Raw genomic sequence first — 54,549 nt, 5'->3', positions numbered from 1 at the left:
GGAAACCTTGAAGCTGGCGGCCTGGCTGGCGCAAGGCGTGATCATCGTCGCCGCCCTGCTTTCCTGGATCAATCCCTACGCGCCGATGGCGCCGGTGGTCAACGCGCTTGCCCAGCCGCTGCTGCGGCCCTTCCAGCGCCTGATCCCGCCCATCGGCGGCGTGGACCTGTCGCCGCTGGCGGCGCTGCTGGCGATCCAGTTGCTGCTGGCGGTGCTGACCAGCCTGTTCGGCGCGCTCTTGATGCCGATGCGGTGAGCGCCTGGCTGCGACCGCAGGGCGACGGCGTGGTGCTGGCGCTGCACGTCCAGCCCGGCGCCAAGCGCACCGAAGTGGCGGGCCTGCACGGCGAGGCGCTGAAGATCCGCCTGGCGGCGCCACCCGTGGACGGCAAGGCCAACGCCTGCCTGGTGGAGTTCATCGCCGAACAACTGGGCATTGCCAAGAGCCGGGTCAGCCTGGTTGCCGGCCAGACATCGCGCACCAAAAAAATCGCCGTGGCCGGCATGGACGCAGATACGACGCAACGGCGATTGCTGGGGGACGATCCGGGTTAGGAAACGCTGTTAAGTCCGCCCGCCCGAGTCCTTCGGCGAGATTCAGTACCGGCCCTTCGTCAAGCTCAGGCGAGCCGAAAGGGGGCGAGCCAAAAGCTATTCTTCGTCAGGCACCCCATACTGCGTCTGGTAAGGGCGCAGGGCCGCCCGCCGTTCCTGGGGATCGATGCCGAAATCCTCGAGAACGTAATCGACCGTGCCATGCCGCCCCTTGGGGTTGGCCGCGATGAAGGCCGCCATGGCCTGCCGCGCCTGCTCGGTGAAGGGCAGTTCGAAAAAGCGGTACAACCGTTCCACCGTGCCGATCTGGTCCTTGATGAACTCCGGAAATATCACGTCCGTCACTTGTTCCTGCGGCAATTTGCGACGTCCCTCCATGGCGCCGTACAGCAGGTCTTCCACCCGCCGGCTCCAGTAGCGGCCGTTGATCCGCAGGTCCACCTCGCGCGTGGCCATCCGCTTGCCATAGGTGTCCATCACCAGTGTGGAAGCGGTGATGCGGACCGGGTCGCGGTGAGTCTGGACGATGCGGGCATCGGGGAACGTGTCGATCAGGGCATCCAGCGTTTCCAGGTGCTGGGGCGACTTCAGCACCCAGCGCTGCCCCTGGGAGCGCCGCTGCCACTGGAACATCTGGAGCACGCGCTTCAAGAAATCGTAGGCCGGACGATGGTCCGCCTGGCGGTACCAGTCCCGGTAGGTCGGGCAGCGGTACATGTTCTCGAACAGCATCGAAGAAAAATGGATGGTGAAGATGTTGATTTCCTCGTGGCACCCCTCGACCGACAGTTCGTGCATCCGCTGGAAGTAAGGCATCATCCAGTCCAGGGTTTCCAGGGACTGCCGGCAACGCGCGATGCGCGGATCCTGGCCGTTGCCGCTGGTTTGCTCCCTGGCGGAAAGCACGGGCTCCAGCAATTCGTAGTAGGCCAGGTACTGGAGGTTCTGGTCCTGGGACAACAGGCTGTGCAAATGCGTGGTCCCGGTGCGGGGAAGGCCGGCGATGATGATCGGCCGTTCGATTTTTTCGGCGAGGATTTCCGGATGGCGACGGATGACGTCCTCGATCAGCAAACGGTTCTGCAATTGCTGAAGAATGAAGCGGCGCGCGCCGATTCGCCCAAGAAAACTCAGGTCGGCTTCCTTGTCCAGGCAGAACAGCAGCGTGCGCAGCGGTTCGAGGAAGGACGAGTCCGGGCCGAAGTCGTCGAGTCCGGCCTGCCGCCGGGCGGTATTCATCAGCTCCGTCATGTCCAGCCCGATCAGCGATCGGGCCCAGGGCTGCCCCAACCAGTTGACCGTCCTCAAAGGCAGCGGAAGACGCGGTCGAGCCAGATCGGTGATGCGAACGGAAGCGGGTGCAGTGTCGTTCATGGCGGAACCTCCGTTTTTCAATTCAAATCCGAGATGGGCACCACGCGGCAACGGGGCTTGGGCGGGTCCTCCGCCGGCAGCAGCATGCGCCAGAAAATCAGCCCTTCCTCCCGGCCGCAGGTATCCAGCCAGTTGGCGCAGCCTGGATCGCGCGCCGCCAGCACGATGCGGTAGGAGCCGTCGGGTTCCAGCTGCAACTGGCTGCGATTCAGGGAAATCTGCCGATCCCGGTATTCCAGGGTCTGCATGTATCGGTTCCAGAGCATCACATTGACGAATGAACAGTCGGGAAACCGGCCCTCCATCACCAGTGCTTCATCGGCCCGCAGACGGTACACACCCATGGCATAGGCAATGTCGCCGCCGCCCCAGCCGCCGCTACCCGACGCTCGAAACACGATCGGCGCCGGCATCTCGTTGGGCGGAAGCAGCGTGAATGCCGGCTGACCGGACGGCGTCAGCATGTCGAAGGTGGCGCCGCGGATGAAGGCATTGACGTCCCGCAGTTTGCGCGCGAAGCTCGCGTCGTCGGCCATGGGGCGGGGCGGCGGCGGTTCGAGCGGTTCGATGCTCAGGGAGATCCGGATATCAGGGTTTGCCAGGGCGGGCCGGGAATCCTCATAGATGTGGCGGCTGATCACCGATGCCGCGTTGTCCGGCAAGCGAATCCAGTTTCCCGGACAAGGGTCTCGGCTGAGAATGATTTCATAGCCGCCGTCGGCGTCGAACTGCAATTGGCGATCGCTGATATCCGCCAGGAGCGGCTCCGCCGAAGGACCAAGGCGATCCGCCGCCACGCGTCCATGGATCGAGAAGGAGAGATACTTTTCGCCCGCCCGCCGACCCCGGATGCGATAGGCCCGGTCGCCGCGGATGGGAGCGAAATAGGAATAGCAATCGGGGTTGTCCCCCATCCACTTGCGGGTCGGCGAGGTCATGACGACGAACGCCGGACGCTCGGGGTCGCCTTCCAGATAACAATCGGCGCCAACGCAGAGCAGATGCAGAATGTTGCGGAACCCGTCCAGCTGGTCGATTTCCCTGAGCGTCCCATCTCCCAGGCAGATATCGGCATAGTCCCGCAGGCTGTCGAGCAATTGATGAAAAGCTTGGTGACTCTGGCTTCTCATGGCGCCTCCCTTCAAACGAATGGGTAACCGCCATGTTCGCAGCTGACCGGCTTTGGCGATAACCTCACCAGGAAACAGGAAGCACTACCGCGTCGATCAGCCAGCACCCGAGGGGGATGGGGTGGACCGAGCAATCATGGGTGACGCGTGAAGCCGCTCGGAAACCCATCCCCACCCCGGCCCTCCCCTTGAAGGGACGGGCGTTAACGGACGAAAGTGCCGCCGCCGTCCACCATCAGGGTCTGGCCGGTGATGTAGTCGGAGTCCTCGGAGGCGAGGAAGACGGCGGCGCGGCCGATGTCACGCTCGCAGTCGCCGTAGCGGCCCAGGGGGATGCGGGCGAGCGACGCCTGGTACTGGTCCGGCAGTTCCTCTTTCCACTTCTTGACGCCGGGGGATTCGGCGGCGGGGCAGATCACATTGACGTTGATCCTGTGGCGGCCCCACTCGGTGGCGGCGACCCGGCTCATGCCGCGAATGGCTTCCTTCGCCGCGGCGTAGGCGGTCTGCCCCCACATGCCGTTGATGCCGGCGCCGGAGCCGAAGTTGATGACCTTGCCACCCTTTTTCGAGAGATGGGGGAAGGCGGCCTGCATCATGTACCAGGTGGCGTAGAAGCCGGAGTTCATCGACAGCGCCATGTTTTCGTCGGACGTTTCTTCCAGCGTGATGCCGGGGCGGGAGGCATGGGCGTTGTTGACCAGGATGTCCAGCCCGCCCAGATTCTTCACCGTGGCGTCCACGGCGGCGTTCACTTCGGCGCGGACGCCGACGTTGCAGGGGATGGCGATGGCCTTGCGGCCCAGCGCCTGCACCTGTTCCACGGTCTTCGCCGCGGAATCGGCGTTGAGTTCCACCACGGCGATGTCGGCGCCTTCCTTGGCCATGGCGAGCGCGATGCCCTGGCCGATGCCGCCGCCGGCGCCCGTGATCAGGGCGACTTTTCCGTCAAGCTTTCCCATGAGTGTTCTCCTCGTGTGATGTATGGGGATGGGCTTCAGTCCCGCGTCGTTTCAGCGACGCGGGAGGGTTCGGGGTGTTGCGGGGGAGTCAGCGGACGAAGCAGGCGCCGCCGTCCACCATCAGGGTCTGGCCGGTGATGTAGTCGGAATCCTCGGAGGCGAGGAACACGGCGGCGCGGCCGATGTCGCGCTCGCAGTCGCCGTAGCGGCCCAGGGGGATGGTCCGCAGCACGGCCTCATAGGCCTTGGGCATTTCCGCCTTCCACTTGGCGACGCCGGGGGATTCGGCGGCGGGGCAGATTACATTGACGTTGATCCTGTGGCGGCCCCACTCGGTGGCGGCGACCCGGCTCATGCCTCGGATGGCTTCCTTCGCTGCGGCGTAGGCGGTCTGGCCGGACTGGCCGACGACGCCGGCGCCGGAGCCGAAGTTGATGACCTTGCCGCCTTTTTTCGACAAGTGGGGGAAGGCGGCCTGCATCATGTACCAGGTGGCGTAGAAGCCCGAGTTCATGGAGAGCGCCATGTCGTCCTCGGAGACCTTCTCCAGGGGGATGCCGGGGCGGGAGGCGTGGGCGTTGTTGACCAGGACGTCCAGCGCACCCAGATTCTTCACCGTGGCGTCCACGGCGGCGTTCACCTCGGTGCGGACGCCGACGTTGCAGGGAATGGCGACGGCCTTGCGGCCCAGCGCCCGCACCAATTCCACGGTCTTGGCGGCGGCCTCCGCGTTGAGTTCCACCACCGCGATGTCGGCGCCTTCCTTGGCCATGGCGAGCGCGATGCCCTGGCCGATACCGCCCCCCGCGCCCGTGATCAGGGCGACCTTGCCGTCAAGCTTTCCCATGCTGTTTCCTCGGTTGATTGATGTCAGCCCCACGAACCATCGTAGGACAAGTGTCCGTCAACCAGAGTGTACCTCACCCGTCCCTCAAGCTCCCAGCCCAGGAAGGGCGTGTTCTTGCCCTGGCTGCGGAGAGATTCGCGGCTGACCCGCTGGGAAGCGGCGGGATTGAAGATGCAGATGTCGGCCGGCGCGCCCGCCGCCAGGCTGCCGCCTTCCACGCCCAGCAGCCGGGCCGGCGCGGCGGTGATCGGGGCCAGGGTCTCGCTCAGGGAAAGCCCCATCTCCCGGCCCCACTTGAGGGTCAGCGGCAGCAGCAGTTCGAGCCCCGTGGCGCCGGGCTCGGCTTCGCCGAAGGGCAGTTGCTTGCCGTCGTCGTCCACCGGCGTATGGTCGGAGCACAGGGCGTTGATGACGCCGCTGGCCAGGCCCCGGCGCAGGGCGTCGCGGTCGCGCTGGGCGCGCAGCGGCGGATCGAGCCGGGCATGGGGGTCGAAAAAGCCGATGTCGTTCTCGCACAGATGCAGGTGATGCACGGCCACGTCGCAAGTGACGGCGACGCCCGCGGCGCGGGCGCCGGCGATCATGTCCACCGCCATGGCCGAGGAGATGCGCGTGATGTGGACGCGGGCGCCGGTGACCCGGGCCAGTTGCAGGATGGTCGCCAGGGCGATGGTCTCGGCCGCCACCGGAATGCCCGCCAGGCCCAGCCGGGCCGCGACTTCACCATCGTGGGCGATGCCGCCCCGGGCCAGATAGGGGTCCTGGGCCGCCAGCCAGACCGGAAAATCGAAGGTGGCGGCGTATTGCATCGCCCGCAGCAGCACCTGGGTGTCGATGATGGCGCTGTTGGCCTGACCGAAGGCGACGCAGCCCGCTTCGGCCAGCTCGGCCATTTCGGTGAGGTGCTTGCCGCCCAGCTTCTCGGTCAGGGCGCCGATCGGGTAGACCTTGGCGAACTCCGGCAGCCGCGCCCGGTGCTTCAACATCTCCACCAGCCCCGGCTCGTCCAGCGGCGGATCGGTGTCCGGCGGGCAGGCCAGGCTGGTGACGCCGCCGGCGGCGGCGGCGGCCATCTCCGATTCCAGGGTGGCGCGGTATTCATAGCCCGGCTCCCGCAGGCGCGCGGAAAGATCCACCAGCCCCGGACAGACCACGCAGCCCGCGGCGTCGATGGTGCTCACCGTGCCGTTGTCGGCGAAGCCCGCCGGCATCGTGCCGACGCCCGCCACCCGGCCGTGGGCGATGAACAGATCGGCCTGCCGATCGATATTTGCGGCCGGATCGACGAGACGGCCGTTCTTGATCTGGAGTTTCATGGTGTCTCCCGAAGGGCCGCCCCGAGGGAGGCAGCGGCCCCCTTTGGGGGCGGTACAGCGGCACAGCCGCAAACGTGGGGGATCATGTCAGTTTCCCGCCAGCATGCTCATCACCGCCATGCGCACAGCGATGCCGAAAGTCACCTGGGGCAGGATCACCGCCTGCCCGCCGTCGGCGACCGCCGAATCGATTTCCACGCCCCGGTTCATCGGCCCCGGATGCATCACGATGGCGTCGGGCTTGGCGAGCGCCAGCTTGTCCGGCGTGAGGCCGTAGGACTTGAAGAATTCCTGGGCGCTGGGCAGGAGCGCGCCGCTCATGCGCTCGCTCTGCAGCCGCAGCATCATCACCACGTCGACGCCGCGCAGGCCCTCCTTCATGTCGTTGCAGACCCGCACTCCCATTTTCTCGACGCCCGTCGGCAGCAGCGTCTTGGGCGCGATGGCGCGAATCTCCGGTACGCCCAGCGTGGACAGGGCGTGGATCTGCGAGCGGGCCACGCGCGAATGGAGGATGTCGCCGACGATGGCCACCGTCAGGTTGTGGAACTCCCGCTTGTAGTGGCGGATGGTGTACATGTCCAGCAGGGCCTGGGTGGGGTGGGCGTGACGGCCGTCGCCGGCATTCACCACGTGGATGTGGTCCTGCCGGGTGGCCGCCAGGTGGCGGGCGATCAGGTGGGGCGCGCCGCTGCTGGCGTGGCGCACCACGAACATGTCGGCCTGCATCGCCGCCAGGTTGTCCACCGTGTCGAGCAGGCTCTCGCCCTTGGACGCCGAGGAGGTGTTGATGTTGAGGTTGATCACGTCGGCCGAAAGGCGCTTGGCGGCGATCTCGAAAGTGGTGCGGGTGCGCGTGGAGTTCTCGAAGAACAGGTTGAACACGCTCTTGCCGCGCAGGGTGGGCAGTTTCTTTTCCTCCTGTCCGGCCAGTTCGGTCAGTGGCTGGGCAGTGTCGAGGATGCGCAGGATGACCTCCCGCGGCAGGCCCTCGATGGTGAGCAGGTGCTGCAATTCGCCATGCTTGTTCAACTGAGGATTGGATGAGTTCATTTGGCGTCGAAATAACTTTGCAAAATGATGGCGGCCGCCTCGGCGTCCAGGGTTTTCTTGCGGGTTTTCCAGTTCTGGCCGGCGGCGGCGAGACGCTGCTCCGCCTCGGCCGAGGACAGGCGCTCGTCCACCAGGATCACCGGCAGGCCGAAGCGGCCTTCCAGTTGCCGGGCGAAGCGCCGGCAGCGGGCGCTCATCTCGTGCTCCGCGCCGGCCAGGTCCAGGGGCAGGCCCACCACCAGCCGGTCCGGCCGCCACTCCGCGATCAGGCGGCCGATGGCGGCGAAGCGGACGTCGTTGGCTTCGGCGTCGACGATGGTCAGGGGGCGGGCCTGGCCCAGCAGCGATTCGCCCAGCGCGACGCCGATCCGGCGCGTGCCGAAGTCGAAGGCGAGCACGGTGCCCTCGGTCGATTCGGCCAACTCCGCCAACTCAGGCGTGCCCCGCGACGTCGGAAAGGTTGGCGAAATCGATGCCGAGCAGCTGCATGGCGGCGGGCAGGCGCTCCTCCGGCGGCAGCTCGAAAATGATTTCGGGCTTGGCCGCCACCGTCAGCCAGGCGTTCTGGGACAGCTCCCACTCCAGCTGCCCGGCGGACCAGCCGGCATAGCCCAGGGTCACCAGCACGTCCTGCGGCTCGCCGAGGCTGGCCATCGACAGCAGGATGTCGCGGGAACTGGTCAGCGCCATGCCGTCATCGATGGACAACGTCGATTGCCAGTTGCCCGCGGGGCGATGCAGGATGAAGCCGCGATCGGTCTGCACCGGCCCGCCGAAATAGACCGGCAGGTTGCCCAGGATGTCCTTTTCCATCACCACATCGACGCGCTCGAAGAGGGTGGCCAGGCTCATGTCCGTGGGGCGGTTGACGATCACCCCGAGCGCGCCGTCGGCGTTGTGCTCGCAGATGTAGGTCAGAGTGCGGGAAAAGTTCGGATCGGCCATGGCGGGCATGGCGATCAGGAAATGATGGGTAAGGCTGACGATATCCATGGCGTGCAGGCATTGTAGTCTACGTCCCGCCATCCATGGGATGACGGGTCATTACCGGTCACTGGCCGCCGGCGTCCGGCGGCGCGGGGGTCGTCGCCAGCATGGCGCTGCGGGATTCCGGGGTTTCCAGGCTGATGCGGCCGAGGACGCCGCCGCGGTAGTCGGTGAGCAGGATGATCGCCGCCTTGGTCAGATCCAGTTCGCCCGGTTTCCTTCCCTTCAGCAGGCAGCCGCGCTTGCGTGCCACCGCCTCCACCACGCCGATGCCGTCCAGGCCCTCGGTGGCGAAGCCGTAACGCGCCGTCAGCAGCGCCGGGTAGCGGGCCAGCAGAATCTCCGCCAGATGGCTGGCGACTTCCTCCTCGATCACCGCATTCACGCCCACCGCATGGCTGGCGGCCAGCATGTAGCCGTCGCTGTCATGGACGATCTTCGGCCAGAGCAGGCCGGGGGTGTCGGTGATCGACATGCGTGGACTGATGTCGAGGGTCTGCTGGCTCTTGGTCACCGCCGGCTCGTCGCCGACCGCCGCCACCTTGCGTTTGAGCAGCGCGTTCATCAGCGTCGATTTGCCGACGTTGGGGATGCCCATGATCATCATGCGCAGTGGTTTCAAGTTGTCGTTGCGATGCGGGGCGAGGCCCTGGCATTGCCCCGGAATCTTCGCCACGTCGGCGGCCTTCTTGCCGGAAATGGCGATCGCCTTGACGCCGGGCTGGCGGTTGTAGTGGTCGATCCAGGCCTGGGTGACCGCCGGATCGGCGAGGTCGGCCTTATTCAGCACCTTGAGGCAGGGGCGCTGGCGGTGCAGGCGCAGTTCGCGGATCATCGGATTGCTGCTGGCCTCCGGCAGGCGGGCATCGACCACCTCGATCACCACGTCGGTCTTGGCCATCGTCTCGGCGGCCTTCTTGCGCGCCGAGGTCATGTGGCCGGGGAACCATTGGATCGCCATCAGCTCACTCCGCGGCGACGACGCTGATGCAATGGTCGAGACAATGCACCTCGACGCCGGTGCGGATCTTCGCCGCCTTGCGCGTCTCGGTCCGGCCGTCGATCCGCACCAGGCCGTCGGCGACCATCCGCTTGCCCTGGCCGCTGCTGTCGGCAAGACCCGCGACCTTGAGCAGGTGGCACAGTTCGATGTATTCCTGGCCACCTGGCTGGAGCGGTACTTGGATGTGCTTCATGCGTCTTCCCTGCGGACGGAAAAAACCCAACCGGCAACGGTTGGGTTCTTGGATCATGGTGGTCTCGCCGGGACTCGAACCCAGGACCAAAGGATTGTGAGTCGATTGTGAGCCCGGATCATGCGCCCGACTTTGCGGGCCGTCATATTACCGCTATATCCGGGCAATCAATAGGTTATGGTGCATCGTCCCGGCTATTTTCCGGGGGCACTAGCGCGCGCTGACAACAACCCAGGGGTTGATGACTGGAACGCCGGCTGCCTCGAATGGGCCGATGTCGCGCGTCGCTACGCTGAACCCTCGGGCAACAGCGGCGGCCGCGATGTAGCCATCCGGCGTAGGGAAGCCTTTACCCGCGGATTTCGCCTTGGCGGCGAGTTCTCCGTACTGTCGCGCCGCATCGATGTCGAACGGCAGAATGCGCCCCTCGAAAAGCTCCAACAGGTCATCAAGCACCCGCGACAGCGCGCTTTTCCTCTTGCCACTGGGTAAGGCAGCGAGACCAAATGACACCTCGGCGAGTGCGATGCTCGGCAGGTAGAGGGTTTCTGCCGCCTGAGCATTCAGCCAGGCCATCACTCCGGCGTCAGCGGACGACTTCATCGCCTCTGAAATGACATTGGTATCCAGAACGATCATTCAAGCCCCATCGGATCAGCCGGGCTTCGATCCCGTTCAAGGGCCAAATCCTGATCCGTAAAACCGTATTTTCTGCCAATAGCCGCCAACGCATCGCCCATCTTCAAGCGATTTTGCGGCTTGACCGCGGCTTCCAGAATCTCGCGGATTTCCGCCTCGGCACTGTGGCCATGAGTTGCTGCGCGCACCCGTAGAGCCCGGTGAACTTCGTCGGGTACGTTGCGGACGGTCAGTGTTGCCATTGCTAGCATCTCCATTGTAATGCTGTCAACGCTGATACTATAGTTTAGTGCAAGCATGTGTGCAACGTTCCCAAGGCGTACTTGTCGGGCAGCGCGTCGACGTTCTCCGAGGAAAGATTGCCCGCCATCCTCGATCAGGGCGTCTTCCCCGGATTGCTGACGAACCCGATCCTGCCCAGGCCGGCGCGCGCCGACATCGCCATCACCCTGGCGAGAGTCTCGTAGGGCGTCCGCGCATCGGCGTACAGATGGATTTCCGGTTGAGGCACATGGCGGGCCGCTTCCCGCATGCGTTCCGGCAGCGCCTCTTCCGTCGTTGCTGCGCCGTTCCAGTAGAGGCTGCCGTCGGCCCGGATGCCGAGCTGGATCACTTCCGGCCGCAGATCGACCGGCGCGCTCGTCGCCCGGGGCAGATCGATCTTCACCGCATGCGTCAGCAAGGGCGCCGCGACGATGAACACAATGAGCAGCACCAGCATCACGTCGATCAACGGAATCATGTTGATCTCGGCGAGCGGCTGCTGGGCGTGCGGAGTCGGATGAAACGCCATTACGCCCTCCCGCCTTGCCGCGCCGGCGCGGAAACGAAATCCACCACCGTCGCCGGCGCCTCCATCCGGCCCAGGGCCAGCAAACCGAAGACCCGATGCGCATAGCTCTCCAGATCGCCATGCCATTGCCGATGGACGCGCACGAAAGCGTTGTAGGCGAGCACGGCGGGAATCGCCACCGCCAGGCCGCAGGCCGTCATGATCAGCGCCTCGCCGACCGGCCCGGCCACCCGGTCCAGACCCGCCTGCCCGGAGAAGCCGATCGCGAGCAAGGCATGATAGATACCCCAGACGGTACCGAAAAGACCGACGAACGGTGCCGTCGAACCGACCGACGCGAGCATCGACAAACCCTTCTCGCGCCGCCGCCCTTCCTCGGCGATCGCCGCGTGCAGCGCGGCGCTGATGAAATCGTCCGGCACCGCCAGATCGAAACCGCGCTTCTCCTCCGGACGCATCAACAGGCGGCACGCCGCGATACCCTTCTCCAGCACCCGCCCGTAGGGCTCTTCCACCAAGGTGCCATCGATCAGCCCTTCCGCCTCGCGAAAGGTGGACCGGGCCGAGAACACGGCCAGGAAGCGCCCGCTGGCCGCCTTCAGGCGCGCCTGCTGCCAGGTCTTCAACAGAATCAGATACCAGCTGACGATGGACATCAGCGCCAGCGCCACCAGCACCAGGACCCCGACGGCATCGGTCTGCGCCAGGAAATGACCCAGGCCGAACGGCGTGGCGACCGAGAGGATTTCAGACATGCTCAACTCCGCAAGGAAAAACGAATGGGAACGATGACCCAGCCGGCGACGTCCTTGCCGCCGTACCGGGCCGGAACGAAGCGCCAGCGCCAGACGGCCTCGGCGGCCGCCCGGTCGAGGTGCTCGAAGCCGCTGCCCTGGTCGATCTGGACGACATCCGGCCGGCCCTCGGCCGTGACATGCACGCGCAGCGCCACCCGGCCCTGTTCGCGCAGCATGCGCGACATCGCCGGGTACTCGGGCGCCGGGTTGGAAAGGTAATCGGCATCGAAACTCGGCTCCATTGGCGCAGGCTGGGCCCCCGCCCGGGTCGTTGCAGCCGCAACCGGTCCCTTGGGCGAATCGGCCGATTCCTCCGGCGTGCCCGGCACGTCGTCGGGCGCGGGCGGTGCGACCCAGGCCTGTCCGATTGGGCTGGGCGCAGCATCCGCCAGGGCCAGCACCGGTTTGGGCTTGAGACGCGCGGCCGGCGCGGAGCGTGGTTTGATCGGCAGGGGTTTCGGTTTCACCGAGGGTGCCGGATCGGCCGGCGGCTGCGGGTGTTCGGTATCGATCCAGCTCACCTGGATCACGCCGGGCGGGGCGGTGCGGCTCAGGTCGGAGACGTCGACATAGCGCACCGCGACGAGTCCCAGGCCATGCGCGAGCAGCACCGCGACGAACGCGCCATGGCGCCAGGCGAGCGGAATGTCGCCGGCGTCGGCGCGGTAGCGGCGCGGTGGGATGCCCGGCGAAGCCTGATCCTGGCATGAAGGCATCGGCGCGTTCCTGGCGAGGCGCATGAACGAGATGCCCTTATCCCGCCACGGATGACCGGCGCAAGCCGCGATGGACCGGCACCAGCGAGGCCAGCGCCTCGCCCTCGTGCTCGAAGGCCACCTGGCGCAGCGACACGCCGTAAAGACGCAGCAGATGGGCCTCGGTCAGCACGGCGTCCACCGGTCCGCAGGCGTAGTCGCTGTGGGCACAACGGGTTTATCGAGGATCAGACGATGGTCTGGCCGGCTCCTTTTTGCAATTTTTTCCCGTAGAAATTGCCGAGCGGCTCGGTGGTCTCGAGCGTGCCCGCCTGGGCCGAGGCGATCAGTTCCTTGGTGCGGTGGATCTCCGCGGCGGCACGGTCGAAATAGCTGTCGAGCGTCGCGGGCTGTATCTCGCGGATCACGTCGGCGGCATAGAGCGCCTTGACGTCGGCCACGACACGGCTGATGTCGGCGGCGTTGAAGCCCGCCGTCGCCGCCTTGACGCGCTCCGCATCGTAGGGGCCGAGCCTCTCGGGCAGCTTGGCGAGGTTGCTGTCGAGGATTTCCTGGCGGGCGCGAGCGTCGGGCAGCTTGGTTTCCAGCCACAGTTCGACGCGGCCGGCGCGCAGCAACGCCGCCGGCATCTGGTTGGGGTCCATCGCGGTCAGGATCACCGCGACCTTGCCGGCGGTTTCCGTCTCCAGCCCGTCGAGCATCGTGAGCAGGTAGCGGTTGAGGCCATGCAACCGCTCGCTTTGCATCAGCACGTCGGCGTCGTCGATGAAAATCACGGACGGCGTGCTGAGCTTGGCCTGGTCGAATACATGCCGTACCTTCGGGTAGAACGAGTCGGCCGATTCGCTGAAGATGGTGCCGTCGATCATGAAGAACTTGCCTTTCATGCGGTGCGCCAGGGCGCGGCCGATGCTGGTCTTGCCGGTGCCGGGCGGGCCGTAGAGCAGTATGCCCTTCTTCGGCTTGAGGTCGAGATCGGCGAAGCGGGAATGGAACATCATCGGGTTGACGATGAAGGTCTGCAATTTCTCGGCGATCTCCTCAAAGCCCTTCAGGCTCGAGAAATCGACCTTGGCGACCTCGCCGAGCGAGACATTGCTGCTCAGCATGCGGGTATCGAGCAGGTCGAGCACGGTCTGGTCGTCGGCTGCGGTATTGTCACGGATGAGCGCGCAGACCTCGTTGAGCTGATAGACCGAGAGCTTGGAAGCGAAACTGAAGATGCGTCTGGCATCGAGCTGCCTGGCCCGCTCCGCACCGAGGTTCTGTTCAAGGAAGAAGCTGTAATCGTCTATTGTCAGCGCGCCAAGCGGCAGGAATACCGCGCGGCCATCGAGTTGGTTCAGCAAGTTGAGGCGATTGGTGGCCGTGAACACCAGCCGTTTGCCCTTGGCGCGGGTGGTTTCGAGTAGCGCCTGCAATGTCGTGTTCAGATAGTTTGGGCGCGAGTAGGCCATGACATACTTGGTCGTGACGCAAAACAGGTCGAGTTCCTCGACAAAGACGATGTCGGCCTTGTCGAGTGCGTCATCAACCAGCCGGTGCAGCCCCTCTTCATAGCAGGGATGGTTCGCCCCTTCCGAGGCTTGCAGCACGTCGCGGCAGGAGATGCGGATACCGCCGAACTCACCGGCCAGCCTGTTGATCAATGTCGTCTTGCCGGCCCCGACCCCGCCGATGAGCACGGTCACGGGAACGGTGCGTATGGTTTCACGCAGATGCTCGAGGGCGGCGGCCTGGGTCGGCGACAGGTCGGCTGGCGCGGCGACGAGGGGATGGCCAGGCTTGAGGATGGGTGACGAAATCGGCAGATTCATGACAAAAGGGTCCTTTGGATCAGTTGGTGAGGGATTCATCCGGCCACGGCGGTATGAACGTTTTCGATCGGCCGATGGGTGACGGCATGATCGGCAAGCCGCGACCCGTCGCCTTCGGCGGTGGCGAGGCGTACGGTGCGGTTATGCAGGGCGGCGAGCGAGGCGCGGTGGCCGGCGCTCAGGACCGCCGTATCGGGCAGCCGCGTGGCGAGCAGGCGATGGAGCGCGGCTTCGGACGTCTCGTCGAGCGCCGAGACCGCCTCGTCGAGCAGCAGGATGTCGGGCCGGTGGAGCAGGGCGCGTGCGAAGGCGATGCGCTGCCGCTCGCCGCCGGACAGGCCGGCCGTGGACACGATGTCGTCGTCGAGCCGGTCGGCAAGCATCGGCAGGCCGACCGCGGCGAGCGCATCGCGCAGCACGTCATCCGACATCGAACCGGCAAGGCCGGGATAGGCGAGCGCGTCGCGCAAGGTGCCGAGCGGCAGGTAGCCGCGTTGCGGCAGCGCCATCAGGCGCGCGCCGCGCTTCACGCTCACGCGTCCTTCGCCGAACGGCCAGATGCCGGCCAGCGCCCGGAGCAGGCTGGTCTTGCCGATGCCCGAGGAACCGATGAGCAGCACGCGCTCGCCGGGGGTCAGCGTGAACCCGGCGACAGCGGCGATGGGAGCACCGTCCGGCAGCCGCACGACGAGATCGCTCGCGGCCAGCGCCGGACCGGGATCGTCATGCGCGACGTGCGCGATCCGGCCGGCCGGGTGTGCCTGTGCCGCCGCAAGCGCCTCCTCAAAGGCCGACAGCCGCTCGATCACAGAGCCCCAATAGGCGAGCGCGGCATAGTTGCGAATCAGGAAGGAGAGTTCATGGCGGATGCGGAAAAACGCTCCTGAGATCTGCGTCAAGCCGCCGAGCGGCATCGCGCCGGAAAAATAGAGCGGCGCAGCCAGCAAATAAGGGAAAACGACCACGATATTGACGAAAGCCGTCTCGAACACCCTCAACCAGCGCTGCCGCGACAGCAGCGCGTACCAGTTCGTCATGAGGAGGGAGAAGCGCTGGTCGAGTTCCGCGCGCTCCGCCGGCTCCCCCCTGATGAACGCCACCTCCTCGGTGTTCTCGCGTAGCCGCGCCAGCGAGAAGCGGAAATCGGCTTCCGCCTTCTGCTGCGTGGCATCGAGACCGATCAGCGACCGGCCGAGGAGATGCATCAGCCAGGTGCCGATGCCGGCATAGAGAAACGACGACATCACCAGCAGCAAGGGCATGGCGATTGCGATGCCCATGAGTTCGATCGGAGCGGCGGCGGGGATCGTCGCCAGGATGGTGCCGAAGGAAGCCAGCGCGACCAGCGTGGTGAGCAAGCCCAGGCCGATCGAGATCGCATGCTTGACATAGAGGCTCACGTCCTCGGCGATGCGCTGGTCGGGGTTGTCCGGCGCGTCGCCGAAAAGCTGCACCCGGTAATGCACGCCATCCGCGAGCCAGGGCGCGAGATAGCGGCCGGTGAGCCAGCGCCGCCAGCGGATGGTGAGCCATTTGTTCAGGGTGATGTCGCCGAAGGCATGCACGATGGAGGCGGCAGCGATGCCGCTGTAGGCGAAGAGCTGGAACACGAAGGCGTCCCAGTCCTTCGCGCCGAGCGCGTTGAACAGCGCCGCGTTCCAGTAGCTCGACGCCACCGCCACGCCGACGCCGGCAAGGTTGAGCGCAACCAAGCCAGCCAGCAGCGCCCGCGCCTGCCAGCACTCTTCCGAGCGGAACCAGAGGACGCCGATGCGCCAGCCAGCCCTTGCCAGAACAATCAGGCGGCGGCGCGGACTCGTCTCGCGCCCTGCCGCCTGCGCGGGGTCACCCATCAGAGCGGCTCTGGCGACGGGCGACGGGGAACGGCGATGCAGAGCCATCGGGCCGATGCACAAACCTTTTGCTCCTCGCGCCCGCCATCGGCTCCTTACACGAGGGCATTAAAACTTGGCGGTGGCGGAAAAAGTAAAGGTTCTCGGGAATCCGGGGACCAAGTCGCCACTGTTCTGCCAGTAGTGCTTGTCGGTGACATTTTGGACATTCATGCGCAGGATCACTGGCGTGTCGTTGTAGACCGTCTCATAGCGCAGCCCCATGTCACCAACTGCGTAGGACGGAACGGTACGTGTGTTCGCCCCGTCGTAATAATACGAACCGAGATAGCTCACACCCCCGGTCAGATAGAGATTGAAAGGCAAGCGGTATTCGCCCCAGAGCGCGGCTCTCCGCTTTGGTACGCGGACGACCTGTTTGCCGAGGACGGCAGCCTTATTGGTCTTGGTTATTTCCGTATCGAGATAGGTACCGCCCGCCATGATAGCTAGGTTATCGGTCACTTTTCCGGTCGCGGTCAGTTCGACTCCCTTGTGGACCTGCCGGCCGTCCTGGTTTCTGGTTAATGTGCCATCAAGATTGGTGACATCGTAGAGGTTCGCTTTGTCGATCTGGAAGAGCGCAAGGGTAAGAAGGGTGCTGCCCACGCTCGCCTTTGCTCCAATCTCCACCTGCTTGCTGACCGTCGGCGGCAGAATCTCTCCGGCATTCGAATAGGGCGGTATGTTCGTTTTGGAAACGATGCCGCCACCTTCGAGCGATTCGATATAGGTACCGTAAAGCGAGATATTGGGCGTCGGCTTGAAGATTAGGGATACGTTGGGCGTGACGACTGACTTGTCGTAGCTGCTTGTCACCTTGCCCGTTACCGCGTAAGAGCGCGTCGTGATTGTCGAGAGGTTTGCGCCAAGCAGGAGCGAAAAATACTGATTGAAGGTGATATCGTCTCCAAGAAGGAGATTGTCGCTCTTGGAATCAGACGAATGGTATTTGGGGGTTGTTCCGACAGAAGGTTTTACCAATGGCGCAGAGTTCTGGGCGTCGGCAAGCGTTGGAAATGAGACGGTGGCGGTATTGACCGCGTACTGGTCATTGCCATATTGGTCATTGCGTGGGGTGAAGTAGTCATTCTTACTGAAGTTTGTTCCGAGCGTTACCTTGTGCTGAATGCCGAACGTGTTGAATTTCCTGTCGAGGTAGAGATAGCCACCCGTCTCTTTGGCTATAGGACCGTTGATGGCAATAGCTCTGAATGAGTACGCCCCGTTGACCCCGGGCGTCAGTGCGTACGGTGAATAGGCGGTCCTGAACTCATGGCGATAGAGGGCGGCCACCCGCAGCGTCGTGTCGTTGTCGATGTCCCACCGGATCGTGCCGCCCACCCGGTCCGCCTCCGCATTGTTGTAGCCCCAGTTCGGAGTCAAGGGCTTTGTGTTGTCGAAATCCTTTACGGATGGAATGTCAGCCGGCAAGGATAAGCCCACTCCGCTGGTCCCTGTACGCTTATAGTCAGTGTGTGCAGCGTTAATTTCGACTTTGATGGAGTCCGTTACCTTCCAATCCAACGCACCGCTAACGAGGGTTCTTCTTATACCTACATCAATAGCGTTATCGCCATCCTGATAAAGCGCATTAAGCCGGTAAGCAAACTTTCCCTCCTTGTCGATCGGGCTGCCCAGATCGAGGTGCGCGAAGTATTGCGAGCCACCATAGTTGCCGACCGTCACATTGGCGAGAGGCGTCGCGGTAGGGCGCTTGGTGACATAATTCACCATTCCGCCTACATTACCCGAACCGTAAAGAAAGCCGGAGAGTCCGGAGAAGACCTCCATGCGCTCCATGTCTTCCATGTCGTTTCCGTACCAGGTACCGCGGATTGGAATACCGTCCAGCGCGATACTCTGGCCGAAGCCTCTTATGGTGCCGGTCGCGGAGTAGCCGGCAAATGGACCGTTATATTGGGGCTGGATGATAGGGTTGAATTTGATGAGCTGATCGGTCGTCCCCGCGTTCATGTTTTGCATGAGTTCCGCCGGCGTGACGTGGATCGAATAAGGCGTATCGAGGATGGGCTTGTCGCCCCACGGGCCGGTCGTCTTCGCCGTCGTCGGCTTATATCCAACTTCCGCGCTTCCCTCCTTTGGAATCGCCACCGCATCCCCCGCGACCATCACCTCCTTCAGCACCGGCGCAATCTTTCCGACGACTGCCTTGTTCCCTTCGAAGCTCACGCCGAGCCCGCTGCCTTCGAGCAATTTGCGTAGGGCATCGACGGGTTCGAGATTGCCTTTGATGGCTGGCGCGGTCTTGCCTTCGAGCAACGAGGCATCGCCACCAATGGAAAGACCCGATAGACGGGAGAGTTGCTGAATCGATGTGGTCAGCGATTGGACTGGCAGATCGACGGCCAGCGGCGTTGCATGGGTGAATGCCGCCGCCAGGGAAAGAACGGCGGCGGCGATGGGACGGAGGGGAAAGGCAAAGCGAGGGGAAGACATGACGGGCTCCGGTCAAAAGGTGAAAAGCGTGGTTTCGCTTCCTTGACGGAGCAGCGCCAGAAATTACTCAAATTATTTTTTGATTTGGACGGAACAGTAGTTCAATGCCGCTGCAGAACCGCCTTGCCATTGGCTTCGAAGCGCACATCGACAGTAGCCATTTTCGGCAGCAACCGTAAGAAACCCTCGACGTCGGCAATGTTTACCGAGGCGGTGACACGCGATTCGCTTCCGAGCGGGCCCGCCAGGACGACCGGCGCCTTGCGGTAGCGCGAGAAGGTGGTGGCGATCTCGGCGAGACCGGCGTTTTCCAGGTCGATGAAGCCGCTCTCGAAGGCGAAAGCGCCGGCCGCGTTGCGCTGGACGCGGGCGAGTTGGGCTTCGGCATTTGGCGAGAAGATGAGTTCGGCGACTTCGCCATCCTGCAACTGGATGCGCCGGCGCCGCCAGAAAGGGCCTGTCTCGATCTGGACGCACCCGTGATCGACGCTGACGCGAGTGCGGTCGACCAGCCGGTTGACGGCAAAACGCGTTCCCAGCACAGTGACTCGGATATCGCCAGCCTCGACGATGAAGGGACGCTCCGCATCGCGTACGACGTCGAACGCGGCCTCGCCCTGCTGGAGCACGATACGGCGCTCGGCCCGGCTGTAACTGACTTCGGCCGCGCTGGTCGCACCGAGGGTAAGCTGGCTGCCGTCATCGAGGATTGCCCGCCTGGGTTGGCCGATCTCGCTGCGCAGGGCAACTTCCCAGATGGCGGTGTGGCGCCATTGCCACCAGGCCGCTTCGCCGCCAATGCTGACCAGCAGGATGGCGCCCAGGTGATTTTTCAACAAGCGTCGGCGTTGTTCGCGCTTGCGATCCAGCCCCTGGCCGACGGTTTCCCATCCTTGCGGACTATCCAGGCGCTGCCAGAACTCCTCGAAAGCCGCGTATTCACGGGCATGCGCCGGATTGCTGGTGAGCCAGGCCTCGAAACGTCCCCGTTCCGGGTCATCGACTTCAGTGCCGAGCATGCGGGTAAACCAGCGCGCTGCCTCCTCGCGCACACCGCTCAAATCATCAACTCCTCTGCATCGCGCAGATCGACCATGGTGCGCATGACGTGGTTTTCCACGGTGCGGATGGAAAGCCCAAGGCGCTCGGCGATTGCCCGGCAACTCAATCCGTCGATGCGGAACAACCAGAACACTTCGCGGCGCTTGGCCGGCAGGCGGTCGAACACGCGCTGCGCGGCGCTCAGGCAGGCGCGTAACTGCGCGACTCGTTCAGCCGATGGGGCGAGCGCGGCAAAGTTGCCTTCCCCGGTCCAGTCTTCGTAATCGGGCAAGGGCGCCCAGCGAGCATCGTCGCGGTAATGGTCGGTCAGCACCGTGCCGACCACGGTACGCAGATAGGCATGCGGCCGCGCGATGGGTTCGCGCGTCGTCGCCAGGGCCAGTCGGATCAGGGAATCGTGCAATACATCGCCTGCACGATGGACGCACCCCGTCCGTCGCTGGATACCCCCAAGCAGATCGGCGTACGCCCACCGCAGATCCACCCCGTGCCAGGTCATCTTTGATGACATGTTTTCGCTATATACAACTAGATATAGCGATGATAACAAATCAAACAAGAAAAAGGGTTCGCGGCAATGATCCGCGAACCTTATGCAAAGTTAGCAACTACTTGCCAAGCCGTACCTTGCGCAGTTCGGACGGCACGTTGGTATCGAGCACGTACATCATGAAAGATCAGCTGGCTGGACTTCAATGGTCACGCGCGGCGGCTCGAACTCGATGTCCGCAATATCCGGCATCGCCAGCGCGTCGGCGATGTTGCGCCGCTGCTTTGTCAGCCGCTGATAGTCCTCGAAGCTCAACAGCACATGCGCAGGTTTACCGCGATCCGTGATGAACACCGGGCCGCTCTTGGCGGCCTTCTTTGCCCGCGTCACGTCCTGGTTCAGTTCCCGACAAGCCGTTGCCCGGTGGCTGACCACAAGTGAGTTGGTGACAGGAGCCGCCAGTCAGTCAGATATTTACACAAAGAAAGGTTCATCGCGGCTTTCCTCGGAACGCCACGATGAACCAGAAAAAAACCTGACTCAGTAAATCAGGGACTTTGTGGATGGTGGGCCCGCTGGGACTCGAACCCAGGACCAAAGGATTATGAGTCCTCTGCTCTAACCGACTGAGCTACAGGCCCGTCGCTCCCACCGGTGGGCGGGAGCGGCGAAAGGCGGATCAGGTTTCCGAATCCAGGAAGCTGCGCAGCTTCTCGGAGCGGGTCGGGTGCCTGAGTTTCCTCAGGGCCTTGGCTTCGATCTGGCGAATGCGTTCCCGGGTGACGTCGAACTGCTTGCCCACTTCCTCGAGGGTGTGGTCGGTGTTCATCTCGATGCCGAAGCGCATCCGCAGCACCTTCGCCTCGCGCGGCGTCAGACTGTCGAGGATTTCCTTGGTCACTTCGCGCAGGCTGGCGAACAGGGCGGCATCGGCCGGTGCCAGGGTGGCCGAGTCCTCGATGAAGTCGCCCAGATGGGAGTCGTCGTCGTCGCCGATCGGGGTTTCCATGGAGATCGGTTCCTTGGAAATCTTGAGGATCTTGCGGATCTTGTCCTCGGGCATTTCCATCTTGATCGCCAGGGTCGCGGGATCGGGCTCCATGCCCGTCTCCTGCAGGATCTGGCGGCTGATCCGGTTCATCTTGTTGATGGTCTCGATCATGTGCACCGGGATGCGGATGGTGCGCGCCTGGTCGGCGATGGAGCGGGTGATCGCCTGGCGGATCCACCAGGTGGCGTAGGTCGAGAACTTGTAGCCGCGGCGGTATTCGAACTTGTCCACCGCTTTCATCAGGCCGATGTTGCCTTCCTGGATCAGGTCGAGGAACTGCAGGCCGCGATTGGTGTATTTCTTGGCGATGGAGATCACCAGGCGCAGGTTGGCCTCGGTCATCTCGCGCTTGGCGCGGCGCGCCTTGGCTTCGCCGGTGGACATCTGCTTGTTGATGTCCTTGAGCTCCTTCAACGGGATGCCGATGCGGGTCTGCAGGTCGATCAGCTTCTGCTGCTGCTCGAGAATGTTCGGCGCGACGCGCATCAACTGGGCCGAATAGGGCTTGTTGGACTGCACCTCCTGCTTCAGCCACTCCATGTTGGTCTCGTTGCCGGGGAAGACCTTGATGAAGTGGGGACGCGGCATGTGCGCCTTGTCCACGCAAAGATGCAGGATCTTGCGCTCGTGGTTGCGCGCGGCTTCCACCATGCCGCGCACCGAGTCGCACAGGCGCTCGATGGTGCGGGCGGTGAAGCGGATGTTCATCAGCTCGTCGGAGATGGCCTTCTGCACCTTGAGATAGCCCTTGTCCTGGGAGCCTTTCTTGGTCAGCGCCGCCATCAGCTTGCCGTAGTGCTGGTGGATCACGGTGAAGCGCTCCAGCGCTTCCTGCTTGAGCTTCAGCAGGGAAGCCGCGACCGCGCCGCCGCCCTCGTCGTCGTCGTCGTCGGATTCCAGATCCTCGTCGTCCGCGACGGCCTCCTGCTCTTCCTCCGGCGGGGCGTTCGGATCGATCAGGCCGTCGACGACCTCGTCGATGCGCATTTCGTCGCGCGCCACCTTGTCCGCCAGTTCGAGAATCTCGGCCACGGTGGTGGGGCAGGCGGAGATGGCCATGACCATGTGCTTGAGGCCGTCCTCGATGCGCTTGGCGATCTCGATTTCGCCTTCCCGGGTGAGCAGTTCCACCGAGCCCATTTCGCGCATGTACATGCGCACCGGGTCGGTGGTGCGGCCGAATTCGGAGTCGACCGTGGCCAGCGCCTGCTCGGCCTGCTCTTCCACCTCCTCGGCATCCACCGGCGCCGGGGCGCCCTCGTTGAGCAGCAGATCCTCGCTGGCCGGCGCCTCGTCGAACACCTGGATGCTCATGTCGTTGAAGGTGGAGATGATCGATTCGATCTGCTCCGCGTCCACCATGTCGTCGGGCAGGTGGTCGTTGATCTCGGCGTAGGTCAGGTAGCCCCGTTCCTTGCCCAGGGCGATCAGGTTCTTCAGTCGGGTGCGCTTGGCTTCGACGTCCAGCGGCTGGGGCGCCTCGGGCGCCACCTGGGCAAGCCGGCCCTTCTTGCCCGCGGCCTTGCCACCGGCCGTCTTGGCGAGGGGCTTGGTCGGCGCGACCGGCGCCGGAGCGGCCGGACTCGCGGCAGGCACCGCCTTGACCGCGGACGATTTCTTTTCGGCCGAGGCCGGCTTCTTGGCGACGGAGGCCGCTTTGGTAGTAGTCTTCATGGCGGCGGACTTGGTCTGGGTTTGGGTTTGCTTGGCTGTTTCCTTGGGCATGACGATCCTCGGTTCAGGCACCCGATGCTGCGCTCGTTACCCTTTTCTTGGAGTGGGTAAAGCGCAGGAAAAGCGCTCAATTATACAGTACTTATAGCGTTAGCCACCCTTGCGGGCCAATAGTTCCGCCAGCCGCCGGCGTTCTTCGGGGCTCAACGTACCCTCCCGCGCCCGCGCGGTCAGGACGTCGATTTCGCGCCGCAGCGAGCCTTGCCGGAGCTTGCCCTGGGCGTCGTTGAGCACCGCCTCGAGGGACGCCGCGTCAGGTTCCTCCATCGTCAGTTGCGCGGCCAGCGACGACACCAGGGCCTCCTGCGGATGGCCGCGGAAGAACTCGAGCAGCAATCCCATGCCGCCGCCGCCATGCAGTTCGCCATGGTCCATGGCGTCCGCCACCGCGTGGATCGCGGCGCCTTCGGGCTGGTCGGCGGCGATCAGCTCCAGCGGCAGGCGCAGCGACCATTCGGGCTTTTGCAGCACGATCTCCAGCAGCGCGTGCTCGATGGAGCGCGGACTGGTGCGGTTGCGCGGGGCGAACGGCGCGGGACGACTGCGGGTCAGCGGGCGCAACTCGCACTGCACCTCGACCTCGGCCTGCGACAGCTGGGCGAGTTCGGCGATCGCCTTGGTCAGTTGCACGCGCAGGACCGGCGCCGCCACCTTCTGCAGCAGCGGCTTGGCCTCATGGATCAAGCGGGCGCGGCCCTCCGCGGTGTAGGGCTTGGTGCGTTCGCGCAGGCCGCGCACGAGGAATTCGCTGAGCTTGGTGGCATTGTTGAGCTGAGTGATGAAGGCTTCGCGACCATGCTCCCGGACAAATTCGTCTGGATCCTGGTTGCCGGGCATTTGCAGGATTTCCACACTCTTGTTGTCCACCAGGAATTCCAGGCTGACCTCCATGGCTCGCCAGGCAGCCTTGTCGCCGGCGGCATCCCGGTCGAAACAAAACACCACGCGGCTGGCCTGGCGCAGCAATTTCTGCACGTTGGTGCCGGTGGCGGCGGTGCCCAGGGTGGCGACGGCGTTCTCTACACCGCTCTGGGCCAGGCCTACCACGTCCATATAGCCTTCCACCACGATCACCCGGTCTTCGCCGTGGATGGACTTGCGCGCCTGGGGCATGCCGTAAACCTCGTGGCCCTTCTGGAACAGCGGGGTTTCCGGGGAGTTGAGGTATTTGGGTTCGCCAGCGCCGATGACCCGGCCGCCAAAGCCGATGACATTGCCCTTCTGGTCGATGATGGGAAACATGACGCGGTCGCGGAAACGGTCGTAGCGACGGCCCTGCTCGTTGACGATGATGAGGCCGCATTCGACCAGGGCATCGTCGTTGTAATTGGGGAAGACCTTTTCCAGCCCCTGCCAGTCATCGGGGGCGTAGCCCAGGGCAAAGCGGGCGGCGATTTCGCCAGTGAGCCCCCGGGCCTTGAGGTAGTCGATGGCCTTGGGGGAGGTCTTGAGTTGGTCCCGGTAGAATTTCATGGCCCGGGCCATCAGCTCGGTCAGGGGGGCTTTGCGGGCCGCGTCCTCGACACGGCGGTTGAAGGAGGCTTCCCGCGGCACCTGCATCCCGGCGCGACCGGCCAGCTCCTCCACCGCGTCGATGAAGCCCAGCCCCGAATACTGCATCACGAAACCGATGGCGCTGCCGTGGGCGCCGCAACCGAAGCAATGGTAGAACTGCTTGCTGGGGCTGACCGTGAAGGATGGAGTCTTCTCGCTGTGGAAGGGGCAGCACGCCGAGTAGTTGGCGCCGGCCTTGCGCAGCGGGACGTAGCTTTCCACCACCCCGACGATGTCGATGCGGGCCAGCAGATCCTGGATGAAGGACTCGGGAATCATGCGTTGCCGGGAAAACCTCCCGGCTCTCAGGTTAGGTGCCGAGCCGGCTCTTCACCAGCTTGGAGACCAGGCCCATGTCCGCCCGTCCGGCGACGCGGGGCTTGATCAGCGCCATCACCTTGCCCATGTCGGCGGCCGAGGCCGCGCCGGATTCGCTCACTGCGGCGGCGACGATCGCCGCCAGTTCCGCCTCGGACAGCGCGGCCGGCAGGTAGGCGGCCAGCACCTCGGCCTCGAACTTCTCGGCGTCGGCCAGATCCTGGCGGCCGGCCGCTTCGTATTGACTGATCGAGTCGCGGCGCTGCTTCTGCATCTTGTCGATCACCGCGATCACGCCGGCGTCGTCCAGTTCCACCCGCTCATCCACTTCCTTCTGCTTGATGGCGGCCAACAACAGGCGCAGGGCGCCCAGGCGGGCGGCCTCCCTGGCTCGCATGGCCGTTTTCATATCCTCGTTGATGCGCAGCTTCAGCGACATGGTGGCTCCTCGAAACAGTCTCTTGAAACGCCAAAACCGCCCGAAGGCGGTTTCAGCAGTGATCTGGTTGCCACGGCCCCTGGCGGGGCGCAGCCGGGCTGCTTAGTACAGCTTCGGCGGCAGCGTCTGGCTGCGGATGCGCTTGTGATGGCGCTTCACGGCGGCGGCCAGCTTGCGCTTGCGTTCGGCGGTGGGCTTCTCGTAGAACTCGCGCGAGCGCAACTCGGTCAATAGACCGGTTTTTTCGATGGTGCGCTTGAAGCGGCGGATGGCGACTTCGAACGGCTCGTTTTCCTTGACGCGGATACCCGGCATTGCATTAATCCTGATGGAAACCCCTGCTGGGGCGGGAAAAGGGGCGCATTTTAACCGCTTTCCTTTCGATGTCAAACGTTTTCGCGGCGGGCGCCGATCCTGTTCCGGGGAGCGGCTACAATGCCGCCCCTATGCTCGTCCTCGGCATCGAATCCTCCTGCGATGAAACCGGCGTGGCCCTCTACGACACGGAGCGGGGCCTGCTGGCGCATGCCGTGCATTCCCAGATCGCGATGCACGAGGAATACGGCGGAGTGGTGCCCGAGCTGGCGTCGCGCGACCACATCCGGCGCCTGATCCCGCTCTTGGAGCGGGTTCAGGCCGAGGCCGGGGCGGCGCGACGGGACATCGACGCGATCGCCTACACGGCCGGGCCCGGCTTGGCCGGCGCGCTGCTGGTGGGTTCCGGTTTCGCCGAATCGCTGGCTTTCGCGCTGGGGGTGCCGGCCCTGCCGGTGCATCACCTCGAGGGCCACATGCTCTCGCCCCTGCTTTCCGCCGACCCGCCCCGTTTCCCTTTCGTCGCCCTGCTGGTGTCCGGCGGCCACACCCAGTTGATGCGGGTCGACGGCGTCGGTGCCTACGCGTTGCTCGGCGAGTCGCTCGACGACGCGGCCGGCGAGGCGTTCGACAAGACCGCCAAGCTGCTCGGCCTGGGCTATCCGGGCGGGCCGGCGGTGTCCGCCCTGGCCGCGCAGGGCACGCCGGGGCGCTGCAAGCTGCCGCGGCCGATGCTGCATTCGGGCGACTTCGATTTCAGTTTTTCCGGCCTCAAGACCGCGGTGCTGACCCAGGTGCGGGACCGGCAACCGTCCGCGGCCGAGCGTGCCGACCTGGCCGCCGAATTCCAGGAGGCGGTGACCGAGGTGCTCGCAACCAAGGCGCTGGCGGCGGTGCGGGCGCAGTGCCTGGACACCCTGGTGGTGGCCGGCGGCGTCGGCGCCAACCGGCGCCTGCGCCAGCGGCTCGACGCCGGCGCGGCCAAGGCCGGCATCCGCGTGCATTACCCGGAACTGGATTTGTGCACCGACAACGGCGCGATGATCGCCTTCTGCGGCGCCCGGCGTCTGGCCGAAGGCCAGCGGCCCGCCGGCAACGGCGCCTTCGCCGTGCGCCCGCGCTGGCCCCTGGCCGAGCTGCTGCAACCGGGCGCCTGATAGCGTGAAAGAACGCAAAACCGGAGTGTGAGACAACTTCGAGCGTAGCGAGCAAATATCGTCACCTCCCCCGGAGAGGGGGAGGCTGGGAGGGGGCGGGCCTTCTTGTCGTTTTTTCGGTCAGCCGGTACAGCCCCTTATCGGAGCCTCTCCTGTTGGCCGGTTGAGGCGTTCTTCTGCTTGCTTCCCAGGCGGCCCTCGGTGCCGGCCAGCAGGCGCTTGATGTTGTCCTTGTGGCGCAGCAGCAGCAGGCCGGTCATTGCCAGCAGCACCAGCAGCGCCGTCTGCGGCAGGCCCAGCGCCCAGCCGGCGGCCGGGGCGGCGACCGCGGCCGCCAAGGCGGCCAGCGACGAATAGCGGCTGACCAGCGCCACGATCAGCCAGGTGCCGGCACAGATCAGCGCCAGCCAACCGGACAGGCCCGCCAGCACGCCCAGGGCGGTGGCCACGCCCTTGCCGCCCTTGAAGTCGAGGAACAGCGGAAACAGATGGCCGAGGAAGGCGGCGAGACCGGCCAGGGCGATGCCGGCGGCGTCCGCGCCGAGGGCGCCGGCCAATGCCATCGCCACCCAGCCTTTGGCGGCGTCGCCGAGCAGGGTCAGCGCCGCCGCCGCCTTGTTGCCGGTGCGCAGCACATTGGTGGCGCCGGGGTTGCCGGAGCCGAAGCTGCGTGGATCGGCCAGGCCGAACAGGCGGGAGACGATCACGGCGAAGGGCAGGGAACCGAGCAGGTAGCCGAGAACCAGCGACAGGACGAGGGGAGACGGGCTCATGGAGGCGGGCGGATAACCTAGAATGGCGCCGATTCTAACCGACGCCCGGGGCCGGACTTTATGGACTTCATTTTCATCGACGACATGCGGGTCGAGGCCCACGTGGGCATCTTCGAGCGGGAAAAGGCCGCGCCCCAGACCCTGGAGCTGAGCCTGACGTTCGGCGTGCCCGACGCGGCGGCCAAGAACGACGCCATCGAGGACACCATCCGCTACGACGTGGTGATCGAGCGCATCCGCAAGGAACTGGCGGAGCGCCACTTCAACCTGCTGGAGACCCTGGGCGAATACGTGATCGGCCTGATGCTGGACGAGTTCGGCGCGCCCTGGGTGAAGATTTCCATCGCCAAGATCGGCATCATGAAGGGCGTGCGCCGGGTCGGCGTGCAGATCGAGCGCGCCCGCGCCTGAGGGGCGGCAAAGGCAGGCCATGGCTGCATCGGGGGCGGCCAGAGGGCGGTGTACGGTATGATTGGGCCCACCACGCAGGCGGGCCCCACGGGTCGCAAGACCCTGAAGAGAAAAGCAACATCGCCGCGGATATGCAGTGATGTCGCCCCGGCCCCGGCGACCTGTTTCGCCCCGCGGCGGAATCGAACCGAAAACAAATTGGAACCGAACCCATGGACTTCGTGCTCAACGATGACCAGGAAATCATCCGCGCTTCCGCGCAATCCTTCCTGAACGATCACAGCGATTCCCCCAAGGTGCGCGCCGCGATGGCGACGCCCGACGGCATCGACACCGCCCTCTGGCGGCAGGCCGCCACCGAACTGGGCTGGTGCGCCACCGACGTGCCCGAGGACCTGGGCGGCCTGGGGCTTTCCCTGGTCGAAGTGGCCCTGCTGATGGAACAGATGGGCCAGCGCCTGGCCTGCCTGCCCTTTTTCGCCTCTGCGGTGCTGGCCGCCGGCGCGCTGCGCGAGGCAGGCGACGCCGACCGTTGCGCCGAACTGCTGGGCCAGCTGGCGGCTGGCGAAGTGACCGCCGCCGCCGCCTTCTCCGCCGACGACATCGGCTGGCGCCCCGGCGCCGCCGCGGCCACGGCCAAGCAGGCTGGCGCCGGCTGGCAGTTGGACGGCGCGGCCCGTTGCGTGCTGCACGGCTCCGCCGCCGACCTGTTCGTGGTCGCCGCCCGCGACGAGGCCGGCGCCCTGCGCCTGTTCCGCGTCGCGCCGAACGATGCCGGCGTGACCGTGAGCCGGCGCAAGACCGTCGACGAGACCCGGCCCTATGCCCAACTGACCCTGAAGGGCGCGGCGCTGGCCGAGGAACGCTGCCTGTCCGGCGCCGCCGACGCCACCGTCGGCATGATGAAGGCCACCGCCCAGGCCATGGTCGCCCTGGCCGCCGAGCAGGTGGGCGCCGCCCAAAGCTGCCTCGACATCACCGTGGCCTATGTGTCGGAGCGCAAGCAGTTCGGCCGCGTGATCGGCTCCTTCCAGGCCGTCAAGCACCGCTGCGCCGAAATGATGGTGAAAATCGAGGCCGCCCGTTCCCTGGCCCTGGGCGCCGCCTGTCGTCTGGCCGTGGCCGGTCCCGTCGGCGACGAGGATTTCGCCGAGGCCGAGGCCGCCAAGTTCTACGCCACCGACGCCCTGTTCTTTTGCGCCCAGGAGGCGATCCAGCTCCACGGCGGCGTCGGCTTCACCTGGGAATACGACCCCCAGCTCTATTTCAAGCGGGCCCAGGCGACCGCCGCCTGGTTCGGCAGCAGTTCCGCCCTGCGCGAGGACATTGCGTCCCGCGTCTTCGGCCAGTAACGCGAGGTTGCACAAACATGAAACTGGAATTTTCCGCTGAAGACGAAGCCTTCCGCCGCGAAGTGGCGGAGTGGATGAAGGCCAACCTGGTGGGCGAGTTCGAGGTGCTGCGCTTCCGCGGCGGCCCCGGCGACGAGGAGGCCTATCCGGCGTTGCGCAAGAAGTGGGAGCGCAAGCTCGCCGAAGGCGGCTGGGCCTGCGTGAACTGGCCCCAGGAACACGGCGGGCGCGGCCTGTCGCTGGCCCATCAGGTGATTTTTCACGAGGAATACGCCCGCGCCGGTGGCCCCGGTCGGCTCGGTCACCTGGGCGAGGGCCTGATCGGCCCCACCATCCTGGCTCTGGGCAGCGAGGACCAGAAGCAGCGCTTCCTGCCCGGTATCCGCGAAGGCCGCGACTACTGGTGCCAGGGCTATTCCGAGCCCGGCGCCGGCTCCGACCTGGCCAACGTGCAGACCAAGGCCGTGTTCGAGGACGGCAAGTGGAAGGTGACCGGTCAGAAGGTCTGGACCTCGCTCGCCCACGAGTGCAACTGGATCTTCGTCCTGGCCCGCTGCGAGGCCGGCTCCAAGGGCCACAAGGGCCTGATCTTCCTCTTGATGCCGCTTGACCAGCCCGGCGTCGAAGTGCGCCCGATCAAGCAGCTCACCGGCACCGCCGAGTTCAATGAAGTGTTCTTCGACGGCGCCGTGGCGCTGCCCGAGAACGTGATCGGCGAACCCGGCGACGGCTGGAAAGTGGCGATGGCGCTGCTGGCCTTCGAGCGCGGCACCTCCACCCTGGGACAGCAGATGCACTTCATCCACGAGCTGGAGCTGATCGCGGCCGAAGCCAAGAAGAACGGCGCCTACGCCGACCCTTCGATCCGCCAGCGCATCGCCCTGGCCTGGGCCGGCCTGCGCGCGATGCGCTACAACGCGCTGCGCATGCTGTCGGGCACCGAGGGCGGCACCCTGCCGCGCGAAGGCATGATGTACAAGTACTTCTGGTCCAACTGGCACCGCGACCTGGGCAAGCTGGCGATGGATATCCTGGGCAACGAGTCGATGGTGGTGGACGAGAACGACCTCACCCGCCAGAAGCTGCAGGGCATGTTCATGTTCACCCGCTCCGACACCATCTACGCGGGCACCAACGAGATCCAGCTCAACATCATCTCCGAGCGGGCGCTGGGTCTGCCCCGGGAACCGCGCTAGACGATGTGACTCAACAGACAAAGGGCCGGGCAATTCAATTGCCCGGCCCTTTGTGTTTCTGGCACCCAGGCGTTTCAGATTCCCGGCGCACCGGGCAGGGCCTGATAGTAGCTGCCGGTGAGCATGCCCCCATCCACCGCCACCTCGGCACCGCAGACGTAGGAGGCCTCGTCGCTGGCCAGGAACAGGCTGACCCGGGCGATCTCCTCGGGCTCGCCGATCCTCTGCAGGGGCACGTTGGGATAGCTCTTGTCGATGATGTCCCGGGACAGCTTGTCGGGGTTGGACATCCAGGTGTTGACGCCCCCTGGGTGCACCGAATTCACCCGGATGCCCTTGTGGCCCAGTTCCAGGGCGGCGGTGCGGGTCAGGCCGCGCACCGCCCATTTGCTGGAGGAGTAGGCGCCCAGGCCGTTGGCCGACTTCATGCCATCCACCGAGGAGATATTGACGATCGCCCCCTTGCCGCGGGCGATCATCGACGGCGCCACCGACTTGATGCCGAGAAAGGCTCCCAGTACGTTGACTTGCAGCACCCGCTCGAATTCGGCCTTCTCCGTTTCCAGCAGGGTGCGGAACAGCAGGATGGCGGCGTTGTTGATGAGGATGTCGATCTGGCCGAGATCGTTGACGGTTTCCGCCACCAGCCTCTGCCAGGCGGTCTCGTCGGTGATATCCAGATGGCGGTAGCGGGCGTCGGCGCCAAGTTCCGCGGCCAGCGCGGCGCCTTCCTGATCCAGCACGTCGGCGATGACGACCCGTGCGCCCTCGGCGACGAACAGGCGCGCAGTGGCGGCGCCCATGCCGCGTGCGCCGCCGGTGACGATGGCAACCTTGTTCCGCAAGCGTGGCATGTGCGCTCTCCTTGTGGCGTCAGACGGCGATGAACTCGCCGCCGTTGGCGTCGAGGATGGCCCCGGTCATCGCGGTGGAGTAGTCGGAGACCAGGAACAGGGCGACCCTCGCCACTTCGTCGTCGGTGACGATGCGACCCAGGGCCATGTTGGACTCGAGCTGTTTGATGAATGCCTCCTCGCTGATGTTCTGCGCCGCCGCCATTGCCTTCACGCCGCCTTGCACGGGCACGCCCCACATCCAGCCGGGGTAGACGCTGTTGACCCGGATGCCGTGGCGGCCCACTTCCTTCGCCAGGTACTTGGCGGCCACGGTCAGGGCGCCCTTGGAGGCGGCGTAGCCGGCCTCGCTGGGGAAGGGCTTGCGGGTGGCCATGGTGTTGACCATGGCGATGGCGCCGCCCCCGGATTTTTTCATGGCCTGGATGGTCTCCTGGGACAGGTTCATGGTGCCGACCACGTTGGTGTCGAAGACGCGGCGCCAGTCCTCCAGATCGGCGCTTTCCACGGGCTCGAAGTTGCCATGGTAGACGGCGCTGTTCACCAGGCCGTCGATCCGGCCGAAGCGGGCCACGGTGGCTTCCACCAGGCGCTTGCACTGAGCCCGGTCGGTGATGTCGGTGGTCTGCTTGAGCACTTCGCAATCCGGCGCCACGGCCTTCATGCGCTGCTCGGCATCGTCCAGGTTGGCGGCGGTGCGGGCGGAAATGGCGACCTTGGCGCCCTCCCGGGCAGCCTCGATCGCCAGCTTGACGCCGAGGCCCGGGCCGATGCCGGAAATGATGACGACCTTGTTCTTCAGCAGCATGGTGGTTCTCTCCTCTCGTGGTGTTATCGGTTCAACTCATGTGGGGCAGAATGTAGCGCTCCCGGTATTCGGCGAAGTCCTGCTTGATCTGCGCCTCGGAAAGCCCGAAGTGCTCAATGGCGTATTCGTGCAACGGCCGCTTCTCGCGGCTGTTGGCGTCAAGGAAGGCCTGCATCCTGTCCTTGGTGTCCGCGGGGAAGCTGACCCCGAGAAAGTCGTAGATGGCGCGGACCACTTCCAGGGGCTGGGTCAATGTATCGGCGAACCAGACGTCGAGGAAACGCCCGGGCGCACAGTGGTCTCGGTAGCGCATCGTTTCCTTGGTGCCTCGCGCCCAGATGTCCGACCATTGGCGTCCGGCCCGGGCCGGGTCGGGATCGGCCATGTAGAGCTTCCACAGGTTGTCGGTGAAGCTGGCGATGGAGGGGATGGTCTGCAATGGATCGCGATGGGTCTGGATCACCCGGGTGCCGGGAAAGACCTTGAACAGCACGTCGATCTGGCGCAGGTGGTGGGGCGCCTTCAGCACCCAGTCGCTGGCCGCCTCGCCCCGCTGGCGTTTTTGCCACTGGACGAACTTCAACATGCGTTCCAGGTATTCGTAGGCCGGGGTCTGGTCGTGGTCCCACATCCATTGGGTGTAGCTGGGAATGTCGACATAGGCGTCGAAAAAGCTCTGGAAGGAATGCTCCAGTAGGATGCCTTCCTCGTCGGCGGCGGTGGCGTCGAAGGGGTGAATGGAGAGCAGGGTGGGATTGGCGTCCACCATCATCTTCACTTCAGCCTTGGCCATTTCGACGCGTGGGTCGGCTTCGCCGCTGTCCGACGGTCCCAGCGGCACGGGGAAGCGGGTCTCCCACCAGAGCATCGGATAGAAGCGCGGATCGCAGCTGAGGATGCGTTGCAGCAGGGTGGTGCCGGTGCGGGGCAGGCCGATGATGACAATGGGGCCGCAGATCTCTTCCGCTTCGATTTCCGGATGGCGGGCATAGTAGTCCTCCATCAACAGGCGATTGTGCAGCAGTCGGCTGATGTGCTCACTCATCAGCTGAACGCCGAGTTCGGACAAGCCTCCTTCCTCGTTCAATGCCTTGAGCAGCGCGATCAGCGCGGGACGGAAGCGCTCGTCGCCGAAATCGGCGAGGCCGCCGGCGCGGCGGCGGGCCTCGGCCATCAGGGTGTCCATGTCGAAGGTCATGCGCATTGCTCCTTGGCGATGTCGGTGAATTTCACCAGCCGGGTCGTAATCTTCGCCGTGGCGCCGCCGGCGCCGATCACGCGGAACAGGCTGGTGCCCAGCCGGTGGCCGGCGGTGGTGAGCCAGTTGGGGTGGCCCGGATCGCGGTGGGCGATGACGATGGTGACGCTGCCGTCCGGGTTGTAGTGGGCGCCGTGGCAATTCACGTGGATGCGGTGGTGGCGGTAGTCCAGGGACTCCATCCAGTAGTTGTCCACCTGGAAATTCCAGAACTCGCAGGGCGGCACCACGGCGTCGATCACCATTGCCTCGTCTTCGCCGAATTCCCAGTAGCCGTGGTGGTAGGCGATGTTGGGGTCGCCGCCGGCGGCCTGGAACATCGCCTGGTCGCCCAGCGGAATGGTGTTGCAGTGCTCCTTCCTGAACAGCGCCGCCCAGTCGCAGAACAGGCGGGCGGTGTTCTCCGTGTAGTGGCCGGCGGCCATCAGGCTGGCGGCGAAGCGCGCCGGGTCGAGCGGCGCCGGGGCGCCACCATGGCCGATCCGTTCGATCGAGAATTCGGCGGCCTTTTCCCGCCGGCGGTCATGGAAGGTCTGGCGGATCAGCAGCATGTGGGACGTCTCTTCCATCGGCAGCCAGTTGCCGCTGGCGGGGCGTTTCGCCGAGACCAGGATCTCGAAACCGCCGTCGGCATCCACCTGCATCTCCTGGGCGTTCAGCAGCCCGGTGCCCTCCAGCTTGCTGCCCGCCTTTTCGTAGCCGCCCTTCTTGGTGGCGAAGTTCAGCGTCGGCACCGTGCCGCGACTGCCGCGGATGCGGTATTCGTTCCGGCCGTTGATGCGGGCCGTCTGGTAGAGGTTGTCCGGATTGTCGGCGCCGATCTTGATGGTCTCGTGGGAGGGAATCACGAACGTCGGGAAATCCGCGTCGGCGCCCTCCACCATCATCTCCAGGCCCGCCCGCACCAGGCGCGACAGGTAGCGCATGCCCTCGGCCTGGTCGAAGGCGGTGTGCGGCGTCTCCGGGCGCAGCAACTGCCGGCCGGCGCGCTTCAGGGTATCGCAGTAGGCCTCCCAGAGCTGGCCGCTGAGAATCTGTTGTTCGTTGGATGTGTTTGTCATGGATGCTCCTCTTCAATGAAGTCGGCCGTCCAGGGCACCCTGGACGCCGCTGCCGCTTGCCGCCATACTGCCCGTTCCCGTCGATCCGCAATGCCTATGGAAGTTTGCAAGGATTTCTCCGCCTGGCGCGAACTTTCGGCCCGGCTGTTTCCCGGCACCCGCATCGCCGAGGCGGCGCCGGAGGATTTCCATGGCGCCTGGTCGGCGTGGTCGATGGGGGAAATCGGGTTCCACGAATTCTTCGTCTCGGCGCCGATCGCCATTGGCCGCCACGCCGACGGCCGGACCACCGACGCGCCGCCGGTGCTGACCCTGTTCCTGGTGCAAAGCGGGATGCTGCGCCATCGCCAGTTCGGCCGCGAGGCCGCCTCCAGCACGCGTGCGCTGTCGCTGGTGGATGGCTGCTCCCCCTACGCGGCCTGGCAGTCGGCGAACTTCCACAGCCTGGTGGTCAACGTGCCGACCGGCATCCTCCAGTCGCGCCACGGCGATCTGCGGCCAGCCTGCGTGACGCCGCGCAGCGCCCACTTCGGCGGCGGCAGCGTGCTGTGGAATTTCCTGATCAACATCTGGCAGCGCCGCGACGAGATCGCGCCCGGCGAGGTACCCGCGCTGTCGGCGGCCCTGCTGGACCTGATGGGGGTGCTGTTCCATCCCGGCGAGGCGGCGGATTCCGGCGCCCTGGCGCGCAACCGCACCCGGCTGCTGGACCACATCAGCGCCCACCTGCCCGATCCCCAGCTCGGCGTCGCCTCGATCGCCGCCGCCCTGGGCCTGTCCACCCGCCATGTGCACACGCTGATGGAGGCCACCGGCAAGACCCTCTCCCGCTACATCCTGGAGCAACGCCTGGAACAGTGCATGAAGGCGCTGGGCAACCCCCTGCTGGCGCACCTGACGATCACCGAGATCGCGCTGCAGTGGGGCTTCAACGACATGTCCCATTTCAGCCGGGTGTTCCGCGGCCGCTACGGCGAGTCGCCGCGCACCCGCCGCCAGCGCCTGGCGGGGCAGGAGCAAGGCGATTGAGGATGATGGCGCGGGGGCGTGCATGGCGTCCATTCTCGCCGCAGGGGCGCAAGCGGAACTTGTTTCATCGGGAGCGCCGACTTGTCCAGATGTGCGCCGGCACCGCCGAGCCCGTGCGGCATCGGCCATGAACGGCAGTGCCGCCCTCGTCTGGTTCCGCCGCGATCTGCGGCTGGATGATCAGGCCGCGCTTGCGGCGGCGCTGGGTGGACATGAACGAGTCTGGTGCGCCTTCGTCTTCGACCGGGAAATCCTGGACGCCTTGCACGGCCGCAGCGTACGGCGCGTGGCCTTCCTGCTCGAATGCCTGCGCCAGCTCGATGCCGCACTGCGTCAGGCCGGCGGTGGCCTGATCTGGCGCGAGGGCCGGCCCGAGGATGAGATTCCCCGCCTGGCGGCGGAACTGAACGTGGCGGCAGTCTATGCCAACCGCGACTACGAACCGACGGCGCGGCGGCGCGACGCCGCGGTGGCCCGCCGCCTGGCGGCCGATGGACGCGCGATGCGAGGCAGCAAGGACCAGGTGATCTTCGAGCGGGACGAGGTGCTGAGCGGCGCCGGCCGTCCCTATGCGGTGTTCACGCCCTACCGGCGCGCCTGGCTGGCACGCCTGACGCCGCAGGATCTGGCGCCCCACCCGGTGCAGCCGTGGCTGGCCCGGCTCGCACCGCCGCCGCTGCCGGCGCCTCTGCCCGATTTGGCTCGGCTGGGCTTCACGGCGGAACCCGCTCCGCTGCCGCCGGCCGGCATGGCTGGCGGCGAAGCCCTGTTCCAAGAGTTCGCCGCGCGCATCGACGACTACGCCGAGCGCCGCGACATCCCCGCGCTGGCGGCCACTTCGGGGCTGTCGGCGCACCTGCGCTTCGGCACCGTGTCGATCCGGCGCCTGGCGGCCTTCGCCCACGGCCGCGCCACCCTGATGGCCAGCCGCGGGGCGGAGGTCTGGCTCTCCGAGCTGATCTGGCGCGAGTTCTACCAGATGCTGTTGTGGCATCACCCGTACCTGGTCGATGGCTGCTTCAAGCCGGCGTTCGACGCCCTGGCCTGGGCCGACGACCCGGCACCGTTCCTGGCCTGGTGCGAGGGCCGCACCGGCTATCCGCTGGTGGACGCGGCGATGGCCCAGCTCAACCGGACCGGTTTCATGCACAACCGGCTGCGCATGGTGGCGGCCTCGTTCCTGACCAAGGATCTGGGGCAGGACTGGCGGCGCGGCGCCGGCTATTTCGCCGAACAGCTGATCGATCACGACCTGGCCGCCAACAACGGCGGCTGGCAGTGGGCCGCCTCCACCGGCTGCGACGCCCAGCCCTGGTTCCGCATCTTCAACCCAGTGGCCCAGTCGGAACGGTTCGACCCCGGCGGCGTCTTCATCCGCAGCCAATTACCGGTGCTGGCGGCCGTTCCTGATCGTTTCATCCACGCGCCCTGGCAGATGAGTCATCAGCAGCAGACGGCTTGCGGGGTGCTCATCGGTCGCGACTATCCGGCGCCCCTGGTCGACCATGCCCTGGCCCGGCAGCGGACCCTGGAACGCTTCCGGCAGATCAGTCCGCGGCTGCGTTGAGCAGCTGTTGCGCTTCGTCGATCAGCCGGTCGATGGTGTCGCGGTCCGCGTCCGCCGGTACCGGCAGATGCACGAACTCCAGGGCGATGGCGGCGCCGGGCAGCGGGATCAGGAAGTTGTCCCAGTGGGTGCCGCGGATCGCCCAGCGGCAGCGCACCCGGCACAGATAGAGCGGCACGCCGGCGCGATGGGCGGCGACCACCGCACCGGCCTTCAGCACCCGCGCCGGCCCGCGCGGCCCATCGGGGGTGAGCAGCACCCGGTGGCGGCGCGCCGCCGTCACCAGTTCGGTCCAGGCCTCCTTGTTGCCCTTGGAGGAGGAGCCGCGGATCACCGTGTAGCCCCAGCCTTCGAGCAGGCGGGTGAGCAGGCCGCCGTCGCGGCTGCGGCTCACCAGGGCGTGCGGGCGCCGGGCGGCGAGGTGTTTCCAGACCGGCAGCATCTCCCCGTGCCAGAAGGCGACCACCGCCGGCTCGGGCGGCAGCGGGCCGCGCGCGCGGATGCGCCAGGTGAGGGCCAGCAGACGAAACAGGGCGGGACCCAGCTTGGCGAGTTGACGGCGGAAGGATTTGAGCATCGGCGGATGCGGGAAATCGACGGGTGCGTATTGTCCACGATTCGTCCCCCGATTGGTTTCCCATGGACCGCGTCGGCCGCCCTTCCCGGTCGGGCGGCGGGCGGCGATCGGTTAGAATGGGCGCGTCTATCGCAGCTTTTCCCGCCGCCCATGCCTTCCCTCGCTGCCGAATCCGCGCTGCCCCTGGTCCTGACCTTCGCCGCCACCGATCCCACCGGCGGCGCCGGCATCCAGGCCGATCTGCTCACCTTGGCCAGCATGGGCTGCCACCCGCTGTCGGTGGTGACGGCGATCACCGTGCAGGACACGGCCGGCGTCGAGTCGGTGCTGGCGATCGATGCCGACTGGGTCGCCGACCAGGCCCGGGCGCTCCTGGAGGACATGCCCGTGGCGGCCTTCAAGCTGGGCCTCCTGGGCAGCGTGGAGACCATCGCAGCCATCGCCGAGATCGTCTCCGACTACCCGGACATTCCGCTGGTGCTGGACCCGGTGCTGGCCTCGGGGCGGGGCGAACAGCTGGCCGACGAGGAGATGGTGGCGGCGATGACCGAGCTGCTGCTGCCGCAGACCTCCATCATCACCCCCAACAGCCTGGAGGCCCGGCGCCTGGCGCTGGACGAGGACAACGAGGACGACCAGCCTTCGCTGTCCGAGTGCGCGCGGCGCCTGATCGTGGCGGGCTGCGAGTACGTGCTGGTCACCGGCACCCACGAACACACGCCGCAGGTGGTGAATACGCTCTACGGTCCGCGCGGCCAGTTGCGGGCCGACCGCTGGGAGCGCCTGCCGGGCAGCTACCACGGCTCGGGCTGCACCCTGGCGTCGGCGATCGCCGCCAACCTGGCGCAGGGGGTGGAGATCGAGGAGGCGGTGCGCGAGGCCCAGGAATACACCTGGCAGGCCCTGGCGGCGGGTTTCCGCCCCGGCATGGGCCAGTACATTCCCGACCGCCTGTTCTGGGCGCGCGGCGAAGAGGACATTGCGGAGCCGGCTGCGGGCACCGCGGGCAACGCACCCGGGGGAGTGCGACCATGAGTCTTGGCAAGCGCGCAATGCTGCGCGGGCTCTACACCATCACCCCGGACGACATGCTGCTGCCGCGGCTGTCGGCGATGATCGGCATGGTGCTGCGCGGCGGTGGGCGCCTGGTCCAGTATCGCAACAAGACGGCGCCCGCGCCTCTGCGCCGGGCGCAGGCGGCCGAATTGCTGCGCGTCTGCCGCGCCGTCGGCGCCTTGTTGATCGTCAATGACGACCTGCCGCTGGCGCTGGAGATCGGCGCCGACGGCGTGCATCTGGGCGACAGCGACGGCGACGCGGTCGCCGCCCGCAAGGAACTGGGGCCCGAGCGCATTCTCGGTGTTTCCTGCTATGCCGATCTGGACCGCGTCGAGGCCGCGGCCAGGGCCGGCGCCGACTACGTGGGCGTCGGCAGCGTATATGTCTCGGGCACCAAACCGCAGGCGATGCGCGCCTCCCTCGACCTGCTGGGCGAGGCCAAGCGCCGTTTCGAACTGCCGGTGGCGGCGATCGGCGGCATCACCCTGGAGAACGCCCCCGCGGCGATCGCCGCAGGGGCCGACATGGTGGCCGTGATCACCGACCTCTTCGACGCAATGGACATTTCCGCACGGTCGGAAGCCTTTCAGAACCTGTTTTTTGCGAACCAGACATGACTCTCAATGAAAAGCTCTTCGCACGCGCCCAGCGCACCATTCCCGGCGGCGTGAATTCCCCGGTGCGGGCCTTCCGCGCCGTCGGCGGCACGCCCTGCTTCTTCAGTCGCGGCGAGGGCGCCCACGTCTGGGACGCGGACGGCAAGCGCTATATCGACTACGTCGGCTCCTGGGGGCCGCTGATCCTCGGCCACGCCGACCCTGACGTGGTGGCCGCCGTGCAGCAGGCCGCGGCGCGGGGCCTTTCGTTCGGTGCGCCGACCGAGGGCGAGATCGAACTGGCCGAGCTGCTGGTGCGACTGGTGCCGAGCATGGAACTGGTGCGCCTGGTGTCGTCCGGCACCGAGGCGACGATGAGTGCGATCCGCCTGGCCCGCGGCTACACCGGGCGCGACCTGATCATCAAGTTCGAAGGCTGCTATCACGGCCATGCCGACAGCCTGCTGGTGAAGGCCGGCTCCGGCGCACTCACCTTCGGCAACCCCTCCTCCGGCGGCGTGCCGGCAGACCTGGCCCAGCACACCCTGGTGTTGCAATACAACGACCCGGCCCAACTGGCCGAGGTCTTCGCGCATCATGGCGAGCGCATCGCCTGCGTGATCGTCGAGCCGGTGGCGGGCAACATGAACCTGATCGCGCCGACCCAGGAATTCCTCAAGGCGCTGCGCGAACTCACCCAGCGGCACGGCGCGCTGCTGATCTTCGACGAGGTGATGACCGGCTTCCGCGTCGGCCTGGGCTCGGCCCAGGGCCTGTTCGGCATCACCCCGGACCTGTCCACCTTCGGCAAGATCGTCGGCGGCGGCATGCCGCTGGGCGCCTTCGGCGGTCGGCGCGAGGTGATGGAGAAAATCGCCCCGCTCGGGCCGGTGTATCAGGCCGGCACCCTCTCCGGTAATCCGCTCTCGGTTGCGGCTGGTCTAGTGACCTTGAAAAAGATCCAGGCGCCTGGCTTCTACGACGTCCTGGCGGCCCGCACCCGCTCGCTCACCGAGGGCCTCACCGCCGCCGCGCAAAAGCACGGCGTGCGCTTCTGCGCCCAGTCCGTGGGTGGCATGTTCGGCCTGTATTTCGCCGCCACGCCGCCGCGCAGCTACGCCGAGATGATGGACAGCGACCGCGACGCCTTCAACCGCTTCTTCCACGCGATGCTGGAGGCGGGAATCTATTTCGCCCCCGCCGCCTTCGAGGCCGGTTTCGTCTCGATCGCGCATACCGAGGCGGACATCGCCGCCACCGTGGCGGCGGCGGACGCCTGGTTCGCCCGTGGCTGAGGCGGCCTCGTCCCTGCACTCCATGTCGCCCACCTTGTCGCCCCTGGCCGCCTGGCTGGTGCTGTTCGTCGCCGGCCTGTGCGAGGTTGGCTGGGCGGTGGGGCTGAAATACGTGGACGGTTTCAGTCGCCCCCTGCCTTCCCTGCTCACCCTGGCCCTGATGGCGGCCTCGGTGCTGCTCCTGGGCTGGTCGCTGAAGGCGCTGCCGCTGGGCACCGCCTACGCGGTGTGGACCGGCATCGGCGCGGTCGGCACCGCCCTGCTGGGGATGGTCCTGTTCGGCGAGTCGCGCGAGATCGTCCGCCTGGTCAGCATCGGCCTGATCGTCGCCGGCATCGTCGGCCTGAAAACGTTTTCCTGATTTAAAGGCTCGCCCCCCTTCGCCCCCCTCCGGGGGGGCGATACGGCTCGCTGCGCTCGGGTGTTTGGGGGAGCTTCGTAGCGGCACCGATGCGTTGCGGCTGGCGCCGCGTGCCGCTTTTCCTTGGGACGGCCCGGCGGAAAAGCTCGTTTTTTACGCTAATTCCTAATTCCGCACGCTGTCGATCACGACCTTCAGGTTCTTCGCGCCCGGGGCGGTCGGCGCGGAGAAGCCTTCGATGTCGCCGGCGCGGGCGATCGCGTCGCCGCTCTTGGAGATGCGGGCGCCGACGATCACTTCCGGGAAGTCGGAGAGTTTCATGTCGGGCGTCATCATCTGGCTGTCGCCGAGCTCGAACGCGGCCGGCAGCTCGGCCACGGTCTTCTTCAGGATGGCCAGCGGCATCTTGGGACCGTTGGCGGCGCGCGCGAAGATGAACACCGTGTCGCCCGGCGCGGCCTTGGCCTTGACCGCGGGCGCCAGCGAAACCGTGCCGGAGACGCTGTCGGCGGTTGGTGCCTTGGCGGCGGCCGGCTTGCTCTGCTGTCGCGCGGCGGGGGGCTGGCCGGCACCGCCGCCCATGCGCTCCCGGGCTTCGCGGATGCCGTTCTGGATGCCCTCGGCGAGTTCGTTGTCCGGCGGCAGCCGGGCGAGGATTTTCTGCCAGTGGGCGATCGCCTGCGCGTAGTCGTGCTGGTCGAAGGCGGCGGTGCCGGCCAGCGCCAGCGCCTTGACGTTGTCGGGGTCGGCCTGCAGGGCCTGGCGCAGCAGCTTCTCCGGCTCGCCGCGCAGGCTGCGTCCCTGCGCCATGGCCATTGCGTCGGCATAGTCGGCCAGCATCTGGGCGTTGGGCGACAGCAACGCGGTCGCCTTGCCATAGGCGGCGGCGGATTCGGCGAACCTGCCCAGCGCGGCATAGGAACGGGCCAGCATCAGCCAGCCCTGGCCGTCGTCGGGAGATTCCGCCATGCGTTGCGCCAGGCGCTCGACCATGGCGGCAACCTGTTCGGGGGTGGCACTGTGGGCGTCGCTGCCGGCACCCGTCTGCTTGCCCGCGATCAAGGCATCCGGGGTGCCCTGGAAGGCGTAGATGCCGACCGTCAGCAGCGGCAGCAGCAGCGCGATGGCGACGGCCAGGGCGGCGCGCGGTGCCTGGAGGGGGCGGTTCGGGGACAGGGGCGCATCCGCCAGCGCGTCGTCCAGCGCGCGGCGCTCCAGTTCCTCCTTGGCCTGCGCGTAGGCGTTGTCGTCCAGGGTGCCTTCGGCCCGCTCCCGCTCCAGGTCGGCGCGCTGCTCGCGCAGCACCATCAGGCTCAAGGCCCGGGCTTGGCCGGGATCGCCGGCGTCGGCCGGGCGGGTACGGATCAACGGCAATACCAGGGCGGCGATGACGGCGACCAGCAGGGCGCCGACGATGATGATGAACAGGGTCATGCCCCTTCCTTCCCATTGCTATCCAACAAACGCTCCGCCGCCGCCCTTTCCTCGACGGAAAGCGGTGCCGCCACCTGCTGGCGGCGTTTGCGCAATTTCACGAACAAGACGCCCAGCCCGCCCGCCAGCAGCAGGAACGGTCCGATCCAAAGCAGCCAGGTGTTGCTCTTGACCGGCGGCCGGTACAACACGAAATCGCCGTAACGCTGGACCAGGAAGTCGGTGACCTGCTGTTCCGTCATGCCCTTCCTGAACATTTCGCGGATTTCGTTCTTCAGGTCGATGGCGAGTTCGGCGTGGGAGTCGGCCAGGTTCTGATTCTGGCAGACCAGGCAGCGCAGGTCTTCCGCGATGGCATGGACCCGCGCTTCCAGCGCCTGGTCCTCGGCCGCCGGGGCGGCTTCCTTGGCCAGCACCGGCGCGGCGAGGCCGGTACAAAGCAGCAGGCCGGCGAGGAGAATGAATTTACGCACCGTCGAGTTCCTTGATCAGCGGAATGATTTTTTCCTTGAGCGCCTCGGCCGTGATCGGGCCGATCTGCTTGTAGCGGATGGTGCCGGCCTTGTCGATGACGAAGGTCTCGGGCACGCCATAGACGCCGTAGTCGATGCCGACCCGGCCGTCGTGGTCCCAGGCCGAGAGCTGGTAGGGATCGCCGTGCCGGGCCAGCCAGGCCTTGCCGGCGTCGCGTTCGTCCTTGTAGTTGAGGCCGACGATGGGAACGATGTCCTGGCGGGCCAGATCCACCAGCAGCGGGTGCTCCTGGCGGCAGGAGACGCACCAGGAGGCCCAGACGTTGAGCAGCCAGACCTTGCCTTTCAGGTCCGCCGGCGCGATGGTCCGGTCGGCCGCGTGGAGCTGGGTCAGGTGGAAGTCGGGAGCCGGCTTGCCGATCAGGGGCGAGGGCACCTCGCGCGGATCGAGGCGCAGGCCGACGGCCAGAAAGCCGACGAGGACCACGAAAATGCCCAGGGGCAACAGAAAGCGGCGCATGTGGTCTCCTCAGGTTTTGGCGGTCGCGGCAGTGGTGGCGTTGGCGGCAGTGGCCGCGCGCGCAATCCGGTAGCGGCGGTCGCTGGCGGCCAGCACGCCGCCCAGGGCCATCGCCAGGCAGCCCCACCAGATCCAGGTCACCAGGGGTTTGGACTGGATGCGGACGATCCAGGTGCCGGCGTCGACCGGCTCGCCCAGCGCGACATAAAGGTCGCGCAGGACGCCGGTGTCGATCGCGGCCTCGGTCATCGGCATCCGCTGCACGTTGTAGATCCGCTTCTCGGGCGTCATCACCGCCAGCTTCCTGCCTTCGCGGCTGACCTCGATGCGGGCCTTGTTGGTGATGTAGTTGGGGCCCGGCAATTCCTCGATGTCGTTGAACGTGAAGGTGTAGCCGCCGACATGGGCGGCGTCGCCCGCCGCCATGCGCACTTCGGACATGCTTTCGTAGCCCTTGACCACGGTGACGCCGAGAATGAACAGGCCGACGCCGGCGTGGGCCAGCAGCATGCCCCAGTAGGCGCGCGGAATCGCCGCCAGGCGGCCGCCAATGGAGGCGCCGCCCTTGAGGCGCTGCGCCAGTTGCACGGCGCTGGCGCCGAGACACCAGAAGCCCAGCCACAGCCCCAGCGAGACCAGGGCGGAGCCGTGGCCCAGCAGGAAGGGCAGTCCGATCGCCGCCGGCAGCAGGACCACGGCCAGCCAGCGCAGGCTCGCCGGTAGGTCGCTGCCCCGCGCGGCCTTCCAGCGGGCGAAGGGGCCGATGCCGATCAGGATCGCCAGGGGCACCATCAGCGGCACGAAGACGGCGTCGAAATAGGGCGGACCGACGGAGATCTTGCCCAGGTTGAGGGCGTCCAGGAACAGTGGATAGAGGGTGCCCAGCAGCACGGTGCCGGCGGCCGCCGAGAGCAGGACGTTATTCACCAGCAGCAGCGATTCGCGCGAGAACAGTTCGAAGCGTCCGCCGAGGCCGACTTTGGGCGCGCGCCAGGCGAACAGGGTGAGCGAGGCGCCGACCACCAGAGCCAGGAAGCTGAGGACGAAGACCCCCCGTTTCGGATCGGTGGCGAAGGCGTGGACCGAGGTCAGCACCCCGGAGCGGACCAGAAAGGTGCCCAGCAGCGACAGGGAGAACGCCAGGATCGCCAGCAGCACGGTCCAGTTCTTGAAGCTGCCGCGCTTTTCCGTGACCGCCAGGGAATGGATCAGCGCGGTGCCCACCAGCCAGGGCATGAAGGAGGCGTTCTCCACCGGATCCCAGAACCACCAGCCGCCCCAGCCCAGTTCGTAGTAGGCCCAGTAGGAACCCAGCGCGATGCCCAGGGTGAGGAAGACCCAGGCCACCGTGGTCCATGGCCGCGACCAGCGCGCCCAGGCCGCGTCCAGCCGGCCCGAGATCAGGGCGGCCAGGGCGAAGGCGAAGGCGACCGAGAAACCGACATAGCCCATGTAGAGCAGCGGCGGGTGGAAGGCCATGCCCGGATCCTGCAGCAGCGGGTTGAGGTCGTTGCCGTCGGGCGCGGGCGGCAGCATGCGTTCGAAAGGATTGGAGGTGAATAACAGGAAGGAGAGGAAGCCGATGCTGATCAGGCCCATCACCGAGAGCACGATGGTCACCGTTTCCTCGGGCAGGCGCCGGCTGAACAGGGCGACGCCCAGCGCCCAGAGGGCGAGGATCAGCGCCCACAGCAGCATCGAGCCTTCGTGGCCGCCCCACACCGCCGCCACCTTGTAGAACATCGGCAGCAGGGTGTTGGAGTGCTGGGCCACGTAGTCGACCGAAAAGTCGTTGCTGACGAAGGCCTGGGTCAGGCAGCCGTAGGCCAGCGCGACGCAGCCGAACAGCGCCACCGCGCCCGGCCGGGCCAGGCCCATCAGGCGATGGTCGCCGCGCAGGGCGCCCGCCAGCGGCAGCACGCCTTGCACCAGCGCCACCGCCAGCGCGGCGATCAGGGCGAAATGCCCAATCTCAGGAATCATGGGGTTTCTCCTAAACCAGCCAGGCTGGAATCAAACATGAGAGGCTTCGACAACGGGTTGTGCTGCCTGGTTGAAAAGGCAGCAGGAAACCCCTCCCCTCCCGGCCTCCTCCTCTCCGGGGGAGGTGACTGACTTGTTCGCTACGCTCAAACATTCGACTGGCCGTTCCATTATTTGCTGTTGCACGCTAAATCGGCCAAGTCGGCACCAAACAATCCCGACCTTGACCATGCGGACGGCGGGATAGTTCATTCCAGCGCGATCCTCAATGCCGCGGCGGCGGCCCAGGGGGCGAAGCCGACCGCGGCCAGGGTGACGGCCGCCAACAGGGACAGGTGGGCCTGTGGGTCCAGCCCGGTCAGCGTCGCATCGACGGCGCCGGCGCCGAAAATGAGCACCGGAATATATAGGGGCAGCACCAGCAGGGCAAGCAGCACGCCGCCGCCGCGCAGGCCCAGGGTGAGCGCGGCGCCGATGCTGCCGATGGCGGAGAGCGCCGGGGTGCCCAGCAGCACCGAGAGCGTCAGGATCGTCAATGCGTCGGTCGGCAGGTCGAACTGCAGGCCCACCGCCGGCGCGATCAGCGCCAGGGGCAGGCCGGAGAGCGCCCAGTGGGCGAGGATCTTGCCCAGCACCAGCAGCGGCAGGGGGTGGGGCGTCAGGGCCAACTGTTCCAGGGTGCCGTCATGGAAATCGTCGGCGAACAGGCGCGGCAGGGAGAGCATGGTGGCCAGCAGGGCGGCGACCCAGACCACGCCGGGGGCGAGCCGGCGCAGCAGATCCGGCTCCGGACCGACGCCGAGGGGGAACAGGCTGACGACGATGATGAAAAAGAACAGCGCGGAGGCCAGGTCGGCCTGCCGCCGCATCGCCAGGCGCAGATCGCGCGCCGCCAGACAGTAGAGGGCGCTCAGCATTGCGCCATCCCCGCGCCGCCGGGCGCCGGGCGCGCGCCGATCCATTGTTCGCGGACGGCGCCGGCGCTGATCGCCACCGGCTGGTGGGTCGTCATCACGCACAGGCCGCCGCGCTGCAGGTGGCCGCCGATGAGTTCCGTCAGCCAGCCCACCGCGGCGGTGTCCAGGGCGACGAAGGGCTCGTCCAGGATCCACAGGGCGCAGCGCTTCTTCACCAGCCGCGCCAGGGCCACCCGCCGCTTCTGGCCCTGGGAGAGGTATTTGCAGGCGATGTCCTCGCGGCCGGCCAGCCCCACCTGTTCCAGGGCATCCACCGCGTCGTCCTCGGACAGCGCCTCGCCGGCGAGGCGGGCCGAGGTCAGCAGGTTCTCCAGGGGAGTCAGGTCTTCCTTGGTGCCGTTGTGGTGGCCCAGGTAGCACAGCTCGGCGCGGTACTCCTCGGCCTGACGGCCGATCGGCCGGCCCTTCCAGAGGATCTCCCCGCCGGCCGGCGGCAGCAGCCCCACCAGCATGCGCAGCAGGCTGGTCTTGCCCGCGCCGTTCTTGCCCTGCAGATACAGCAGTTCTCCCGCGTCGAGGGTGAAGCCCAGGTCGGAGAACAACTGGCGCTCGCCACGCACGCATCGGAGGTTCTGGGCTTGCAGCATGAGTTTGGATGGAAAAAGCGCGGACGGAGGAGCGTATCGGCGGGGCGGCACCAGAGCCTGACGTGGCGCAGTCTACCCGGAGATCGGCGGCCTCGGGTCCGGGCGGCGGCAAAAATCGGAATACGCCGGGGGATTGGCCGCGGAATCGCGCCGTGGCGCGCTTTTCGGGCCGCCGCGGGGGTGGAAGCGGCATTTGTCGCGGCGAACCCCGGCGCCGCCGCGCCGAGCGTGCGAGAATACGCCGTCCCAGCCCGCCGGCGCAGTGCCGGACGACCCGGATGCATTCTTGTGGCGAATAGGTTTTCGATATGAGCAGTCGATTGATCAATTGGTACCGTTTTGCTTCGCCGGCCACGTTCTATCCCCTGGCCGGACGCATGATCCCCTGGTTCGCGGCGGCGGCGGTCATCTTCGGCATGGCCGGGCTGTGGCTGGGGCTGCTGGTGGCGCCGACGGACTTCCAGCAGGGCGAGGGCTACCGGATCATCTTCATCCACGTGCCGGCCTCCTGGATGTCCATGTTCATCTACCTGGTGATGGCGTTCTGGGCGGCTCTCGGCCTGGCCTTCAACACCCGCCTCTCGGGCATGATGGCCACCGCGCTGGCGCCCACCGGCGCGCTGATGGCCTTGCTCTCGCTGTGGACCGGCTCGCTCTGGGGCAAGCCGATGTGGGGCACCTGGTGGGTGTGGGACGCCCGGCTGACGTCGGAGCTGATCCTGCTGTTCCTCTACATCGGCTTCATCGCCCTCCAGGCCGCGATCGACGACCCGCTCCGGGCCGACAAGGCGGGCGGCCTGCTGCTGCTGGTGGGCGTGATCAACGTGCCGATCATCTATTTCTCGGTGAAGTGGTGGAACACCCTGCACCAGGGGTCCTCGGTGAGCCTGACCAAGTCGCCGTCGATGGCGGCGATCATGCTCTGGGGCATGCTGCTGATGGCGTTGTGCTTCTGGATGTACTCGATCGCCGTGGCCCTGGCCCGGGTCCGCATCATCCTGCTGGAGCGGGAGCGCCACACCGAATGGGTCAAGGCGCTGCTGGCGGAGGACCGGACATGATCTACTGGCACAGTTTCGCCGACTTCATCGCCATGGGCGGCTACGGCGGCTATGTCTGGGGCTCCTTCGGCCTGACCGCCCTGATCATGGCGCTGGAACCTATCCTGGTCGCCCGCCGTCGAACCCGGACCATTGCGCGCCTCAAACGCCAGGCCCGCGCCGAAGCGAGGAATTCCCACGAATGAAACTCCGTCACAAGAAACTGGCCCTGATCGGCGGCGCCGTCGCCGTACTGGGCGTGATCGCCGCCCTGGTGCTGAACGCCCTCAACAGCAACATCGCGCTGTACGTCTCGCCCACCGACGTGCTGGCGGGCAAGGCGCCGCAAGGCAAGGCCTTCCGCATCGGCGGCCTGGTCAAGGAAGGCAGCCTGGCGCGGGAGGTCGACGGCGTCACGGTGCGTTTCGTGGTGACCGACACCGAGACCGACCTGCCGGTGAGCTACAAGGGCATCCTTCCCGACCTGTTCAAGGAGGGCAAGGGCGTCGTCGCCCAGGGGCGCATGGAGGACAGCGGCCGCTTCGTCGCCAGCGAGGTGCTGGCCAAGCACGATGAGAACTACATGCCGCCGGAGGCCGCCAAGGCGGTGGGCGACGCCCACAACCGGGCCGCGGAGAAAAAGGCGGCCCAGTCCCCGCAATGACGGACCCTGCGGGGGACCTTCAGAGGAGGAACAGGGTCGCCAGGCCCAGGAAGATGAAGAATCCGCCGGAGTCGGTGACGGCGGTGATCAGCACCGAGGAGCCCATGGCCGGGTCGCGGCCCAGTCGCTGCATGGTCATCGGAATGGCGACGCCGACAGTGGCGGCGAGCAGCAGGTTGAGGGTCATGGCGCTGGTCATCACCAGGCCCAGACGCACGTCCTTGTAGAGCCAGAAGGCCAATAGGCCGAGCAACCCGCCCCAGACCAGGCCGTTGAACAGGGCCACGGCCATTTCCTTGCGATAGAGCCGTCGGGCGGCATCGGGCTGGACCTGGCCCAGGGCGATGGCGCGAACGATCATGGTGATGGTCTGATTGCCAGAATTGCCGCCGATGCCGGCGACGATCGGCATCAGCGCCGCCAGCGCCACCAGTTTCTCGATGGAGTTCTCGAAGGCGCCGATCACCCGGGATGCGATGAAGGCCGTGACCAGATTGATCGCCAGCCAGCGCCAGCGGTTTTTCACCGAGTCCAGCACCGGCGCGAAGATGTCCTCCTCCTCGGATAGACCGGCCTGGGCCAACTGATCGGCCTCGGCTTCCTCGCGCACGTAGTCCAGCACTTCGTTTACCGTCACCCGGCCTACCAGTCGGCCCTTCTCGTCCACCACCGGGGCCGACACCAGGTCGTAACGGTCGAATGCCTGGGCGGCGGTTTCGGCCTTGTCGTGGGGCTGGAGGGTCAACATCTCGGTCTGCATCACGGCACCGACCTCCACCTCGGGGTCGTTCACCAGCAACACGTTCAGCGGCAGCACGCCCCGCAAGTGCTCTTCCCGATCCACCACGAACAATTGGTCGGTGTGGTCGGGAAGCTCGTCATAGCGGCGCAGGTAGCGCAGGGCCACCTCCAGGGTGATGTCCTCCCGCACCGAGACCAGCTCGAAATCCATCAGATGCCCGACGGAGTCCTCCGGGTAGGACATCGCCTCCCGCAAATGCTCCCGTTCCTCGCTGGGCAGGGCGCGGAACACGTCGTCCATCACGCCCCGCGGCAGGTCGGGCGCCAGGTCGGCCAACTCGTCGGCGTCCAGCTGCTCGGCGGCGGCCACCAGTTCCGAGGGGGCCATGGTCTCGATCAGCGACTCCCGTACGGCGTCGGAGACTTCCAGCAGGATGTCGCCTTCCTGCTCGGTTTCGATCAGATCCCAGACCAGCAGGCGGTCGTCCAGGGGCAGGGCCTCCAGCACGTAGGCCACGTCCGCGGGATGCAGTTCCTCCAGCGTCTTGCGCAACTGGGCCAGATGCTGTTGTTGTGGCAGCTCCTCTCCGGCTTCCCCCTCGGTCCCTTCCGGGGTCGGGATCAGTTCCTCCACCCGCCGGAGGCGCGCCAGCAGCGCCTGGATCTCGCGCAGCGCGTCCTGCACGTCTTCCTGGTGACGCGGTTCTTCGCGGATTTCTTGGGATTCGTTGTTCATGGGGGCGTGGCCTCGGTGCGGAGCAGCATTCTAGAGCGTTGGGCCGCCACCGGCCAGCGCGACCTCATCCTGGCATTGCGCTCGGGGCGCGGCATGCCGGCCCCGTTTGGTTCGCGATGGGGGGCGGTGTCAGGGCACTTCGCTGCCGGCCATGCGCCCCAGGATCAACTGGGTGCGGCCATTGACGTAGGCCGAGTAGGGATTCTTCTCGAAACGGCGCGGCGCCGGCAGCATCACCGCCAGCCGGGCGGCCTGCTCGGCCCCCAGGTGGGCAGCCGAACTCCGGTAGTAGCGGCGGGCGGCGGCCTCGGCGCCGAAGACGCCTTCGCCCCATTCCACCGAATTGAGGTACACCTCCAGGATGCGCCGCTTGTCCCAGCAGGCTTCGATCATCACCGTGATCACCGCCTCCTGCGCCTTGCGCCAGGGCGTCTTGGCGCCGGAAAGGAACAGGTTCTTCGCCAGCTGCTGGGAGATGGTCGAACCGCCGGCGACGACGCGGCCCTTCTTCTGGTTCTTTTCCAGGGCCTTCTGCATGCCTTCCCAGTCGAAGCCCTCGTGGTCCACGAAACGGTCGTCCTCGGCCGCCACCACCGCGCGCTTCAGATGGTTGGAGATCCGGGCATAGGGAACCCAGAAGTGCTTGAGCTCGACCTGCGGGTTCTTTTCCCGCAGTTCCACCAGGCGCTGGCGCATGAAGGCGGTGCTGCCCGGATCGACGAACTTCCACCACACCACCCAGCCCAGGTACCAGCCCTGCCAGAGCAGCAGCGCCAGCAGGGCCAGGGCCAGGCCCTGTTTGAGGCGGTGGATGAGTGCGCGGGTCATCGGTCGGGAGCGGCCGGGAAAAGTCCGGCCGCGCATTGTAGGCGGCGGCAGGGCGGCGCAGGCAAAAAAATGGCGCGATTCCTCGCGCCATTTTTGCTTGTCATCGCCAAACTGCTTACTTGAAACCGATGATCGGCTGGTCCACCGTCAGGCTTTCGCCGGCCTTGGCCAGCAGCTTCTCCACCACGCAGTCGCGTTCGGCCTTGAGCACGTTTTCCATCTTCATCGCCTCGATCTTGGCCAGGGTCTCGCCGGCCTTGACCTCCTGGCCCGGCGCCACGGCGATCTCGGTCAACAGGCCCGGCATCGGCGAGAGCAGGAACTTGGAGGTGTCGGGCGGCGCCTTGTGCGGCATCAGCTTCTGCATCTCCGCGGCATGGGCGTTCATCACCATCACGTCGGCCTGGGTGCCCCAGTGGAACAGGCGGTACTTGAGACCGACGCGCTCCACCTGCATGCAGAACGGCTGGCCGTTGAAGGCGCCTTCGTAGATCAACTTGCCGAACTGCCAGTCGGAGCGGACCTCGTGGGTCTCCCCGGCGAAGGTCACGTCCCAGCCGCCCTTTGCGGTGGCGATGGTCACCGGATGATGGTCGTCGCCCATGACGACCACGTAATCGCCGTTGGGGCGGAATTCGTGGCCCGGCATCTGGCCGGAGATCTCGGTGTTGCGCTGCAGGTACTGGCGGTGCATGGCGGCGGCGACGCAGATCAGCATCGCCGGGTCGTCATGCACCACGTCGGCGGCGTTGAAGCCCTTGGGATATTCCTCGCCGATCAGGCCGGTGTTGAAGTTGCCGTTCACGAAGCGCGGGTTCTTCATCAGCGCCGCCTGGAAGGCGATGTTGGAGGCGACGCCGCGGATCACGAAGGCGTTCAGGCCCTCCCGCATCCTGGCGATGGCCTGGTCGCGGGTGGCGCCATGGACGATCAGCTTGGCGATCATCGAGTCGTAGAACATCGAGATCTCGCCGCCTTCGTAGACGCCGGTATCCACTCGCAACGAGCCGGCCACTGCCTGCGGCGGCTGGTATTTGACCAGGCGGCCGGTGGAGGGCAGGAAGTTGCGGAAGGGATCCTCGGCGTTGATGCGGCATTCCATCGCCCAGCCGTCGCGCTTGATGTCCTGCTGCGCGAAGGGCAGCCTCTCGCCGGCGGCGACGCGGATCATCAGCTCCACCAGGTCGAGCCCGGTGATCATTTCGGTGACGGGGTGCTCCACCTGGAGGCGGGTGTTCATCTCCAGGAAGTAGAAATTCTTGTCCTTGCCGCCGACGACGAATTCCACGGTGCCGGCGGACTGGTAGTTCACCGCCTTGGCCAGCGCCACGGCCTGCTCGCCCATGGCCTTGCGGGTGGCGTCGTCGAGGAAGGGCGAGGGCGCTTCCTCGATCACCTTCTGGTGGCGGCGCTGGATCGAGCACTCGCGCTCCCACAGGTAGACCACGTTGCCGTGGCCGTCGCCCAGCACCTGGATCTCGATGTGGCGCGGCTCCTCGACGAACTTCTCCATGAACACGCGGTCGTCGCCGAAAGCGTTCTTCGCCTCGTTCTTGCAGGAGGCGAAGCCCTCGTGGGCCTCCTTGTCGTTGAAGGCCACGCGCAGGCCCTTGCCGCCGCCGCCGGCGGAGGCCTTGATCATCACCGGATAGCCGATGTCGCGGGCGATCTCCACGGCCCGCTCGGGGGTGTCGATGGGATCGTTGTAGCCGGGGATGATGTTGACCTGGGCTTCCTTGGCCAGCTTCTTCGAAGCGATCTTGTCGCCCATCGCCGCCACCGAGTAGTGTTTCGGGCCGATGAAGACGATGCCGTGCTCCTCCAGGGTCTTGGAGAATTCCTCGTTCTCGGAGAGGAAGCCGTAGCCCGGATGCACCGCCTCGGCGCCGGTCTGCTTGCAGGCGGCGATGATCTTGTCCATCACCAGATAGGACTCTTTCGAGGGCGCCGGGCCGATGCACACGGCCTCGTCGGCCAGCTCCACGTGCAGCGCGTCCTTGTCCGCCTCGGAATACACGGCGACGGTCTGGATGCCCATCTTGCGGGCGGTCTGGATCACGCGGCAGGCGATCTCGCCGCGGTTCGCAATCAGGATTTTCTTGAACATTTTTCTCTTCTCCCTGCGCTTACAGCGGAATGTTGCCGTGCTTGCGCCACGGGTTCTCGATCTTCTTGTTCTTCAGCATCACCAGCGAGCGGCAGATGCGCTTGCGGGTCTCGTGGGGCTGGATCACGTCGTCGATGAAGCCGCGGGCGCCGGCGACGAAGGGATTGGCGAACTTGGCCTTGTACTCGGCTTCCTTGGCGGCGAGCTTCTCGGGGTCGTTCTTGTCCTCGCGGAAGATGATTTCCACCGCGCCCTTGGGGCCCATCACGGCGATCTCGGCGGAAGGCCAGGCGAAGTTCACGTCGCCGCGCAGGTGCTTCGACGACATCACGTCGTAGGCGCCGCCGTAGGCCTTGCGGGTGATCACGGTGACCTTGGGCACGGTGCATTCGGCGTAGGCGTAGAGCAGCTTGGCGCCGTGCTTGATGATGCCGCCGTATTCCTGGCTGGTGCCGGGCATGAAGCCGGGGACGTCCACCAGGGTGACGATGGGGATGTTGAAGGCGTCGCAGAAGCGCACGAAGCGGCCGCCCTTGATCGCCGACTTGATGTCCAGGCAGCCCGCCAGCACCATCGGCTGGTTGGCGACGATGCCCACGGTCTGGCCTTCCATGCGGGCGAAGCCGATCACGATGTTGGCCGCGTGGCCGGGCTGGATCTCGAAGAAGTCGCCGTCGTCGACGATCTTGTAGACCAGCTCCTTGATGTCGTAGGGCTTGTTGGCGTTGTCCGGCACCAGGGTGTCCAGCGAGTAGTCGAGGCGGTCGGCCGGATCGCTGGTGGGGCGGATCGGCGCCTTTTCCCGGTTGTTCTGCGGCAGGTAGTTGATGAAGCGGCGCAGCATCAGGAGCGCCTCGACATCGTTCTCGAAAGCCAGGTCGGCGACGCCGGACTTGGTGGTGTGGGTGATTGCGCCGCCCAGTTCCTCGGCCGTCACTTCCTCGTGGGTCACGGTCTTCACCACGTCGGGGCCGGTGACGAACATGTAGGAGGAATCCTTCACCATGAAGATGAAGTCGGTCATGGAGGGGCTATACACCGCGCCACCGGCGCAGGGGCCCATGATCATGGAAATCTGCGGGACCACGCCGGAGGCCATCACGTTGCGCTGGAATACGTCCGCGTAGCCGCCCAGGGCCGCGACACCTTCCTGGATGCGGGCGCCGCCGGAGTCGTTGAGGCCGATCACCGGGCAACCCACCTTCATGGCCTGATCCATGATCTTGCAGATTTTCTCGGCATGGGTTTCCGAGAGGGCGCCGCCAAAGACGGTGAAATCCTGCGAGAAGACCATCACCATGCGGCCGTTGACCGTGCCGTAGCCGGTCACCACGCCGTCGCCGGGAACCTGGGTCTGTTCCATGTCGAAGTCGGTGCAGCGGTGCTCCTTGAACATGTCCCACTCTTCGAAGGTGCCTTCGTCGAGCAGGATCTTGATGCGTTCCCGGGCCGTCAACTTGCCTTTCTTGTGCTGGGCGTCGATGCGCTTCTGGCCGCCGCCGAGACGGGCCTTTTCGCGCTTGGCGTCCAGTTGGTGGATGATGTCGTGCATAGGAAACTCCCTTATGAAGGCGGTGGATTCGATGCCGTGTTGACTCAGTGCTTCAA

At 66.2% G+C, this 54,549-nt stretch carries 58 protein-coding genes and 1 tRNA gene (2 of these 59 running past the window's edge); 15 read left to right on the top strand and 44 right to left on the bottom strand.

The genetic code is table 11. From position 1 onward, the window contains the following. Positions 1-256, top strand: the final stretch of a protein-coding gene (locus tag B9N43_RS11515) for a YggT family protein (protein ID WP_145842338.1). 314 nt of this gene lie to the left of the window's left edge; only the last 256 of its 570 coding nucleotides appear in the window; its start codon lies off the left edge, out of view; the stop codon is at positions 254-256. Further along, the gene (locus B9N43_RS11510) at positions 253-555 is read left to right on the top strand and encodes a DUF167 domain-containing protein (protein ID WP_145842337.1); all 303 of its coding nucleotides are present in this window, start codon (positions 253-255) and stop codon (positions 553-555) included. The genes B9N43_RS11515 and B9N43_RS11510 overlap by 4 nt, the downstream gene beginning before the upstream one ends. Before the next feature lie 96 nt (positions 556-651). Here the strand turns inward: B9N43_RS11510 and B9N43_RS11505 are convergent, their stop codons facing one another. The 27 genes from B9N43_RS11505 to rpsU all read right to left on the bottom strand — a co-directional run bounded on the left by B9N43_RS11505 (position 652) and on the right by rpsU (position 25,497). Further along, positions 652-1,929, bottom strand: a complete 1,278-nt coding sequence (locus B9N43_RS11505; protein ID WP_145842336.1) for a sulfotransferase family protein — start codon at positions 1,927-1,929, stop codon at positions 652-654. Between the two features lie 17 nt (positions 1,930-1,946). Then, complete coding sequence (locus tag B9N43_RS11500) at positions 1,947-3,059, bottom strand: DUF1214 domain-containing protein (protein WP_145842335.1); 1,113 nt, start codon at positions 3,057-3,059, stop codon at positions 1,947-1,949. 203 nt (positions 3,060-3,262) lie between these two features. Then, positions 3,263-4,021 carry an SDR family NAD(P)-dependent oxidoreductase gene (locus B9N43_RS11495; RefSeq protein WP_145842334.1) on the bottom strand — a complete coding sequence of 253 codons (759 nt, stop codon included), beginning with the start codon at positions 4,019-4,021 and terminating at the stop codon, positions 3,263-3,265. 88 nt (positions 4,022-4,109) lie between these two features. Next, the gene (locus B9N43_RS11490; protein WP_145842333.1) at positions 4,110-4,868 is read right to left on the bottom strand and encodes an SDR family NAD(P)-dependent oxidoreductase; all 759 of its coding nucleotides are present in this window, start codon (positions 4,866-4,868) and stop codon (positions 4,110-4,112) included. Between the two features lie 23 nt (positions 4,869-4,891). Further along, positions 4,892-6,184, bottom strand: a complete 1,293-nt coding sequence (locus B9N43_RS11485; RefSeq protein WP_145842332.1) for a dihydroorotase — start codon at positions 6,182-6,184, stop codon at positions 4,892-4,894. Positions 6,185-6,271: 87 nt separating this feature from the next. Continuing rightward, positions 6,272-7,237: an aspartate carbamoyltransferase catalytic subunit gene (locus tag B9N43_RS11480; protein WP_145842331.1), complete on the bottom strand. Its 966-nt coding sequence runs from the start codon at positions 7,235-7,237 to the stop codon at positions 6,272-6,274. Further along, entirely contained in the window at positions 7,234-7,668 is a 435-nt protein-coding gene (gene ruvX / locus B9N43_RS11475; protein WP_145842330.1) for a Holliday junction resolvase RuvX, read from the bottom strand. The genes B9N43_RS11480 and ruvX overlap by 4 nt, the downstream gene beginning before the upstream one ends. 1 nt (position 7,669) lies before the next feature. After that, the gene (locus B9N43_RS11470) at positions 7,670-8,230 is read right to left on the bottom strand and encodes a YqgE/AlgH family protein (RefSeq protein ID WP_145842329.1); all 561 of its coding nucleotides are present in this window, start codon (positions 8,228-8,230) and stop codon (positions 7,670-7,672) included. 58 nt (positions 8,231-8,288) lie between these two features. Continuing rightward, on the bottom strand, positions 8,289-9,185 hold the full coding sequence (gene ylqF / locus B9N43_RS11465) for a ribosome biogenesis GTPase YlqF (protein ID WP_145842328.1): 897 nt from the start codon (positions 9,183-9,185) through the stop codon (positions 8,289-8,291). Positions 9,186-9,189: 4 nt separating this feature from the next. Then, positions 9,190-9,420 carry an RNA-binding S4 domain-containing protein gene (locus B9N43_RS11460; RefSeq protein WP_145842327.1) on the bottom strand — a complete coding sequence of 77 codons (231 nt, stop codon included), beginning with the start codon at positions 9,418-9,420 and terminating at the stop codon, positions 9,190-9,192. 210 nt (positions 9,421-9,630) lie between these two features. Next, the gene (locus tag B9N43_RS11455) at positions 9,631-10,059 is read right to left on the bottom strand and encodes a type II toxin-antitoxin system VapC family toxin (RefSeq protein WP_145842326.1); all 429 of its coding nucleotides are present in this window, start codon (positions 10,057-10,059) and stop codon (positions 9,631-9,633) included. Continuing rightward, the gene (locus tag B9N43_RS17605) at positions 10,056-10,301 is read right to left on the bottom strand and encodes a FitA-like ribbon-helix-helix domain-containing protein (protein WP_145842325.1); all 246 of its coding nucleotides are present in this window, start codon (positions 10,299-10,301) and stop codon (positions 10,056-10,058) included. Before B9N43_RS17605 ends, B9N43_RS11455 begins: the two co-directional genes overlap by 4 nt. A gap of 134 nt (positions 10,302-10,435) precedes the next feature. Further along, on the bottom strand, positions 10,436-10,852 hold the full coding sequence (locus B9N43_RS11445) for an ExbD/TolR family protein (protein WP_145842324.1): 417 nt from the start codon (positions 10,850-10,852) through the stop codon (positions 10,436-10,438). Beyond that, positions 10,852-11,607 (bottom strand): MotA/TolQ/ExbB proton channel family protein, encoded by a 756-nt coding sequence (locus B9N43_RS11440; RefSeq protein ID WP_145842323.1) that lies wholly within the window; start codon positions 11,605-11,607, stop codon positions 10,852-10,854. The genes B9N43_RS11445 and B9N43_RS11440 overlap by 1 nt, the downstream gene beginning before the upstream one ends. A 2-nt stretch (positions 11,608-11,609) precedes the next feature. After that, positions 11,610-12,365: an energy transducer TonB gene (locus tag B9N43_RS11435; protein ID WP_186453797.1), complete on the bottom strand. Its 756-nt coding sequence runs from the start codon at positions 12,363-12,365 to the stop codon at positions 11,610-11,612. A 37-nt stretch (positions 12,366-12,402) separates the two neighbouring features. Beyond that, positions 12,403-12,546, bottom strand: a complete 144-nt coding sequence (locus B9N43_RS17210) for a hypothetical protein (protein WP_186453796.1) — start codon at positions 12,544-12,546, stop codon at positions 12,403-12,405. A gap of 46 nt (positions 12,547-12,592) precedes the next feature. Next, positions 12,593-14,182 carry an AAA family ATPase gene (locus tag B9N43_RS11430; protein WP_186453795.1) on the bottom strand — a complete coding sequence of 530 codons (1,590 nt, stop codon included), beginning with the start codon at positions 14,180-14,182 and terminating at the stop codon, positions 12,593-12,595. A 35-nt stretch (positions 14,183-14,217) separates the two neighbouring features. Then, positions 14,218-16,035 (bottom strand): ABC transporter ATP-binding protein/permease, encoded by a 1,818-nt coding sequence (locus B9N43_RS11425; RefSeq protein ID WP_186453794.1) that lies wholly within the window; start codon positions 16,033-16,035, stop codon positions 14,218-14,220. Between the two features lie 108 nt (positions 16,036-16,143). Continuing rightward, complete coding sequence (locus B9N43_RS11420; RefSeq protein WP_145842319.1) at positions 16,144-18,534, bottom strand: TonB-dependent siderophore receptor; 2,391 nt, start codon at positions 18,532-18,534, stop codon at positions 16,144-16,146. Between the two features lie 101 nt (positions 18,535-18,635). Continuing rightward, the gene (locus B9N43_RS11415) at positions 18,636-19,586 is read right to left on the bottom strand and encodes a FecR family protein (protein ID WP_261379445.1); all 951 of its coding nucleotides are present in this window, start codon (positions 19,584-19,586) and stop codon (positions 18,636-18,638) included. 5 nt (positions 19,587-19,591) lie between these two features. Next, entirely contained in the window at positions 19,592-20,095 is a 504-nt protein-coding gene (locus B9N43_RS11410; protein WP_145843542.1) for an RNA polymerase sigma factor, read from the bottom strand. 168 nt (positions 20,096-20,263) lie between these two features. Then, on the bottom strand, positions 20,264-20,476 hold the full coding sequence (locus B9N43_RS11405) for a type II toxin-antitoxin system Phd/YefM family antitoxin (protein ID WP_261379315.1): 213 nt from the start codon (positions 20,474-20,476) through the stop codon (positions 20,264-20,266). Positions 20,477-20,650: 174 nt separating this feature from the next. Beyond that, positions 20,651-20,727: transfer RNA gene (locus B9N43_RS11400), tRNA-Ile, on the bottom strand. A 38-nt stretch (positions 20,728-20,765) separates the two neighbouring features. Next, the gene (gene rpoD, locus B9N43_RS11395; RefSeq protein WP_261379314.1) at positions 20,766-22,862 is read right to left on the bottom strand and encodes an RNA polymerase sigma factor RpoD; all 2,097 of its coding nucleotides are present in this window, start codon (positions 22,860-22,862) and stop codon (positions 20,766-20,768) included. A gap of 99 nt (positions 22,863-22,961) precedes the next feature. Next, positions 22,962-24,704, bottom strand: coding sequence for a DNA primase (gene dnaG / locus B9N43_RS11390; RefSeq protein WP_145842316.1), 1,743 nt, complete (start codon positions 24,702-24,704; stop codon positions 22,962-22,964). Between the two features lie 31 nt (positions 24,705-24,735). After that, the gene (locus tag B9N43_RS11385; RefSeq protein WP_145842315.1) at positions 24,736-25,182 is read right to left on the bottom strand and encodes a GatB/YqeY domain-containing protein; all 447 of its coding nucleotides are present in this window, start codon (positions 25,180-25,182) and stop codon (positions 24,736-24,738) included. Positions 25,183-25,284: 102 nt separating this feature from the next. Continuing rightward, positions 25,285-25,497: a 30S ribosomal protein S21 gene (gene rpsU / locus B9N43_RS11380; protein ID WP_145842314.1), complete on the bottom strand. Its 213-nt coding sequence runs from the start codon at positions 25,495-25,497 to the stop codon at positions 25,285-25,287. A gap of 131 nt (positions 25,498-25,628) precedes the next feature. Between rpsU and tsaD the strand changes: the two genes are divergently transcribed. Beyond that, positions 25,629-26,654: a tRNA (adenosine(37)-N6)-threonylcarbamoyltransferase complex transferase subunit TsaD gene (gene tsaD / locus B9N43_RS11375; protein ID WP_145842313.1), complete on the top strand. Its 1,026-nt coding sequence runs from the start codon at positions 25,629-25,631 to the stop codon at positions 26,652-26,654. 137 nt (positions 26,655-26,791) lie between these two features. Here tsaD and plsY read toward each other — a convergent pair whose 3' ends face one another. Next, on the bottom strand, positions 26,792-27,427 hold the full coding sequence (plsY, locus tag B9N43_RS11370; protein WP_145842312.1) for a glycerol-3-phosphate 1-O-acyltransferase PlsY: 636 nt from the start codon (positions 27,425-27,427) through the stop codon (positions 26,792-26,794). 60 nt (positions 27,428-27,487) lie between these two features. Between plsY and B9N43_RS11365 the strand changes: the two genes are divergently transcribed. The 3 genes from B9N43_RS11365 to B9N43_RS11355 all read left to right on the top strand — a co-directional run bounded on the left by B9N43_RS11365 (position 27,488) and on the right by B9N43_RS11355 (position 30,386). Next, positions 27,488-27,838 carry a dihydroneopterin aldolase gene (locus B9N43_RS11365; RefSeq protein WP_145842311.1) on the top strand — a complete coding sequence of 117 codons (351 nt, stop codon included), beginning with the start codon at positions 27,488-27,490 and terminating at the stop codon, positions 27,836-27,838. A 212-nt stretch (positions 27,839-28,050) separates the two neighbouring features. Further along, positions 28,051-29,190, top strand: coding sequence for an acyl-CoA dehydrogenase family protein (locus B9N43_RS11360; RefSeq protein WP_145842310.1), 1,140 nt, complete (start codon positions 28,051-28,053; stop codon positions 29,188-29,190). A gap of 17 nt (positions 29,191-29,207) precedes the next feature. Further along, positions 29,208-30,386 (top strand): acyl-CoA dehydrogenase family protein, encoded by a 1,179-nt coding sequence (locus tag B9N43_RS11355; RefSeq protein WP_145842309.1) that lies wholly within the window; start codon positions 29,208-29,210, stop codon positions 30,384-30,386. 74 nt (positions 30,387-30,460) lie between these two features. On the opposite strand, the gene B9N43_RS11350 is transcribed toward B9N43_RS11355, so the two are convergent. From B9N43_RS11350 to B9N43_RS11335, 4 genes are read right to left on the bottom strand one after another with little or no spacing between them, the layout of a single operon-like run. Further along, the gene (locus tag B9N43_RS11350; protein ID WP_145842308.1) at positions 30,461-31,240 is read right to left on the bottom strand and encodes an SDR family NAD(P)-dependent oxidoreductase; all 780 of its coding nucleotides are present in this window, start codon (positions 31,238-31,240) and stop codon (positions 30,461-30,463) included. 19 nt (positions 31,241-31,259) lie between these two features. Next, complete coding sequence (locus B9N43_RS11345) at positions 31,260-32,048, bottom strand: SDR family oxidoreductase (RefSeq protein WP_145842307.1); 789 nt, start codon at positions 32,046-32,048, stop codon at positions 31,260-31,262. Between the two features lie 31 nt (positions 32,049-32,079). Continuing rightward, positions 32,080-33,246 (bottom strand): sulfotransferase family protein, encoded by a 1,167-nt coding sequence (locus B9N43_RS11340; protein ID WP_222428716.1) that lies wholly within the window; start codon positions 33,244-33,246, stop codon positions 32,080-32,082. Continuing rightward, entirely contained in the window at positions 33,243-34,367 is a 1,125-nt protein-coding gene (locus B9N43_RS11335; protein ID WP_145842305.1) for a DUF1214 domain-containing protein, read from the bottom strand. Before B9N43_RS11335 ends, B9N43_RS11340 begins: the two co-directional genes overlap by 4 nt. 90 nt (positions 34,368-34,457) lie before the next feature. Between B9N43_RS11335 and B9N43_RS11330 the strand changes: the two genes are divergently transcribed. Both B9N43_RS11330 and B9N43_RS11325 read left to right on the top strand, forming a co-directional pair. Next, complete coding sequence (locus B9N43_RS11330; protein ID WP_186453793.1) at positions 34,458-35,396, top strand: helix-turn-helix domain-containing protein; 939 nt, start codon at positions 34,458-34,460, stop codon at positions 35,394-35,396. Positions 35,397-35,523: 127 nt separating this feature from the next. After that, positions 35,524-36,963, top strand: coding sequence for a cryptochrome/photolyase family protein (locus B9N43_RS11325; RefSeq protein ID WP_145842303.1), 1,440 nt, complete (start codon positions 35,524-35,526; stop codon positions 36,961-36,963). Here B9N43_RS11325 and B9N43_RS11320 read toward each other — a convergent pair. Beyond that, a complete protein-coding gene (locus B9N43_RS11320) occupies positions 36,944-37,540 on the bottom strand; it encodes a lysophospholipid acyltransferase family protein (protein ID WP_145842302.1) in 597 nt (198 codons plus the stop codon). The two genes, B9N43_RS11325 and B9N43_RS11320, sit on opposite strands and share 20 nt — an antisense overlap. A 150-nt stretch (positions 37,541-37,690) precedes the next feature. Between B9N43_RS11320 and B9N43_RS11315 the strand changes: the two genes are divergently transcribed. From B9N43_RS11315 to sugE, 4 genes are read left to right on the top strand one after another with little or no spacing between them, the layout of a single operon-like run. Next, complete coding sequence (locus tag B9N43_RS11315) at positions 37,691-38,575, top strand: hydroxymethylpyrimidine/phosphomethylpyrimidine kinase (protein WP_145842301.1); 885 nt, start codon at positions 37,691-37,693, stop codon at positions 38,573-38,575. After that, positions 38,572-39,216 carry a thiamine phosphate synthase gene (gene thiE, locus B9N43_RS11310; RefSeq protein WP_145842300.1) on the top strand — a complete coding sequence of 215 codons (645 nt, stop codon included), beginning with the start codon at positions 38,572-38,574 and terminating at the stop codon, positions 39,214-39,216. Before B9N43_RS11315 ends, thiE begins: the two co-directional genes overlap by 4 nt. After that, positions 39,213-40,490 carry a glutamate-1-semialdehyde 2,1-aminomutase gene (gene hemL, locus B9N43_RS11305; protein ID WP_145842299.1) on the top strand — a complete coding sequence of 426 codons (1,278 nt, stop codon included), beginning with the start codon at positions 39,213-39,215 and terminating at the stop codon, positions 40,488-40,490. Before thiE ends, hemL begins: the two co-directional genes overlap by 4 nt. A gap of 22 nt (positions 40,491-40,512) precedes the next feature. After that, positions 40,513-40,851 (top strand): quaternary ammonium compound efflux SMR transporter SugE, encoded by a 339-nt coding sequence (gene sugE / locus B9N43_RS11300; protein ID WP_145843540.1) that lies wholly within the window; start codon positions 40,513-40,515, stop codon positions 40,849-40,851. Between the two features lie 165 nt (positions 40,852-41,016). Here the strand turns inward: sugE and ccmI are convergent, their stop codons facing one another. The 6 genes from ccmI to ccmA form a co-directional block, all read right to left on the bottom strand. Then, positions 41,017-42,285 (bottom strand): c-type cytochrome biogenesis protein CcmI, encoded by a 1,269-nt coding sequence (gene ccmI, locus B9N43_RS11295; protein ID WP_145842298.1) that lies wholly within the window; start codon positions 42,283-42,285, stop codon positions 41,017-41,019. After that, on the bottom strand, positions 42,282-42,758 hold the full coding sequence (locus B9N43_RS11290; RefSeq protein ID WP_222428715.1) for a cytochrome c-type biogenesis protein CcmH: 477 nt from the start codon (positions 42,756-42,758) through the stop codon (positions 42,282-42,284). Before B9N43_RS11290 ends, ccmI begins: the two co-directional genes overlap by 4 nt. After that, positions 42,751-43,278: a DsbE family thiol:disulfide interchange protein gene (locus tag B9N43_RS11285; protein WP_145842297.1), complete on the bottom strand. Its 528-nt coding sequence runs from the start codon at positions 43,276-43,278 to the stop codon at positions 42,751-42,753. The genes B9N43_RS11290 and B9N43_RS11285 overlap by 8 nt, the downstream gene beginning before the upstream one ends. A gap of 9 nt (positions 43,279-43,287) precedes the next feature. Then, positions 43,288-45,261, bottom strand: coding sequence for a heme lyase CcmF/NrfE family subunit (locus tag B9N43_RS11280; protein ID WP_145842296.1), 1,974 nt, complete (start codon positions 45,259-45,261; stop codon positions 43,288-43,290). A gap of 248 nt (positions 45,262-45,509) precedes the next feature. Beyond that, on the bottom strand, positions 45,510-46,178 hold the full coding sequence (gene ccmB / locus B9N43_RS11275; RefSeq protein WP_145842295.1) for a heme exporter protein CcmB: 669 nt from the start codon (positions 46,176-46,178) through the stop codon (positions 45,510-45,512). Further along, complete coding sequence (gene ccmA, locus B9N43_RS11270) at positions 46,172-46,825, bottom strand: cytochrome c biogenesis heme-transporting ATPase CcmA (protein WP_145842294.1); 654 nt, start codon at positions 46,823-46,825, stop codon at positions 46,172-46,174. The genes ccmB and ccmA overlap by 7 nt, the downstream gene beginning before the upstream one ends. A gap of 308 nt (positions 46,826-47,133) precedes the next feature. On the opposite strand from ccmA, the gene ccmC reads away from it, so the two are divergent. The 3 genes from ccmC to ccmE are packed head-to-tail and all read left to right on the top strand — an operon-like array spanning position 47,134 to position 48,529. Next, positions 47,134-47,886, top strand: a complete 753-nt coding sequence (gene ccmC, locus B9N43_RS11265; RefSeq protein WP_145842293.1) for a heme ABC transporter permease CcmC — start codon at positions 47,134-47,136, stop codon at positions 47,884-47,886. Further along, positions 47,883-48,071, top strand: a complete 189-nt coding sequence (gene ccmD, locus B9N43_RS11260; RefSeq protein ID WP_145842292.1) for a heme exporter protein CcmD — start codon at positions 47,883-47,885, stop codon at positions 48,069-48,071. Before ccmC ends, ccmD begins: the two co-directional genes overlap by 4 nt. Continuing rightward, complete coding sequence (ccmE, locus tag B9N43_RS11255) at positions 48,068-48,529, top strand: cytochrome c maturation protein CcmE (protein WP_145842291.1); 462 nt, start codon at positions 48,068-48,070, stop codon at positions 48,527-48,529. Before ccmD ends, ccmE begins: the two co-directional genes overlap by 4 nt. A gap of 19 nt (positions 48,530-48,548) precedes the next feature. Here the strand turns inward: ccmE and mgtE are convergent, their stop codons facing one another. The 5 genes from mgtE to meaB all read right to left on the bottom strand — a co-directional run. Further along, entirely contained in the window at positions 48,549-50,006 is a 1,458-nt protein-coding gene (gene mgtE, locus B9N43_RS11250; protein WP_145842290.1) for a magnesium transporter, read from the bottom strand. 129 nt (positions 50,007-50,135) lie between these two features. Continuing rightward, positions 50,136-50,834, bottom strand: coding sequence for a monofunctional biosynthetic peptidoglycan transglycosylase (mtgA, locus tag B9N43_RS11245; RefSeq protein ID WP_145842289.1), 699 nt, complete (start codon positions 50,832-50,834; stop codon positions 50,136-50,138). Between the two features lie 115 nt (positions 50,835-50,949). Then, entirely contained in the window at positions 50,950-52,941 is a 1,992-nt protein-coding gene (gene accC / locus B9N43_RS11240) for an acetyl-CoA carboxylase biotin carboxylase subunit (RefSeq protein WP_145842288.1), read from the bottom strand. Between the two features lie 19 nt (positions 52,942-52,960). Beyond that, positions 52,961-54,493, bottom strand: coding sequence for an acyl-CoA carboxylase subunit beta (locus B9N43_RS11235; protein ID WP_145842287.1), 1,533 nt, complete (start codon positions 54,491-54,493; stop codon positions 52,961-52,963). A 44-nt stretch (positions 54,494-54,537) separates the two neighbouring features. After that, positions 54,538-54,549: the end of a methylmalonyl Co-A mutase-associated GTPase MeaB gene (gene meaB, locus B9N43_RS11230; protein ID WP_261379313.1), read on the bottom strand. The gene runs 981 nt beyond the window's last position; the window shows 12 of its 993 coding nt (coding positions 982-993); its start codon lies beyond the right edge, outside the window — the gene reads right to left on this strand; the stop codon is at positions 54,538-54,540.

The organism is Denitratisoma sp. DHT3 (assembly GCF_007833355.1).
Classification (GTDB): domain Bacteria; phylum Pseudomonadota; class Gammaproteobacteria; order Burkholderiales; family Rhodocyclaceae; genus Denitratisoma.
Note: the sequence above shows the minus strand (reverse complement) of the source record. Positions and strands in the feature narration are given on the sequence as shown.

Coding starts and splice junctions, on each gene's coding strand:
- B9N43_RS11505 (WP_145842336.1), bottom strand. CDS start 1,929: ATGAACGACACTGCACCCGCTTCCGTTCGCATCACCGATCTGGCTCGA.
- B9N43_RS11500 (WP_145842335.1), bottom strand. CDS start 3,059: ATGAGAAGCCAGAGTCACCAAGCTTTTCATCAATTGCTCGACAGCCTG.
- B9N43_RS11495 (WP_145842334.1), bottom strand. CDS start 4,021: ATGGGAAAGCTTGACGGAAAAGTCGCCCTGATCACGGGCGCCGGCGGC.
- B9N43_RS11490 (WP_145842333.1), bottom strand. CDS start 4,868: ATGGGAAAGCTTGACGGCAAGGTCGCCCTGATCACGGGCGCGGGGGGC.
- B9N43_RS11485 (WP_145842332.1), bottom strand. CDS start 6,184: ATGAAACTCCAGATCAAGAACGGCCGTCTCGTCGATCCGGCCGCAAAT.
- B9N43_RS11480 (WP_145842331.1), bottom strand. CDS start 7,237: ATGAACTCATCCAATCCTCAGTTGAACAAGCATGGCGAATTGCAGCAC.
- B9N43_RS11470 (WP_145842329.1), bottom strand. CDS start 8,230: ATGGATATCGTCAGCCTTACCCATCATTTCCTGATCGCCATGCCCGCC.
- ylqF (WP_145842328.1), bottom strand. CDS start 9,185: ATGGCGATCCAATGGTTCCCCGGCCACATGACCTCGGCGCGCAAGAAG.
- B9N43_RS11460 (WP_145842327.1), bottom strand. CDS start 9,420: ATGAAGCACATCCAAGTACCGCTCCAGCCAGGTGGCCAGGAATACATC.
- B9N43_RS11455 (WP_145842326.1), bottom strand. CDS start 10,059: ATGATCGTTCTGGATACCAATGTCATTTCAGAGGCGATGAAGTCGTCC.
- B9N43_RS17605 (WP_145842325.1), bottom strand. CDS start 10,301: ATGGCAACACTGACCGTCCGCAACGTACCCGACGAAGTTCACCGGGCT.
- B9N43_RS11445 (WP_145842324.1), bottom strand. CDS start 10,852: ATGGCGTTTCATCCGACTCCGCACGCCCAGCAGCCGCTCGCCGAGATC.
- B9N43_RS11440 (WP_145842323.1), bottom strand. CDS start 11,607: ATGTCTGAAATCCTCTCGGTCGCCACGCCGTTCGGCCTGGGTCATTTC.
- B9N43_RS11435 (WP_186453797.1), bottom strand. CDS start 12,365: ATGCCTTCATGCCAGGATCAGGCTTCGCCGGGCATCCCACCGCGCCGC.
- B9N43_RS11430 (WP_186453795.1), bottom strand. CDS start 14,182: ATGAATCTGCCGATTTCGTCACCCATCCTCAAGCCTGGCCATCCCCTC.
- B9N43_RS11425 (WP_186453794.1), bottom strand. CDS start 16,035: ATGGGTGACCCCGCGCAGGCGGCAGGGCGCGAGACGAGTCCGCGCCGC.
- B9N43_RS11420 (WP_145842319.1), bottom strand. CDS start 18,534: ATGTCTTCCCCTCGCTTTGCCTTTCCCCTCCGTCCCATCGCCGCCGCC.
- B9N43_RS11410 (WP_145843542.1), bottom strand. CDS start 20,095: ATGACCTGGCACGGGGTGGATCTGCGGTGGGCGTACGCCGATCTGCTT.
- rpoD (WP_261379314.1), bottom strand. CDS start 22,862: ATGCCCAAGGAAACAGCCAAGCAAACCCAAACCCAGACCAAGTCCGCC.
- dnaG (WP_145842316.1), bottom strand. CDS start 24,704: ATGATTCCCGAGTCCTTCATCCAGGATCTGCTGGCCCGCATCGACATC.
- B9N43_RS11385 (WP_145842315.1), bottom strand. CDS start 25,182: ATGTCGCTGAAGCTGCGCATCAACGAGGATATGAAAACGGCCATGCGA.
- rpsU (WP_145842314.1), bottom strand. CDS start 25,497: ATGCCGGGTATCCGCGTCAAGGAAAACGAGCCGTTCGAAGTCGCCATC.
- tsaD (WP_145842313.1), top strand. CDS start 25,629: ATGCTCGTCCTCGGCATCGAATCCTCCTGCGATGAAACCGGCGTGGCC.
- plsY (WP_145842312.1), bottom strand. CDS start 27,427: ATGAGCCCGTCTCCCCTCGTCCTGTCGCTGGTTCTCGGCTACCTGCTC.
- B9N43_RS11365 (WP_145842311.1), top strand. CDS start 27,488: ATGGACTTCATTTTCATCGACGACATGCGGGTCGAGGCCCACGTGGGC.
- B9N43_RS11360 (WP_145842310.1), top strand. CDS start 28,051: ATGGACTTCGTGCTCAACGATGACCAGGAAATCATCCGCGCTTCCGCG.
- B9N43_RS11355 (WP_145842309.1), top strand. CDS start 29,208: ATGAAACTGGAATTTTCCGCTGAAGACGAAGCCTTCCGCCGCGAAGTG.
- B9N43_RS11350 (WP_145842308.1), bottom strand. CDS start 31,240: ATGCCACGCTTGCGGAACAAGGTTGCCATCGTCACCGGCGGCGCACGC.
- B9N43_RS11345 (WP_145842307.1), bottom strand. CDS start 32,048: ATGCTGCTGAAGAACAAGGTCGTCATCATTTCCGGCATCGGCCCGGGC.
- B9N43_RS11340 (WP_222428716.1), bottom strand. CDS start 33,246: ATGACCTTCGACATGGACACCCTGATGGCCGAGGCCCGCCGCCGCGCC.
- B9N43_RS11335 (WP_145842305.1), bottom strand. CDS start 34,367: ATGACAAACACATCCAACGAACAACAGATTCTCAGCGGCCAGCTCTGG.
- B9N43_RS11330 (WP_186453793.1), top strand. CDS start 34,458: ATGCCTATGGAAGTTTGCAAGGATTTCTCCGCCTGGCGCGAACTTTCG.
- B9N43_RS11325 (WP_145842303.1), top strand. CDS start 35,524: ATGAACGGCAGTGCCGCCCTCGTCTGGTTCCGCCGCGATCTGCGGCTG.
- B9N43_RS11320 (WP_145842302.1), bottom strand. CDS start 37,540: ATGCTCAAATCCTTCCGCCGTCAACTCGCCAAGCTGGGTCCCGCCCTG.
- B9N43_RS11315 (WP_145842301.1), top strand. CDS start 37,691: ATGCCTTCCCTCGCTGCCGAATCCGCGCTGCCCCTGGTCCTGACCTTC.
- thiE (WP_145842300.1), top strand. CDS start 38,572: ATGAGTCTTGGCAAGCGCGCAATGCTGCGCGGGCTCTACACCATCACC.
- hemL (WP_145842299.1), top strand. CDS start 39,213: ATGACTCTCAATGAAAAGCTCTTCGCACGCGCCCAGCGCACCATTCCC.
- sugE (WP_145843540.1), top strand. CDS start 40,513: ATGTCGCCCACCTTGTCGCCCCTGGCCGCCTGGCTGGTGCTGTTCGTC.
- ccmI (WP_145842298.1), bottom strand. CDS start 42,285: ATGACCCTGTTCATCATCATCGTCGGCGCCCTGCTGGTCGCCGTCATC.
- B9N43_RS11285 (WP_145842297.1), bottom strand. CDS start 43,278: ATGCGCCGCTTTCTGTTGCCCCTGGGCATTTTCGTGGTCCTCGTCGGC.
- B9N43_RS11280 (WP_145842296.1), bottom strand. CDS start 45,261: ATGATTCCTGAGATTGGGCATTTCGCCCTGATCGCCGCGCTGGCGGTG.
- ccmB (WP_145842295.1), bottom strand. CDS start 46,178: ATGCTGAGCGCCCTCTACTGTCTGGCGGCGCGCGATCTGCGCCTGGCG.
- ccmA (WP_145842294.1), bottom strand. CDS start 46,825: ATGCTGCAAGCCCAGAACCTCCGATGCGTGCGTGGCGAGCGCCAGTTG.
- ccmC (WP_145842293.1), top strand. CDS start 47,134: ATGAGCAGTCGATTGATCAATTGGTACCGTTTTGCTTCGCCGGCCACG.
- ccmD (WP_145842292.1), top strand. CDS start 47,883: ATGATCTACTGGCACAGTTTCGCCGACTTCATCGCCATGGGCGGCTAC.
- ccmE (WP_145842291.1), top strand. CDS start 48,068: ATGAAACTCCGTCACAAGAAACTGGCCCTGATCGGCGGCGCCGTCGCC.
- mgtE (WP_145842290.1), bottom strand. CDS start 50,006: ATGAACAACGAATCCCAAGAAATCCGCGAAGAACCGCGTCACCAGGAA.
- mtgA (WP_145842289.1), bottom strand. CDS start 50,834: ATGACCCGCGCACTCATCCACCGCCTCAAACAGGGCCTGGCCCTGGCC.
- accC (WP_145842288.1), bottom strand. CDS start 52,941: ATGTTCAAGAAAATCCTGATTGCGAACCGCGGCGAGATCGCCTGCCGC.
- B9N43_RS11235 (WP_145842287.1), bottom strand. CDS start 54,493: ATGCACGACATCATCCACCAACTGGACGCCAAGCGCGAAAAGGCCCGT.